Annotated in this window: 48 protein-coding genes, 1 tRNA gene and 1 pseudogene (2 of these 50 only partly in view); 29 read left to right on the top strand and 21 right to left on the bottom strand. The window is 66.2% G+C overall.

Annotated features, from left to right (window positions below; genetic code table 11):
* A protein-coding gene (locus NV382_RS04465) for a citrate synthase (RefSeq protein ID WP_260599326.1) crosses the window boundary here: on the bottom strand, positions 1–965 show its 5' portion. It extends 319 nt beyond the left edge of the window; only the first 965 of its 1,284 coding nucleotides appear in the window; it begins with the start codon at positions 963–965; its stop codon lies off the left edge, out of view.
* Between the two features lie 26 nt (positions 966–991).
* A complete protein-coding gene (gene gltX, locus NV382_RS04460; RefSeq protein ID WP_260599325.1) occupies positions 992–2,437 on the bottom strand; it encodes a glutamate--tRNA ligase in 1,446 nt (481 codons plus the stop codon).
* Between the two features lie 27 nt (positions 2,438–2,464).
* Here gltX and NV382_RS04455 point away from each other — a divergent pair.
* A pseudogene (locus NV382_RS04455) lies at positions 2,465–4,621 on the top strand (ComEC/Rec2 family competence protein); the annotation flags it as partial.
* Between the two features lie 7 nt (positions 4,622–4,628).
* Here NV382_RS04455 and lexA read toward each other — a convergent pair.
* Both lexA and NV382_RS04445 read right to left on the bottom strand, forming a co-directional pair.
* Positions 4,629–5,315 carry a transcriptional repressor LexA gene (gene lexA, locus NV382_RS04450; RefSeq protein ID WP_260599324.1) on the bottom strand — a complete coding sequence of 229 codons (687 nt, stop codon included), beginning with the start codon at positions 5,313–5,315 and terminating at the stop codon, positions 4,629–4,631.
* 55 nt (positions 5,316–5,370) lie between these two features.
* Positions 5,371–6,552 (bottom strand): molybdopterin molybdotransferase MoeA, encoded by a 1,182-nt coding sequence (locus NV382_RS04445; RefSeq protein WP_260599323.1) that lies wholly within the window; start codon positions 6,550–6,552, stop codon positions 5,371–5,373.
* A 374-nt stretch (positions 6,553–6,926) separates the two neighbouring features.
* Here NV382_RS04445 and NV382_RS04440 point away from each other — a divergent pair, with 374 nt between their 5' ends.
* On the top strand, positions 6,927–9,248 hold the full coding sequence (locus tag NV382_RS04440) for a TonB-dependent receptor (RefSeq protein ID WP_260599322.1): 2,322 nt from the start codon (positions 6,927–6,929) through the stop codon (positions 9,246–9,248).
* A gap of 154 nt (positions 9,249–9,402) precedes the next feature.
* Here NV382_RS04440 and moaC read toward each other — a convergent pair whose 3' ends face one another.
* The 4 genes from moaC to NV382_RS04420 form a co-directional block, all read right to left on the bottom strand.
* The gene (gene moaC, locus NV382_RS04435; protein ID WP_260599321.1) at positions 9,403–9,876 is read right to left on the bottom strand and encodes a cyclic pyranopterin monophosphate synthase MoaC; all 474 of its coding nucleotides are present in this window, start codon (positions 9,874–9,876) and stop codon (positions 9,403–9,405) included.
* A 130-nt stretch (positions 9,877–10,006) separates the two neighbouring features.
* Entirely contained in the window at positions 10,007–10,792 is a 786-nt protein-coding gene (gene trpC / locus NV382_RS04430) for an indole-3-glycerol phosphate synthase TrpC (RefSeq protein ID WP_260599320.1), read from the bottom strand.
* Positions 10,789–11,784 carry an anthranilate phosphoribosyltransferase gene (trpD, locus tag NV382_RS04425; protein WP_260599319.1) on the bottom strand — a complete coding sequence of 332 codons (996 nt, stop codon included), beginning with the start codon at positions 11,782–11,784 and terminating at the stop codon, positions 10,789–10,791. The genes trpC and trpD overlap by 4 nt, the downstream gene beginning before the upstream one ends.
* A gap of 91 nt (positions 11,785–11,875) precedes the next feature.
* Positions 11,876–12,460, bottom strand: a complete 585-nt coding sequence (locus NV382_RS04420) for an anthranilate synthase component II (protein ID WP_260599318.1) — start codon at positions 12,458–12,460, stop codon at positions 11,876–11,878.
* A gap of 118 nt (positions 12,461–12,578) precedes the next feature.
* Here NV382_RS04420 and NV382_RS04415 point away from each other — a divergent pair, with 118 nt between their 5' ends.
* Positions 12,579–13,025 carry a hypothetical protein gene (locus NV382_RS04415; protein ID WP_260599317.1) on the top strand — a complete coding sequence of 149 codons (447 nt, stop codon included), beginning with the start codon at positions 12,579–12,581 and terminating at the stop codon, positions 13,023–13,025.
* A 298-nt stretch (positions 13,026–13,323) separates the two neighbouring features.
* Here the strand turns inward: NV382_RS04415 and trpE are convergent, their stop codons facing one another.
* Both trpE and NV382_RS04405 read right to left on the bottom strand, forming a co-directional pair.
* A complete protein-coding gene (gene trpE, locus NV382_RS04410) occupies positions 13,324–14,835 on the bottom strand; it encodes an anthranilate synthase component I (RefSeq protein WP_418066754.1) in 1,512 nt (503 codons plus the stop codon).
* A 124-nt stretch (positions 14,836–14,959) separates the two neighbouring features.
* A complete protein-coding gene (locus tag NV382_RS04405) occupies positions 14,960–16,903 on the bottom strand; it encodes a peptidylprolyl isomerase (protein WP_260599315.1) in 1,944 nt (647 codons plus the stop codon).
* A 122-nt stretch (positions 16,904–17,025) separates the two neighbouring features.
* On the opposite strand from NV382_RS04405, the gene tpiA reads away from it, so the two are divergent.
* Complete coding sequence (gene tpiA, locus NV382_RS04400) at positions 17,026–17,775, top strand: triose-phosphate isomerase (RefSeq protein ID WP_260599314.1); 750 nt, start codon at positions 17,026–17,028, stop codon at positions 17,773–17,775.
* Between the two features lie 126 nt (positions 17,776–17,901).
* On the opposite strand, the gene NV382_RS04395 is transcribed toward tpiA, so the two are convergent.
* The 3 genes from NV382_RS04395 to rimO all read right to left on the bottom strand — a co-directional run bounded on the left by NV382_RS04395 (position 17,902) and on the right by rimO (position 22,328).
* A complete protein-coding gene (locus NV382_RS04395) occupies positions 17,902–19,296 on the bottom strand; it encodes a leucyl aminopeptidase family protein (RefSeq protein WP_260599313.1) in 1,395 nt (464 codons plus the stop codon).
* 7 nt (positions 19,297–19,303) lie between these two features.
* A complete protein-coding gene (locus tag NV382_RS04390) occupies positions 19,304–20,692 on the bottom strand; it encodes a serine hydrolase domain-containing protein (protein WP_260599312.1) in 1,389 nt (462 codons plus the stop codon).
* A 265-nt stretch (positions 20,693–20,957) separates the two neighbouring features.
* On the bottom strand, positions 20,958–22,328 hold the full coding sequence (gene rimO / locus NV382_RS04385; protein ID WP_260599311.1) for a 30S ribosomal protein S12 methylthiotransferase RimO: 1,371 nt from the start codon (positions 22,326–22,328) through the stop codon (positions 20,958–20,960).
* Between the two features lie 121 nt (positions 22,329–22,449).
* Here rimO and NV382_RS04380 point away from each other — a divergent pair, with 121 nt between their 5' ends.
* Entirely contained in the window at positions 22,450–22,782 is a 333-nt protein-coding gene (locus NV382_RS04380) for a PilZ domain-containing protein (RefSeq protein WP_260599310.1), read from the top strand.
* A 130-nt stretch (positions 22,783–22,912) separates the two neighbouring features.
* Positions 22,913–23,446 (top strand): DOMON-like domain-containing protein, encoded by a 534-nt coding sequence (locus NV382_RS04375; RefSeq protein ID WP_260599309.1) that lies wholly within the window; start codon positions 22,913–22,915, stop codon positions 23,444–23,446.
* A gap of 76 nt (positions 23,447–23,522) precedes the next feature.
* On the opposite strand, the gene NV382_RS04370 is transcribed toward NV382_RS04375, so the two are convergent.
* The gene (locus NV382_RS04370) at positions 23,523–23,969 is read right to left on the bottom strand and encodes a DUF4126 family protein (RefSeq protein WP_260599308.1); all 447 of its coding nucleotides are present in this window, start codon (positions 23,967–23,969) and stop codon (positions 23,523–23,525) included.
* A 107-nt stretch (positions 23,970–24,076) separates the two neighbouring features.
* Here NV382_RS04370 and NV382_RS04365 point away from each other — a divergent pair, with 107 nt between their 5' ends.
* Positions 24,077–25,273, top strand: coding sequence for an exo-beta-N-acetylmuramidase NamZ family protein (locus NV382_RS04365; RefSeq protein WP_260600304.1), 1,197 nt, complete (start codon positions 24,077–24,079; stop codon positions 25,271–25,273).
* A gap of 332 nt (positions 25,274–25,605) precedes the next feature.
* On the opposite strand, the gene NV382_RS04360 is transcribed toward NV382_RS04365, so the two are convergent.
* The gene (locus NV382_RS04360) at positions 25,606–26,463 is read right to left on the bottom strand and encodes an MBL fold metallo-hydrolase (protein ID WP_260599307.1); all 858 of its coding nucleotides are present in this window, start codon (positions 26,461–26,463) and stop codon (positions 25,606–25,608) included.
* 128 nt (positions 26,464–26,591) lie between these two features.
* Here NV382_RS04360 and NV382_RS04355 point away from each other — a divergent pair, with 128 nt between their 5' ends.
* The 3 genes from NV382_RS04355 to NV382_RS04345 all read left to right on the top strand — a co-directional run bounded on the left by NV382_RS04355 (position 26,592) and on the right by NV382_RS04345 (position 29,555).
* Positions 26,592–27,077 carry a DUF892 family protein gene (locus NV382_RS04355; RefSeq protein ID WP_260599306.1) on the top strand — a complete coding sequence of 162 codons (486 nt, stop codon included), beginning with the start codon at positions 26,592–26,594 and terminating at the stop codon, positions 27,075–27,077.
* 93 nt (positions 27,078–27,170) lie between these two features.
* Positions 27,171–28,355, top strand: coding sequence for an MFS transporter (locus NV382_RS04350; RefSeq protein WP_260599305.1), 1,185 nt, complete (start codon positions 27,171–27,173; stop codon positions 28,353–28,355).
* Between the two features lie 138 nt (positions 28,356–28,493).
* Complete coding sequence (locus NV382_RS04345; RefSeq protein WP_260599304.1) at positions 28,494–29,555, top strand: metallophosphoesterase; 1,062 nt, start codon at positions 28,494–28,496, stop codon at positions 29,553–29,555.
* Positions 29,556–29,577: 22 nt separating this feature from the next.
* On the opposite strand, the gene NV382_RS04340 is transcribed toward NV382_RS04345, so the two are convergent.
* Positions 29,578–29,898 (bottom strand): hypothetical protein, encoded by a 321-nt coding sequence (locus NV382_RS04340; RefSeq protein WP_260599303.1) that lies wholly within the window; start codon positions 29,896–29,898, stop codon positions 29,578–29,580.
* A 347-nt stretch (positions 29,899–30,245) separates the two neighbouring features.
* On the opposite strand from NV382_RS04340, the gene NV382_RS04335 reads away from it, so the two are divergent.
* The 14 genes from NV382_RS04335 to NV382_RS04270 all read left to right on the top strand — a co-directional run bounded on the left by NV382_RS04335 (position 30,246) and on the right by NV382_RS04270 (position 45,534).
* Positions 30,246–31,118: a TorF family putative porin gene (locus NV382_RS04335; protein ID WP_260599302.1), complete on the top strand. Its 873-nt coding sequence runs from the start codon at positions 30,246–30,248 to the stop codon at positions 31,116–31,118.
* Positions 31,119–31,239: 121 nt separating this feature from the next.
* Entirely contained in the window at positions 31,240–31,329 is a 90-nt protein-coding gene (gene kdpF / locus NV382_RS04330; protein ID WP_066489609.1) for a K(+)-transporting ATPase subunit F, read from the top strand.
* A gap of 16 nt (positions 31,330–31,345) precedes the next feature.
* Positions 31,346–33,049: a potassium-transporting ATPase subunit KdpA gene (gene kdpA / locus NV382_RS04325; RefSeq protein WP_260599301.1), complete on the top strand. Its 1,704-nt coding sequence runs from the start codon at positions 31,346–31,348 to the stop codon at positions 33,047–33,049.
* A 14-nt stretch (positions 33,050–33,063) separates the two neighbouring features.
* The gene (kdpB, locus tag NV382_RS04320) at positions 33,064–35,094 is read left to right on the top strand and encodes a potassium-transporting ATPase subunit KdpB (RefSeq protein WP_260599300.1); all 2,031 of its coding nucleotides are present in this window, start codon (positions 33,064–33,066) and stop codon (positions 35,092–35,094) included.
* A 148-nt stretch (positions 35,095–35,242) separates the two neighbouring features.
* The gene (gene kdpC, locus NV382_RS04315) at positions 35,243–35,821 is read left to right on the top strand and encodes a potassium-transporting ATPase subunit KdpC (protein WP_260599299.1); all 579 of its coding nucleotides are present in this window, start codon (positions 35,243–35,245) and stop codon (positions 35,819–35,821) included.
* Positions 35,818–38,490, top strand: a complete 2,673-nt coding sequence (locus tag NV382_RS04310) for a sensor histidine kinase (protein ID WP_260599298.1) — start codon at positions 35,818–35,820, stop codon at positions 38,488–38,490. The genes kdpC and NV382_RS04310 overlap by 4 nt, the downstream gene beginning before the upstream one ends.
* Positions 38,490–39,173 (top strand): response regulator transcription factor, encoded by a 684-nt coding sequence (locus NV382_RS04305; RefSeq protein WP_260599297.1) that lies wholly within the window; start codon positions 38,490–38,492, stop codon positions 39,171–39,173. The genes NV382_RS04310 and NV382_RS04305 overlap by 1 nt, the downstream gene beginning before the upstream one ends.
* A 123-nt stretch (positions 39,174–39,296) precedes the next feature.
* The gene (locus tag NV382_RS04300; protein WP_260599296.1) at positions 39,297–39,560 is read left to right on the top strand and encodes a hypothetical protein; all 264 of its coding nucleotides are present in this window, start codon (positions 39,297–39,299) and stop codon (positions 39,558–39,560) included.
* Positions 39,561–39,573: 13 nt separating this feature from the next.
* Positions 39,574–40,080, top strand: a complete 507-nt coding sequence (locus NV382_RS04295) for a class I SAM-dependent methyltransferase (protein WP_260599295.1) — start codon at positions 39,574–39,576, stop codon at positions 40,078–40,080.
* A complete protein-coding gene (locus NV382_RS04290; protein ID WP_260599294.1) occupies positions 40,077–40,337 on the top strand; it encodes a hypothetical protein in 261 nt (86 codons plus the stop codon). Before NV382_RS04295 ends, NV382_RS04290 begins: the two co-directional genes overlap by 4 nt.
* A gap of 48 nt (positions 40,338–40,385) precedes the next feature.
* A complete protein-coding gene (lysA, locus tag NV382_RS04285) occupies positions 40,386–41,669 on the top strand; it encodes a diaminopimelate decarboxylase (protein ID WP_260599293.1) in 1,284 nt (427 codons plus the stop codon).
* A 119-nt stretch (positions 41,670–41,788) separates the two neighbouring features.
* Complete coding sequence (locus NV382_RS04280; protein WP_260599292.1) at positions 41,789–42,241, top strand: hypothetical protein; 453 nt, start codon at positions 41,789–41,791, stop codon at positions 42,239–42,241.
* 407 nt (positions 42,242–42,648) lie between these two features.
* Positions 42,649–43,617: a magnesium and cobalt transport protein CorA gene (locus NV382_RS04275; protein WP_260599291.1), complete on the top strand. Its 969-nt coding sequence runs from the start codon at positions 42,649–42,651 to the stop codon at positions 43,615–43,617.
* A 309-nt stretch (positions 43,618–43,926) separates the two neighbouring features.
* Positions 43,927–45,534 carry a carbon-nitrogen hydrolase family protein gene (locus NV382_RS04270; RefSeq protein ID WP_260599290.1) on the top strand — a complete coding sequence of 536 codons (1,608 nt, stop codon included), beginning with the start codon at positions 43,927–43,929 and terminating at the stop codon, positions 45,532–45,534.
* A 357-nt stretch (positions 45,535–45,891) separates the two neighbouring features.
* On the opposite strand, the gene NV382_RS04265 is transcribed toward NV382_RS04270, so the two are convergent.
* Entirely contained in the window at positions 45,892–46,479 is a 588-nt protein-coding gene (locus tag NV382_RS04265) for a TetR/AcrR family transcriptional regulator (protein ID WP_260600303.1), read from the bottom strand.
* Positions 46,480–46,588: 109 nt separating this feature from the next.
* On the opposite strand from NV382_RS04265, the gene NV382_RS04260 reads away from it, so the two are divergent.
* From NV382_RS04260 to NV382_RS04250, 3 genes are read left to right on the top strand one after another with little or no spacing between them, the layout of a single operon-like run.
* Complete coding sequence (locus NV382_RS04260; protein WP_260599289.1) at positions 46,589–47,782, top strand: efflux RND transporter periplasmic adaptor subunit; 1,194 nt, start codon at positions 46,589–46,591, stop codon at positions 47,780–47,782.
* A gap of 6 nt (positions 47,783–47,788) precedes the next feature.
* The gene (locus NV382_RS04255) at positions 47,789–50,992 is read left to right on the top strand and encodes an efflux RND transporter permease subunit (RefSeq protein ID WP_260599288.1); all 3,204 of its coding nucleotides are present in this window, start codon (positions 47,789–47,791) and stop codon (positions 50,990–50,992) included.
* A 6-nt stretch (positions 50,993–50,998) separates the two neighbouring features.
* Positions 50,999–52,597, top strand: coding sequence for an efflux transporter outer membrane subunit (locus NV382_RS04250; protein WP_260599287.1), 1,599 nt, complete (start codon positions 50,999–51,001; stop codon positions 52,595–52,597).
* Between the two features lie 279 nt (positions 52,598–52,876).
* Here the strand turns inward: NV382_RS04250 and NV382_RS04245 are convergent, their stop codons facing one another.
* The 4 genes from NV382_RS04245 to NV382_RS04230 all read right to left on the bottom strand — a co-directional run bounded on the left by NV382_RS04245 (position 52,877) and on the right by NV382_RS04230 (position 56,503).
* Positions 52,877–53,155 carry a hypothetical protein gene (locus NV382_RS04245; RefSeq protein ID WP_260599286.1) on the bottom strand — a complete coding sequence of 93 codons (279 nt, stop codon included), beginning with the start codon at positions 53,153–53,155 and terminating at the stop codon, positions 52,877–52,879.
* Positions 53,156–53,924: 769 nt separating this feature from the next.
* A tRNA-Glu gene (locus tag NV382_RS04240) sits at positions 53,925–53,999 on the bottom strand.
* An 80-nt stretch (positions 54,000–54,079) separates the two neighbouring features.
* Positions 54,080–55,855, bottom strand: a complete 1,776-nt coding sequence (recJ, locus tag NV382_RS04235; protein WP_260599285.1) for a single-stranded-DNA-specific exonuclease RecJ — start codon at positions 55,853–55,855, stop codon at positions 54,080–54,082.
* A gap of 93 nt (positions 55,856–55,948) precedes the next feature.
* Positions 55,949–56,503, bottom strand: coding sequence for an arylesterase (locus NV382_RS04230; protein ID WP_260599284.1), 555 nt, complete (start codon positions 56,501–56,503; stop codon positions 55,949–55,951).
* A 208-nt stretch (positions 56,504–56,711) separates the two neighbouring features.
* Here NV382_RS04230 and NV382_RS04225 point away from each other — a divergent pair, with 208 nt between their 5' ends.
* Both NV382_RS04225 and NV382_RS04220 read left to right on the top strand, forming a co-directional pair.
* A complete protein-coding gene (locus NV382_RS04225) occupies positions 56,712–57,416 on the top strand; it encodes an ABC transporter ATP-binding protein (RefSeq protein WP_260600302.1) in 705 nt (234 codons plus the stop codon).
* Positions 57,413–57,671, top strand: partial view of an ABC transporter permease gene (locus tag NV382_RS04220; RefSeq protein WP_260599283.1) — the beginning only. The gene runs 2,252 nt beyond the window's last position; 259 of the gene's 2,511 nt are visible here — the first part of the coding sequence; it begins with the start codon at positions 57,413–57,415; its stop codon lies off the right edge, out of view. Before NV382_RS04225 ends, NV382_RS04220 begins: the two co-directional genes overlap by 4 nt.

The following is a 57,671-nucleotide window of genomic DNA, read 5'->3' as shown; positions in this document are numbered from 1 at the left end:
ACCGTCTGCTGCATCACGGTCGCGCGCGGATCGTAATTCTTGTACACGCGGTGGCCGAAGCCCATCAGGCGGAACGGATCGTTCTTGTCCTTTGCGCGGGCGATATATTCCGGAATGCGATCGACCGTGCCGATCTCGCGCAGCATGTTGAGCGCCGCTTCGTTGGCGCCGCCATGCGCCGGGCCCCACAGGCAGGCGATGCCGGCGGCGATGCACGCGAACGGATTGGCGCCCGACGACCCGGCAAGCCGGACGGTCGAGGTCGAGGCGTTCTGCTCGTGATCGGCGTGGAGGATGAAGATACGGTCCATCGCGCGCTCGACGATCGGGTTGACGACGTAAGGCTCGGCCGGAACGCCGAACGTCATGCGCAGGAAGTTGCCGGTGTAGGACAGCGAATTGTCCGGATACATGAACGGCTGCCCGACCGAATATTTATAGGCGGCCGCCGCGATCGTCGGCATCTTGGCGATCAGGCGATGGCTGGCGATCATGCGCTGGTAGGGATCGGTGATGTCGCTCGAATCGTGATAGAAGGCGCTGAGCGCGCCAACGACGCCGCACATGATCGCCATCGGGTGCGCATCGCGCCGGAAGCCGCGATAGAAGGTTGCGAGCTGTTCGTGCAGCATGGTGTGGCGGCTGATCGTGTGGCTGAACTGGTCGAGCTCTTCCTGCGACGGCAGCTCGCCGTTGAGCAGCAGGTAGCTGACCTCCATGAAGCTCGATTGCTCCGCCAGCTGGCCGATCGGATAGCCGCGGTGCAGCAGCACGCCTTCGTCACCATCGATATAGGTGATCGCGCTGTCGCACGAGGCGGTCGAGGTGAAGCCGGGATCGTAGGTGAACTTGCCCGTCTGGGCATAGAGTTTGCGGATATCGATCACGTCGGGGCCGACGCTGCCCGACATGACGGTGAGATCCAGATCCTTGCCGTCGACGGCCAGCTTTGCGGGGTCGCTCATCATAGGTCCTTCTATCTATCGCCTGGTCAGGCGGTCATCTGATCGGCGATCCGGCCGAGGCTTTCCTCGCGACCGAGGAGTTCGAGTACCTCGAAGATGCCGGGGGAGGTCTTCTTGCCGGTCAAGGCCGCGCGCAGAGGCTGGGCAATTTGGCCGAGCTTCGTACCCGATTCCTCGGCCGTCTGCCGAACCGCGTCTTCGAGGCTCTCCGTATCCCAGCGGCCAAGCGCGTCAAGCTTGCTGTGCGCCGATGCGAGCAGCGCCCGCGATTCCGCGGTGAGTAGTGCTGCTGCGTCGTTGTCCAGCAGGAGAGGACGGGTGCGGAACAGAAACGCAGTGTTGCCGGCAAGCTCGTTCAGGTTGGCGGCGCGCGGCTTCAGCGCCGGCATGGCGCGCCGCAGCAGGTCGAGCTGCTCGGGCGATACCGCAAATTCGAGTCGCTCGGCGACCAGCCCTGCGAGGCGTGCGTCATCGGCGCTGCGGATATAGTGGCCGTTCAGGTTCTCCAGCTTCTTCAGGTCGAAGCGGGACGGCGATTTGCCGACGCCGGCAAGTTCGAACCACTCGATCGCCTGTTCGCGGCTGATCACTTCGTCGTCGCCATGGCCCCAGCCCAGGCGGAGCAGGTAATTGCCCAGCGCCTCGGGCAGGATGCCGAGCTCGTCGCGGTAGGAATCGACCCCGATCGCGCCGTGCCGCTTGGAGAGCTTCGCGCCATCGGTGCCGTGGATCAGCGGGATATGGGCATAGATCGGCTCGGGCCAGCCCATGCCGCGGATCACGGTCAGCTGGCGGAAGGCGTTGTTGAGATGATCGTCGCCGCGGATGACGTGCGTGACGCCCATGTCGTGATCGTCGACGACGACCGCGAGCATGTAGGTCGGCGTGCCGTCCGAACGCAGCAGGACGAAATCGTCGAGCTCGGCATTCTGCACGGTGACCGGCCCCTGGACCCGGTCCTCGATCGTGGTCGCGCCATCCTTGGGGGCCTTGATGCGGACGACATAAGGCGCGCCCTCGGGGGCTTCGCTCGCCGGTCGGTCGCGCCAGCGGCCGTCATAGCGCATCGGCTGCTTGGCGGCCTTCTGGCTCTCGCGGAGCGCCGTCAGCTCTTCGGCGGTCGCATAGCATTTATAGGCGTGCCCGCTGGCGAGCAGCTCATTGGCGACCTCGGCATGGCGCGCGGCACGGGCGAATTGGTAGACGGTGTCGCCGTCCCAATCGAGGCCCAGCCACGTCATTGAATCGAGGATTGCGTCGATCGCCGGTTGGGTCGAGCGCGCGCGATCGGTATCCTCGATGCGCAGCAGGAAGTCGCCGCCATGATGGCGCGCGAACAGCCAGTTGAACAAGGCGGTGCGCGCCCCGCCGATATGCAGGAAGCCTGTCGGCGATGGTGCGAAACGCGTGACGACTTTCGTCGCCTGGGGGGTGCCGGAAGCGATCGCTCCCGGTTCGGCTATTGCGCTCAACCGCGCATCCTTTCAGACTTGAGGACTATGGCCAGCTCTGCCGCCGACGCCCCTAGCACGCGACCATGGCGGCTTCAAACCGCTTGGTCGGCGCTTTCGCAGGCGCACGCGGGCATCGAGCGCTGGCTGGAGGCGGAGCGCGACCAGATCGTGCTGTGGCTGCCGGTGGCATTCGGCGCGGGTATCGCCGCCTGGTTCCTGCTGCCCGATCCGCGGACCTGGATGATGGTGCTGTCGCTGTGCGGTGCGGCGGCGCTGGGCGGGATGGCGGTGGCGCACGGGGGGCGAGCGGCACGGATCGTGTTCGTCGGTGCGCTTTGCGTCATGGCAGGGCTGGCGCTGATATGGTGGCGCGCGGAGGGGGTGGCGGGCGTGGTGCTGACGCGGCCGATGATCGTCGCGTTCGAAGCGCGGGTCGAGAGCTTGGAACCGCTCGCCGCGCGCGATCTGGTGCGGTTGCGGCTGGCGCCGACCAGGATCATGGAACCCGTGACCGATCGGCAGGGGCGGCTCACCACGCTGCCGGGCTTCATCCGCGTCAATCTCGCGGAGAAGGATGTGCCTGCAGGACTGACCCGCGGCAGCATCATCGGGCTGCGGGCGCGGCTGATGCCGCCGCCCGAGCCCGCGGTGCCGGGGGCGTACGACTATGCGCGCACCGCCTGGTTCGACCGGATCGGCGGGACCGGGCGTGGCTTCGCGCCGGTCGTGGTGGTCACGCCGGGCGAAGCGGTGGGATCGGACCTGCGGGCGCGATTGTCGCAGCATATCGAAAGCCGCGTCGACGGCAGTCCCGGAGGGATTGCGAGTGCGCTCGCGACCGGCGACCAGGGGGCGATCAGCGAGGAAGATGCCCTGGCGATGCGGCGCTCGGGGCTGGCGCATCTGCTGTCGGTCAGCGGACTGCACATCACCGCGGTGGTCGCGGCGACGATGCTCGTCGTGCTGCGGCTGCTGGCGCTCAGCCCATGGCTGGCGTTGCGTTTCCGGCTGCCGCTGATCGCCGCGGCGGCGGGTGCCGGGGCGGCGATCGGCTATACCTTGCTGACCGGCAGCCAGGTGCCGACGATCCGATCGTGCGTCGCGGCGCTGCTGGTGCTCGTCGCCCTGGCGATGGGGCGCGAGGCGATGACGTTGCGGCTGGTCGCGGCCGGCGCCCTGGTCGTGATGCTGCTCTGGCCGGAGGCGGTGGCGGGCCCAAGCTTCCAGCTGTCCTTCGCCGCCATCACCGCGATCGTCGCGCTGCACGAGCATCCCCGCGTGACGGCGTGGTTCGCGCCGCGGGGCGAGGGGCGGCTGCAGGCGTTCGGGCGTGGGATCGGGTCGCTGGTGCTGACCGGGCTGGCCGTCGAGCTGGCCCTGATGCCGATCGCCTTGTTCCATTTCCACAAGGCTGGGCTGTACGGCGCGCTGGCCAACATCGTCGCCATTCCGCTGACCACCTTCGTGATCATGCCGCTGGAGGCCCTTGCGCTGCTGCTGGACACTGCGGGGCTCGGCGCGCCAGCGTGGTGGTTGACTAATGCGTCGCTGCGATCGCTGTTGTGGCTGGCGCGGACCACGGCCGCGCTGCCGGGATCGGTGGCGGCGCTGCCGGCGATGCCAGTGGGTGCTTACGGCCTGATGGTCATGGGTGGGTTGTGGGTGGCGCTGTGGCGCACGCGCTGGCGGCGGCTGGGTCTCGCGCCGTTGCTGCTCGGCCTTGGCTGGGCCTTGCTGACACCGGCGCCGGACCTGCTGGTGACCGGCGACGGGCGGCATGTCGCGGTGCGCACCGCCGCGGGCAGGCTGGCCATGCTGCGCGACCGGGTGGGGGATTATACCGCCGACATGCTGGCGGAGAATGGCGGCGTAGACGGCACGCCGCTGCTGCTGGCCGAACAGCCCGAGGCGCGGTGCAACCGGGATTTGTGCCTGACCGACCGCGTCGCGGGCGGACGGACATGGCGGATCCTGGCGACGCGCAGCGCCTATTTGGTACCGGCGGGTGAGTTGATCGCCGCGTGCCGCGAGGCCGATATCGTGGTCAGCGAGCGGCGCTTGCCGCGAGGCTGCGCGCCGCGCTGGCTACGGCTCGATCGGTCCATGCTCGCCAAGACCGGCGGCGTCGCAATCACGCTGTCCACCGGCCATGTCGAGACGGTTTACCGGCCGGGCGACCGCCATCCCTGGCGGCGGCGCCCGGCGGCGATCAGTCGTAGCGGCGAAGCAGACCGGCGAGCTTACCCTGTACGCGCACCTGCTGCGGGGCGTAGCGCTGTGGATCGTAGGCGCGGTTGGCGGGATCGAGCCGCACCATCGCCCCTTCGCGGCGGAAATATTTGAGCGTGGCCTCTGCCTCTTCGATCAGTGCCACGACGATCTCGCCGTCACGCGCGACTTCCTGACGCCGGATCAGCGCGTAATCGCCGTCGAGAATGCCGGCCTCGACCATCGAGTCGCCGGAGACTTCGAGCGCATAATGATCGCCGCTGCCGAGCAAGGCGGCAGGCACCGAGAGCATCGCATCGCTTTCGAACGCCTCGATCGGCACGCCGGCGGCGATCCGGCCGTGTAGCGGGATCTCGATCACATCGTTGGCCGGGGCGGGGCGCGGCGGCTGTTGAGAAGGTTGCGGCGCCTCGACCCGCGGCGCCTTCTTGGCCAGCTTCACGACCTCGCCACGCTCGGGCATCTTGAGGATTTCCAGCGCGCGGGCGCGATTGGGCAGGCGACGGATGAAGCCGCGTTCCTCGAGCGCGCTGATCAGGCGGTGCACGCCCGACTTCGACTTTAGGTCGAGCGCCTCCTTCATTTCCTCGAACGAGGGCGACACGCCGGTTTCCTCCAGGCGATCGTGGATGAAGCAGATAAGCTCGTGCTGCTTGCGCGTTAGCATTGGCGTTCCTCCGTCAGAACAGACGAGGAACCTTTATGGAACGTTCACCACCAAGTCAAGCAAGGTTGAGGATTTCCGCTGAGTCGCCCGCCTTTGCCGCCGGCGCGCCCGCGGCACGGATCAGCAGGCAGTCCGCTCGCGCCAGTGTCAGCAGCATCGAGCTGTCCTGGATCGTCGAGACGAACACGCAGCCGTCGCGTAACTGCGCACGCAGGTAATCGGTGCGATGATCGTTCGCCGGTATGTCTTCGCCAAGGCGCGCAGGCATTGGCGGCGGCATCGGATCGGCCGCGCCGGACATTGCCGCGATCAGCGGCAGCAGGAACAGGGTTGCGGTGACGAAGGCGGACACGGGATTGCCGGGGAGCCCGAGCACCACCGTGTTACCGAGACGCCCGGCCATCATCGGCTTGCCGGGGCGCAGCGCAATGCGCCAGAAATCGATGCTGCCCCCGGCACCCTCCAGCGCCGGGCGCACCAGATCGTGATCGCCGACCGAGGCGCCGCCGGTGGTGACGAGGATGTCGGCATCGACCGCCGCAAAGGCCGCCGTCATGACCGCAAGGTCATCGGGCAGGATGCCGAGGTCGATCACGTCGACCGGCCAGGGCGCGAGCATGGCCGCCAGCATCAGCCCGTTGGATTCCGGCAGCTGACCGGGGGCGAGGAGGGTGCCGGCGGGAACGAGTTCGTCGCCCGTCGCCACGACCGCCACCCTGAGCCGCCGACCGACAGCAATCGCCCCATGCCCGCCGATCGCGGCGACGGCGAGCCGCGCGGGGGTGAGGCGCTGGCCCTCAGCGATCAGCCGGTCACCGGTGGTGAAATCAAGCCCGCGTCGGCGAACGTTGCCGCCCTGTCGGCGGGGGCCTTCGCCGGCGAGGAGGATCGTGTCGCCCTCACGCGACGCTTCTTCTTGGACGAGGACGCTGTCCGCGCCATCGGGCATGGCGGCGCCGGTGAAGATGCGTACCGTTTCGCCGGCCGTTATCGGGCCGGTGAAGGGGCGGCCAGCGGCGCTTTCGCCGACCAAAGTAAACGGGCCGGCGCGGTCGGCGTAGCGGATCGCGTAGCCGTCCATCGCCGACAGATCGGTCACCGGCTGCGTGCGATCGGCCAGCACGTCGGCGGCGGCCCAGCGGCCGACGGCTTGGGCGAGTGGCACGGTCTCGGCAGGGGCGCGGGGTGCGAGCGCGAACAGGCGCTGCTGGGCTTCGGTGACGGGGAGCAGGGTCATGGCGGCCGGCGTATCGTGGGAAGTGGGTGAAGGTCGAGCGCTTTTGGCTACTGTCCCCGGGCGGCGGCCGGGGGCCAGGCTTAGAACGGTCGTTTGCTCACGTTGATTCCCGTTTCATCTGCGGCGCTACGGGGCGCCGGCCTTCGCCGGGGAACCAAGTAGGGAATTGCCCTCGCTATGCGGCACCGTTGCCAAGATCACACACCCGCCGGCCATCATCCACGGCTGTCCAGCGTTGTCACGGTTCGGTCTTAATCGGCTCCTAGGGCGACGCCAGCGCGGGACATAGATCGTCAGAGATAGACAGCCGGCACCGTCAACGGTGACGAGCACCGTCGTGCGCACTGATCAATCGACTTACCAAAGGGACACTCATGTTGAACAAGACCGTCATCAAATCCACCCTGCTCGTCGGGGCCGCATTCGGCGCGATGCTGGGCGCGACTGCCGCTTCGGCGCAGAACGCGACGGAGGTGGCGGTCGCCGATAGCGGTTCGGACAGCGATCTAGGCGAAGTGGTGGTGACGGCGGAGCGCCGCTCCGAGAACCTGCAGAAGGTGCCGGTGTCGGTCGCCGTGGTCGGCGGCGATTCGCTGCGCGATTTCCAGAGCGGTGGCGAGGATATCCTGAGCCTCGCCGGGCGCGTGCCCGGCCTGTATGCCGAAAGCACCACCGGGCGCATCTTCCCGCGCTTCTACATCCGTGGCCTCGGCAACATCGATTTCTATCTCGGTGCGTCGCAGCCGGTGTCGATCATCCAGGACGATGTCGTGCTCGAGCATGTCGTGCTGAAATCTAACCCGGTGTTCGACGTCAACCAGGTGGAAGTGCTGCGCGGGCCGCAGGGCTCGCTGTTCGGCCGCAACACGACGGCGGGCATCATCAAGTTCGATACGATCCGCCCGAGCCAGACGTTCCAGGGCCGTGGGACGGCTTCTTATGGCAGCTTCAACACGATCACGGCCGATGCCGGCATCGGCGGGCCGATCGTGGCCGACAAGATCGCGTTCCGCCTGTCGGGTCTCTACCAGCATCGCGACGATTGGGTCGACAACACGTTCGCCGGCACGGGGCCCGACGGCACGCGCGGCGGCAGGGATGCGCTGGGCGGGTTCGATGAGAAGGACGTGCGGCTGCAATTGCTGTTCACGCCGACGGATGCATTGAGCATCAACGTTTCCGGCCATGCCCGTGACTACAAGGGTACCTCGACGATCTTCCATCGCGGTGCGCTGGTGCGCGGATCGAACAACATCCAGCGTGAGCCGCGCGACAGCGTTGCGCTCGACGAAGCGGTCGGCAACCCGCAGGCGTACAAGACCTATGGCGCGTCGGTGAACGCGGCATGGGACTTCGGCGCGGCGACGTTGACCTCGATCACTGCCTACGAGACGACCAAGGGCTATAGCCGCGGCGATACCGATGGCGGCACGACCGTGCTGTTCCCGACCGGCTTCCCCGGCCAGAGCCAGGGCCGCATCCGCGATCTCGACCAGTGGACGCAGGAACTGCGCCTGGCGAGCAACGGCGACACCGACTTCAAGTGGCAGATCGGCGGATTCTATTTCGACCAGCGTGACGACACCGAATTCCGCCAGCGCGCATCGTTGCTGCTGCCGACCAATGGCGCGTATAACAGCCGCAACTTCGTGCAGCTGCACGACATCAACACGTCCTGGGCGGCGTTCGGCCAGATCAGCTATCGCTTCGACAAGCTGACGCTGACCGCCGGTGGGCGTTATACCAAGGACAAGAAGCGCACCACTCTGACCACGCCGGCATACCGCGTGGATGGCACGGTGAACTTCCCGGGTACCGCGCCGCGCGACGTTCGCCTGACGGGCAAGGAGCCGAGCTTCGACGTCTCTGCGCTGTACGAAGCTAATGACGCGATCAGCCTGTACGGTCGTGTCGCGCGCGGCTTCCGCGGGCCGACCATCCAGGGCCGCTCGGCGGTGTTCGGTGCTGCCTTCACCACGGCAGATTCGGAAACGATCATGTCGTACGAGGCAGGGCTCAAGACACGCCCGTTCAGCAACATGCGCTTCAACGTGACGGGCTTCACCTACCGTGTGAAGGACATCCAGCTGAACGGCAACGATGCCAATGGCAACGGCGTGCTGTTCAACGCCGATCATGCCGACGCTTACGGCATCGAGGCCGAGCTGGAATGGCGCCCGATCCGCAACATCAGCATCTCGCTGGGCGGCAGCGCGCTGCACACCGAGATCAAGGACAAGAACGTCTATGCGCAGGTCTGCGCGATCGGCGCGTTCGTGACCTGCACCGTGCAGGATCCGACGATCGTCCGAAATCTCGGCAACCCGGCCGTGGCAACCACCTTCGCGCAGATCGACGGCAACCCGCTGCCCAACGCCCCGAAGTGGCAGCTGGACGCCGCTGTGCGCTACGACATTCCGCTGTCGAACGATGGCAATCTGTTCGTCTCGACCGACTGGAACGCGCAGGGCTATACCAACCTGGTGCTCTACAAGACGGCAGAATTCCATGCCGACGGCAATATCGAGGGCGGGTTGAAGGTCGGCTATACGACGCCGGACCGGAACTACGAGATCGCGGCGTTCGCGCGCAACATCACCAACGAGAAGAACCTGAAGGGCGTGATCGAGAACTTCAACGCGGCCGTGTTCAACGAGCCGCGCGTGATCGGCGTGTCGCTGAGCGGCAAGTTCTGATCTGAGGGGCTCGGGGGGCGGTGCGCGTTGGGCGTGCCGCCTTTTCTCCACACACGACCGTCATCCTGACGGAAGTCAGGATCCAGGAGCCTCTCGGGCGACTGTCTGTTTGGCGCTGGATCCTGACTTTCGTCAGGATGACGAGCCGGGGGGGTCAGGTCTGCGCGGACCAATCGCCGGATTTGCCGCCGGTCTTGGTGAGCAATCGCACGCCGTCGATCTGCATGCCTTTGTCGATCGCCTTGGCCATGTCGTAGATCGTCAGCAGCGTTACCGAGACGGCGGTCAGTGCTTCCATCTCCACGCCGGTCTTGCCGTCGGTGCGCGCGGTGGCGGTGGCGGTTATGCCGGTGTCGTCGGTGACGAGTTCTATGCCCACGCGGGTGAGCGGTAGCGGGTGGCAGAGCGGGATCAGGTCGCTGGTGCGCTTGGCCGCCATGATGCCGGCGATGCGCGCCACGGCGAGCACATCGCCCTTGGCGGCCGCGCCGGTGCGGATCGCCTCGGCGGCGGCGGGGGACATGGTGATGCGGCCCTCGGCGGTCGCCTCGCGAGCAGTTATCTCCTTGGCGGAGACGTCGACCATGTGGGCGGCGCCGGCCGAGTCGAGATGGGTGAGGTTGGTCATGCTCTTCTTCCTGCTACCACCCCGGCGGAGGCCGGGGCCCAGGCGGGAAGGTTGATGTAACGGGGCGCTGCGCACGCCAATAATCGTATCGCTACCACCCCGGCCTTCGCCGGGGTGGTAGCGAAAGCAATCATCCCACCAGCACCCGCGTCGCTGCCTCGACATCGTCCTGTCGCATCAGCGCCTCGCCGATCAGGAAGCACTTCACACCGTGTTCCGCCATCGCGTCGAGATCGGCGCGGGTGGTGAGGCCGCTTTCCGCCACGAAGGTGCAGCCGGCAGGCGCCTTGGCGACCAGTTCATAGGTGCGCGCGAAATCGACCGTGAAATCGCGCAGGTTGCGGTTGTTCACCCCGATCAGGCGCGATTTGAGCTTCATCGCGCGATCCAATTCCTTGCGTCCGTGCACCTCGACCAGCACGTCCATGCCGCATTCGATCGCGCTGGCCTCGATCTCGGCGAGCAGGACATCGTCCAGCGCGGCCATGATCAGCAGGATGGCATCGGCGCCGAGCGCGCGCGCCTCCGGCGCCTGCCAGGGGTCGATCATGAATTCCTTGCGCAGCACCGGCAGCGTGCAGGCGTCGCGCGCCTCGGTCAGATAGTGATCCGCGCCCTGGAACCAAGCCTCGTCGGTCAGCACCGACAGGCAGGCGGCGCCGCCTGCCTGATAGGCGCGGGCATGCGCCGGCGGATCGAAGTCCGCGCGGATCAGGCCCTTGGAGGGGCTGGCCTTCTTGATCTCGGCGATCAGCGCGTGGCCGCTTTGCGCCCGGGCATCCAGCGCGGCGCGGAAGCCGCGTGGCGGCGTCTGCGCGTCGATACGCGCGTCCAGTTCGGCAAGCGGGGTGGTCGCCTTGCGCACCGTCACTTCGGCGCGCTTGGTTTCGAGGATGCGATCGAGGATGTCGGTCATGAATAGGCAATCCAGGCGTCGAGCAGGGTGTTCGCCCGCCCGGCATCGAGCGCCTCGGCAGCGGCGGCGGCGCCCTCGGGCAGGGTATCGCTGTGCCCGGCGACCATCAACGCAGCGGCGGCATTGAGCAGCACCGCGTCGCGATAGCCACCGGTTTCGCCATGCAGCAGGCGGCGCAGCGCGCGTGCGTTATAAGCGGGATCGCCGCCATGGATCGCCGCGATCGGGTGGCGGGGCAGGCCGGCATCCTCGGGCGCGATCCGCGTCGGGAAGGCGGCACTGCCGACATTGACGACGATGCTGGGGCCGGCGCCGGAAAGTTCGTCGAGCCCCTCCTCGCCCGAGACGACGATCGCCGATTCCGTGCCGAGCTGTTCGAGCGCCTCGGCATAGATGCCGGCATAATCCGGGCGGGCGATGCCGATCAACTGGCGGGTGACATGCGCCGGATTGGCGAGCGGACCCATCAGGTTAAAGATCGTGCGGCGGCCGATGCGGCGCCGGATCGGCGTGATGCGCTTCATCGCCGGATGATGGTTGGCCGCGAACAGGAAGCAGATGCCGAGATCGTCGAGCGTGGCCTGTGCCATGGCGCCGGCGCGCTCCATGTCGAGGCCGAGTGCCTCCAGCGTATCGGCGGCGCCCGCCTTGGACGAGGCGGCGCGGTTGCCGTTCTTGGCGACCGGCACGCCGCACGCCGCGACGACCAGGCTGACCGCGGTCGAGACGTTGAGCGTGTGGTGACCATCGCCCCCGGTGCCGCACACATCGACAGTGCCCGCTGGCGCGGTGATCGGGATCAGGCGCTCGCGCAGCGCCTTGGCGCCCTCGGCGATCTCGATGCTCGTCTCGCCGCGCTCGGCAAGCGCGGTCAGGAAGTCGGCGATCGCGTCTTCGGAGGCGCGGGCGTCGAGGATGTCGGCAAAGGCCTGGCGCGCGGATTCGTGGCTGAGTGGCGTGCTGGGGTCTGGGAGCAGGGTGATGGTGGTCATTTCAATACCGCCGTCGTCTCAAACCCGCTGATGGATCTACGCGGCGCCCTGGATCCCGGATCAAGTCCGGGATGACGGTGGCTGGATCGGCTCACGCGCGTTCACCTACCGGTAGCCCGGCGATGCGCAGGAAATTGGCGAGCAGCGCGTGGCCATGTTCGGTGGCGATGCTCTCCGGGTGGAACTGCACGCCGTGGATCGGCAGCGTGCGATGGGCCACGCCCATTACCGAGCCATCGGCGGCGCGGGCGTTGACGATCAGGTCGTCGGGCACGTCCTCGACGATCAGCGAATGGTAGCGGGTGGCGGTGAAGGGGCTGGGCAGATCGGCGAACAGGCCGGTGCCGTCATGCTCGACCGGGGAGGTCTTGCCGTGCATCAGCCCGCCGCGCACCACTGCGCCGCCGAAATGCTGGCCGATCGCCTGATGGCCCAGGCACACGCCGAGCAGCGGCTTGTGTTCGGCGGCGCAAGCGGCGACGAGATCGAGACTGATGCCGGCTTCGTTCGGGGTGCAGGGGCCGGGGGAGATGAGGAAACCCTGGGCGTTGCTGGCGATCGCATCGCGCGCGGTGAGCGCGTCGTTGCGCACCACCTTTACCTCGACACCCAGTTCCATCAGGTAATGGACCAGGTTCCAGGTAAAGCTGTCGTAATTGTCGATGACCAATATCATGGTCGCCGCCATAGCCGATGGGGGGAACAGCGCAACAGCATGGCCCGTGACAGCTTCTTGTTCAGCATGGAGCAAGCGCGGCCTCCGCACGTTAAGGGTGAAACAGGAGTTCCGACCGATGATCCGCTTGCCCCTAGCCGTTGCTTTGCTCTCCATCGCCATGCCCGGCATGGCGCAACGGACCCCGATCCAGACCGGTGCACAGGCACAGGAGGAAACCGGCCAGCCGCCGCAGCGAATCCGCAACGTGCAGTTGCGAAAAGGCGAGAAGTGCCCGCCGCCCACATCGACCGGCGAAGTCGTGGTCTGTGGCACGCTGGAGGACCCGTACCGGATCCCCAAGGATCTACGCGAATCCAAGCCCGATGCGGCGTCGCAGAGCTGGGTGAACCGCGCCGAGACGATGGACGAGGTCGGTCGCGTGGCAGGGGGCTTGCCCAATACCTGCTCGCCGGTCGGCACGGGTGGGCAGACGGGCTGTGTCGCGAAGCAGTTGCGCGATTATGCCGCGGACAAGCGCCAACAGCGGTCTGATGCGGCGCGCGTACCGGGCGGGGAGCGGTAACTTCCTTGCGATAGGGTGTGCGGCTCGAGGCGAGCCGCTATCTGGCTCCTATTCGTCACCCCGGACTTATTCGGCGGCTATCCCGTTCGATCATGATCCGTCATCCCCGCGCAGGCGGGGATCCATATACTCGAACGTCTGCATTTCAACCGCTAAGCCCGACATTATGGATCCCCGCCTTCGCGGGGATGACAAATCATGTTTAAAAGGGATAGTTGCCGAACAAGTCAGGGTGACGGCTTGGATTGTGCATGCACGAATGCGCGCTTTTCCCCAAGGACCTGCGTAGCAGCCTGCGCTACTGGCCGAACCCGCTATCCCCAGCCCGTGCGATCGCCTCGCGTGCGGCGGCGAGCAGCGCGCCGGCCTTTGCCTCGCATTCGCGCTGTTCGGAAGCCGGATCGCTGTCGGCGACGATGCCCGCGCCTGCCTGAACGTGCATGACGCCGTCCTTCACCACCGCGGTGCGCAGCACGATGCAGCTGTCCATCGAGCCGTCGGGCGAGAAATAGCCGACACCTCCGGCATAGGCGCCGCGCTTTTCCGATTCGAGCTCGGCAATCACCCCGCAGGCGCGGACCTTGGGCGCGCCGCTGACCGTGCCCGCGGGGAAGCCGGCGAGCAGCGCATCGATCGCGTCATGCTCCTCGCCGAGCCGACCGACCACGTTCGAGACGATGTGCATGACATGGCTGTAGAATTCGACCGTGTAGCTGTCGGTGACCTGCACCGTGCCGCGATCGGCGACGCGGCCGACATCGTTGCGGCCGAGATCTAGCAGCATCAGGTGTTCGGCGCGTTCCTTGGGATCGGCCAGCAGGCTGGTGCGGTTGGCCTCATCCTCGCTTGCACTTCGCCCGCGCGGGCGCGTGCCGGCGATCGGACGGATGGTGACCTCTCCGTCGCGCACGCGGACCAGGATCTCGGGCGAGGAGCCGGTGAGGGTGAAGCCGGGCAGGTCGAGATGATAGAGGAAGGGCGACGGGTTGATGCGTCGCAGTGCGCGGTAGAGCTCGATCGGTGGCAGCGGGAAGGGGACGGTGAAGCGCTGCGCCAGCACGACCTGGAAGATGTCGCCGGCAACGATATAGTCCTTCGCGCGCGCTACCATCTCGCCGTAGCGGCCGGGCGCCAGTACCGGGGCGAGCGCCACCTCGGGCAGTGCCTCGAGCCGGGCAGGGGGCGGCAGGCCACCACTGGCGAGGCGCGCGGCGACCGTGTCGATCCGTTCCTCCGCTTCGGCAATGATCTCGGCTGGCGAACGGCTGGCGTCGGGCCAGACCGGTGCCACCAGGAACAGCGCATCGGCAAGGCGATCGAAGATCAGCACGATCGTCGGCCGCACGAAGATCATGTCCGGCAGGCCGAGCGGGTCTTGGTCCTGCTGCGGCAGTTTTTCGACCAGCCCGACCGTCTCATAGCCGAAATAGCCGACCAGGCAGGCAAGTGCGCGTGGCAGTTCCGGTGGCACGGCCATGCGGCAGGAGGCGACGAGCTGGCGCAACGCGTCCAGCGTGGGCGCGTCGCAGGGCGTGAAGGCATCGCGGTCGCTCAGCCAATGCGGGTTGATCTCCGCCGCATTGTCCTGCGCGCGGAACACGAGGTCGGGGGCGAGTCCGATCAGGCTGTGGCGCCCGCGGATCGCGCCGCCTTCGACGGATTCGAGCAGGAAATCGCCGCGACCGGGCTCGATCAGCTTGAGCGCTGCGGCAACCGGTGTCTCCGTGTCGGCGATCTGCCGGCGCCACACCAGCGCCGGGCGACCAGCGGCGAGTTCTGTCAGGGGAGACGCGTCTGGCATGGTCATCATAGCCCGTTCGGCAGCGTTCCCGGTCAAGGGCCGGGGCCGGTTGAAGGGTGGAGCGGGCCAAGCTAGCGGCTTGTGACGCCTCGCCCGCTACCGTTCCCCGGCCCGCGCCGGGGAACAAGGTCTCTTACTGCGCGGCGCCTGCACCCGTCAGCGTTGCCCGGACGGCAGCGATGCTCTTGTCGTTCTTCTTCACGCCGACATGCTTCTGCACCGCGGCGCCGAACTGCTGCGCATATTCGCGGCCAACGACCTTGCCGAGATCGGCACGCATCGCGTCGATCACCTGCGGCTTGCCCACCGCATTGCCGCGCTCGATGCGGTCGAGATGGAGCACGAACCAGCCTTCGTTGTTCGGTGCCTCGAGCAGCTTGGACGTGCCCTGCGACATCGAGAACATCAGCACCAGGGGCGGCGGCGCGCCGCGCGGATTGGTGGAAAGCTGCGCGCGCGAAGCGTTGAGCGGCTGGATCGGCGGCACCTTCACGCCGCTTGCCGCATACAGCGCCGCGAAGGCGCCACCCTTGTTGGCCTTGGAGACGATGCCGGCGGCGATCGCCCGGGCCGCACGGCGCGAGCGATCGAGCGTGAAGTCGCGCGCCAGTACCGGGCGGATCGCGGCGATCGGCGGTGCGGCAGGCGGCACGACGCGGTCGAGCGCGACGAGTGCAAAGCCGCCATCGGTGCCGATGGTCACCAGCTGCGGGCTGTCACCCGTTTCGGCAGCAAAGGCGGCGGCGATGATCGGCATGAAATCGGGCGCAGCCTTGCGTGTCGCGTCGTTGGGATCGCGGCCGTCGGCGAGCAATGCCGGCGTGGCGCTGGCGGTCAGCTTCTGGTCGGAAACGAGCTCGGCAAAGGTCGAGCGATTGGCGATGCCGTCGTCAAGCGCATCGTGGATGCGTGCCAGCACGGTATTGGCCTTTTCACGCGACACGGCAGCCGACACTTCGTCGCGTACCTCATCCAGCGACCGCGCCGCGACCTTCTGGATCGCATCGACGCGCACCACGCTGAAGCCGAGCGTACCACGCAGCGGGCCAACGACGCCCCCCTGTGGCGCCGCGAACACCGCATCGGCGATCGCCGGCGTGCTCTGCGCGGCATAAGCGGCTTTCTGCACCAGCGGCAGCGTGATCGGCTCGAGCCCCGCGGCACGTGCCGCCGCCTCGATCGAGGTGCCGGCCTTCACCTTGGCGGCGAGCGCGTTCGCGCTGGCCTGATCGGCAAGAATGACCTGCACGATCGAGCGCTTTTCGGTCGCGGCATAGGTCGCGGCCTGCGACTTGTAGGCCTGTGCGATCTCCGCTTCGGTCGGCACGGTCTGCGCCTTGATCTGATCGCCCGTGATCATCGCGTAGCGGATCGTGCGGCGTTCCGGGATGGTGTAATGGGCGATGTTGCGCTTGTACCAGGTGGCAAGCTCCGCCTCGGTCGGCGCGGCGCCCACGGGCATGGCCCGTGTCGGGATGAAGCCGACCTGGCCCTGGCGCTTTTCGAGCAGCAGCGAGGCATAAGGCAGTGCAAGCTGCAACGGCACCTGTGCGGCGGGCAGCGTCGGCAGGATCAGCTGCTGCTTGATGATGTCGCGCGCGATATCCTGGCGGATCTGGACGTCGGTCAGCTTCCGGTCACGCAGCAGCTGCTGATAGATCGTCTGGCTGAACTTGCCGTCGGGGCCCTGCAGCGCCGGGATGCTGGCGATCTCGCCGTCCACCGCCCGCTTGCTGACGACCATGCCCTGATCGCGGCCGAACTGGTCGAGTGCCAGATCCTCGATCAGCTGGTTCAGCGTGCCTTCCAGCCCGCCCTGCGCGATGAACTGCCCCATGTCGATGCCCGGCTGCTGCTGGCGATAGCCCTCCAGCACGTTCTGCGCGCGGTCGCGCAGCTCGCCTTCGCCGATCTTGGCCTTGCCCACGGTCGCCACCGAACCGCCGCCGGCGGTGGCGCCCGACTGCATGCCGGTGATGTCGGTGGCGGCAAAAGCCAGCGCGATCAGCGCCAGCAGGCCGAACGTGACGACCAGGCCGACCTTCGAATGGGTGAGGCGGCGGATGAGGCTGAGCATGGACGACCGATCTGTTGCACGTACGGAATTGGCACCGCTTTACGGGCAGCACCGGCGAGCTTCAAGCTTGTGCAGACGCGGGATCGCACTCTATCGCCGTCCCAACTGTAAAGGGGAGACGCATGACACGACGCAAGCTGATCGCGGGCAATTGGAAGATGAACGGCGATCTGGCGGCGCTCGCCGAACTGGAAGGCATCGCGCGCGCGGCGGACAGTGCCGGCAATGTGGAGGTGGCAATGGCCCTGCCGGCAACGCTGATCGCACCGGCGGTCGCCGCCACGCCGGGACTGGCGATCGGCGCGCAGGACGTTCACCCCGCGCCCCGCGGCGCACACACCGGCTGCATTTCGGTGGCGATGATCGCCGAGGCCGGCGCGCGTTTCTCGATCGTCGGGCATAGCGAGCGCCGGGCGGACAATTACGAGACCGATGCGGACGTGAAGGCGAAGGCGACGGCGCTGCTCGCCGGCGGGCTGAGCGCCATCTTGTGCGTGGGCGAGACGCTGGAGCAGCGCGAGGCGGGGAAGGCGGAGGCGGTGGTCACCGGGCAATTGACCGCGTCGCTACCGAAAGGGGCGGCGGCCGACTGGCTGTCGATCGCGTACGAACCCGTCTGGGCAGTCGGCACGGGACGGACGCCGACGGTGGCGGATATTGCCGCCATGCACGGTGCCATCCGGGCGACTTTACGGACGGCGATCGGCGCGGACGCGGATGCGATGCGCCTGCTGTACGGCGGGTCGGTGACGGGCGACAATGCGGCGGCACTGCTGGCGGCCGGCGACGTCGATGGCGCGCTGGTGGGGGGTGCCAGTCTTACCGCTGCCAAGTTCGTGCCGATCATCGAGGCGGCGGCTGGGTTGGATTGAGGCCGCCAGTTCCCCGGCGCAGGCCGGGGTCCAGTAGCGAAGGTGGGAGCAACCGGGCGCAAGGCACGATCTCTGCCGTTCCGCTACTGAGCCTGGCCTTTGACGGGGAGCGCGGTGCTGCGCTCATCACCCATAGCGTGCCTTCAACACCGCCCAAGCCGCGCGCAGGCCCAGCGCGTCGCCGCCTTTGGGCCGCCCGGGCTTGGCCGCAGGGCGCCACGCGAACGTATCGAAATGCGCCCAGGCGATCCCTGCCGGGACGAACCGGCGCAGGAACAACGCAGCGATCGTTGCACCGGCATATCCGCCCTCGGCCGAATTGACCATGTCGGCAATGTCCGACTTCAGCATGTCGTCATAGCCGTCCCATAGAGGCAGCCGCCACAGTGGGTCGCCGACTGCCATGCCCACATCGAGCAGCGCCTGCGCCAAGGCCTCGTCGTTGCTGAACGTGGCGGGCAGATCCGGCCCGAGTGCGACGCGCGCCGCGCCGGTAAGGGTCGCATAGTCGATGATCAGCTCCGGCAGCCGGCCGTTCGCGCCTTCGCCCGCCTTGGTCAGCGCATCGCCCAGCACGAGCCGGCCCTCGGCATCGGCGTTGGTGTTCTCGACCGTCAGCCCTTGGCGCGTGGCGAGGACGTCGCCGGGACGGAAGGCTGCGCCCGAAATGCTGTTCTCCACCGCGGGGATCAGCAGATGCAGCCGCACCTTGAGCCGCGCCGCCATCACCAGGCCGGCCAGTGCCAGCGCGTGTGCCGCGCCGCCCATGTCCTTCTTCATCAGCGCCATGCCGCTGCCCGGCTTGATGTTCAGGCCGCCGGTGTCGAACGTCACGCCCTTGCCGATCAGGGCGACGCGCGGGTGTGCCGGATCACCCCATTCGAGCTCGATCAGCCGCGGCGCCCGATCGGCGGCCGCCGCCGTGCCGACCGCGTGGATCATCGGATAACCCTTGGCGAGCGGCTCCCCCTGGGTCACCGTCAGCGTCGCATTATGCTGCTCGGCCAGCCGCGCAGCCGCCGCTTCCAGGTCCGCCGGGCCGAGATCGGACGCTGGCGTGTTGACGAGATCGCGCACCATGGCGGTGGCAGTGGCAAGACGCACCGTCTCGTCGATACGCGCCGGCTCGCCGGTCAGCAGCACGCGCGGGCCGACGCTGTCGCCCTGCTTGTACCGCTCGTACCGATATTGCGCGAGCAGCCAGCCGAGCATCGCCGCGCCCGGCTCACCGTCGGCCAGGCGGTAGCTGCCCTCGGGCAATTGCTCGCCCAGCGACGCGATGCGCCATGGCGAGTCCAGGCTTTCGTTGCACACCAGCAGCATCGACCAATCTTCCGGGCCATCGCCCGGCAGCACCGCGCGATTGCCCGCCTTGCCGGTCAGCCGGTGGGCGGCGACCGCCGTCCGCGTGCGCTGCGGCTGCTTTGCCAGCCACTCGGCATAGTTGTCGGGATGCACGACGTGGATCGTGCGGGCGGGCTGGCCGCGGTCCGGCTGGAGCAGTTTGGCGAAATCGGTCATGGCAGGATCACTTCTGTGCAGGCGCGACGAGGAATTGTTCGAACCGGCCGGTTGCACCGGGCTCGCGGTAGGTGCTGATCGACAGCGTCGCGTCGGCATAGGTCACGCGGTACGTGCGATTGACGAAGCCGCCACGCAATCGCGCGCGGCCGAACTGCGTGAAGCTGACCGGCTCGCCGAGAGGGGCCAGGCTGGCGCGGAAATCGCCGAGCGTGCGCGGGGTGAAATAATAGTCCGCATCCTCGGTCAGCTGTGTGCGATCCAGCCGTCCGCTGCGCAACTGATCGAACAGCGCGCGTGCACGGCGGGTCGCGTCGAGGTCGGCGGTGGCCGTGGTAGGGCGGGGCAGGACGATGCCGGCGATGCCGCGCGCGATCGTCATGAACGCCGGGCTCGACCAGCTGTTGGTCAGCTCGGTTATCGCCGCCTTGTCGTCGGGATAGACGATGTTCTCGGACAGGAAGCCGACCGCCTCGCCGCTATGTTCGACGAAGCGGCGGCCATCGGCCTCACCGAGTGAGACGCCCAGGCCGTAGCCGGTCGCCGCCCCGTCGCTGAGGCGGATCGCCGTTTCCTGTGCCGTCCAATCCTCCGCGGGCAGGATCGCGCGCGTTAGTCGTGCGACATTCCACTTCGCCAGGTCGCCCGCGCTCATCGCCAATTCGCCTGCCGCGAACAGCCAGCCGGATGCCGCCGGTGTCACGGGCCGTACGGGGCCGAGCGCCGCGCGCTCATAGCCCTGCGGGTAGCGCGCGCCGTTCGCGAGATCCTGGTCCATCGCGGCGATGCCCAGCGGCTTGAAGATCCGCGCGTCGAGAAAGTCGAGCAGCGGTTGGCCCGACACCTGTTCGGCGATCATCCCAGCCACGACGTAGCCCGTGTTGGAATATTGCCACTGCGTGCCCGGCGCGAAATCGAGCGGCTTCCTGGCCCAGCGATCGACGATCTGCTTCGGCGTGACGGGCGTGGCCATCGCCTTGAAGCTGTAATCCTGCGGCCAGTAATCCTGCAGGCCAGACGTATGGCTCAGCAATTGCCGCAGCGTGATCGTATCGCCACCGCTGATCCCGGGCAGGTGTCTGGCGACCGTCTCGTCGAGCCGCAGCTTGCCGTCATTCTCCAGCATCAGCAGCGCGGCGGCGGTGAATTGCTTCGACACGGAAGCGATCTGGTAGCGCGATTGCGCCCGGGCGGGGGCGGCTTCGGACTGCTTGCCGTACGCCTTGGTGAAGACGATGCGATTGTCGCGCACGATGGCGATCGATGCCGAGGGCACGCCGCTGCCGGCCAGCGTTTCGGTCACCAGCCCGTCGACCTGAGCGGTCTCAGCGGGGGTCAGCTGCTGCGCGGCTGCGGGCGTGGCGAGCAGGGCCAGAGGGATCAGCAGGCGGCGCATCGGATACTCTTTGAGGTAGTTCGGACGTTGAAGTCGATCACCCTACCTGCCTCCGTTCGTCCTGAGTAGCCCCTTCGCCTGCCTGCAAGGGCAGGCGCTCAGGACAGGCGTCGAGTAGCGCGAAGCGCGTATCGAGAGCGCGTATCGAAGGACAGGCGGCCGCGCGCTCCACCGGTGCTTCGATACGCGCCCTCGATACGGCCTGCGGCCTACTCGGTCTCTACTCAGCACGAACGGATTGAGGGTCGCCCGAAGGCACGGAACGCTAGAGCATCTCGCCCAGCATCGTGCCAACCTTTTGCATCACTGATCGGGCGGGCACGCCGTACAAATCGTGCTCGTCGGCATCCTCGATTTCGACCGAGACGATTTCGCCCTGCTTCAGGTGTCCGGCATCGCGCAGATGCACCTCGCCATCGATCTCCGGCGCGTCAGCCTTCGATCGGCCGGTGGCGCCATCCTCATCGACCGCATCGATGATCACGTCGAGCGTGCGGCCGATCTTGGCGTGGAGCTTTTCCGCCGAGATACGCGCGGTGAGCTCCATCAGGCGGGCGTAGCGCTCTTCCTTGATCTCTTCCGGCACATGGTCGGGCAGCAGGTTCGCCGCCGCACCCTCGACCGGTTCGAAGCGGAACGCGCCGACGCGGTCGAGCCGCGCTTCTTCCAGCCAATCCATCAGATAGCGGAAATCATCCTCCGTCTCGCCGGGAAAGCCGACCACGAAGGTCGATCGGATCGCGATGTCCGGCGCGATCGTCCGCCAGTTCCTGATCCGCTCGAGCACCTTGGTCTCGTTCGCCGGGCGCTTCATCAGCTTCAGCACGTTGCGGCTGGCATGCTGGAACGGGATGTCGAGATAGGGGAGCACCAGCCCCTCCGCCATCAATGGGATGACGTGATCGACGTGCGGATAGGGGTAGACGTAATGCAGCCGGACCCAGGCGCCGAGCTTGCCGAGCTCGCGCGACAGATCGGTCATGTGCGCGCGCACCTCCTGCCCGTGCCACGTGCGTGGCTGGTGCTTGATGTCGACGCCGTAAGCCGAAGTATCCTGGCTGATCACCAGCAATTCCCTGGTGCCGGATTCAATCAGCTTCTCCGCCTCGCGCAGGATCGCATCCGGCCGGCGGCTGACCAGATCGCCCCGCAGCGACGGGATGATGCAGAAGCTGCAGCGATGATTGCAGCCCTCGGAAATCTTGAGATAGCTGTAGTGCCGCGGCGTCAGCTTGAGGCCGCTGTCGGGCACGAGGTTGAGGAACGCGCTCGGCGGCATCGGTGCCGCCTCGTGCACGGCGCCGACCACTTCCTCATATTGATGCGCGCCGGTCACCGCGAGCACATTCGGGAAGCGCGCGCGGATCGTCTCGGCGTCCTTGCCCATGCACCCGGTGACGATCACGCGGCCATTCTCGGCAATCGCTTCGCCGATCGCCTCCAGGCTTTCCTCCTTGGCGGAATCGAGGAAGCCACAGGTATTGACCAGCACGATATCGGCGCCGGCATAATCGGGCGACATGGCGTAGCCGTCGCTGCGCAGCTTGGTGAGGATGCGTTCGCTGTCGACAAGGTTCTTGGGACAGCCGAGCGAAACCATGCCGACACGCGGCGGGGAGGGGAGGATGGTTGCCATGGGAGGCCGCGCACATAAGCGTGTTCGTCGCATTTTTCCAGAGCGTTAGCGCAGCGTCAGTGGGACGTCCTTAACGGTTCGTTGAAGTTTCGCTTGCACATCGAGCGGGAAAGGGAGCTCGATGGCGTCCAGGGTTACGCAATATCGCAGTGTCGCGCCGGCTTCGGTCGAGCAACGCGGTGCCGTCCGCCACCCGGTGTCGGTAAGCCGCGGCAGCGTGCGGCGCCATGGCACCGAGCCAACCGACGCGCTGCTGCACGACATCTCGATCTTCGGCTGCCGGATCCAGGCCGACCTTGGCGCAGAGCGCGGCGAGCGGCTGTGGCTGCGCTTTCCGGGCGGCATGCCGGTCGGCGCGACGGTGGTGTGGGCCGACCAGGGTTTTACCGGCTGCCGCTTCGACGCCCCGATCGACCGCGCCGCGGTGCGGGCCCTAGCCTTGCCTGCTTATTGAACCCGCTCTCGCGCGTGCATCATGCGACACGCCCCAGCCTCCGCCGGGGAACTGCCGCGAAACGCTTGGTGCAGCTCGGAACGACCAAGCAAAGGGTCGATCTCCGCTCCTCATGCGCTAGGGTAGCGCGATGAGATACATCCTCCATCCGCACCCGGACACACCTCCCGCCCGGGTACGCGGCGTGGTGGTCGATCTCGTGGCAACTGCCACAGGCCTGCTGCTGACCTTCATCGTCGAGGGCGGAGACGCCCTGCTGCTGCCCGAAGCGAAGTCGCCGCTCAGGGCCGGTGGCTTATGGAAGACGACCTGTTTCGAGCTGTTCCTCGCACCCGGGGGATCGGAGAGCTATCTCGAATTCAATTACGCGCCGTCGACCGAGTGGGCCGCCTATGGCTTCGACAGCTACCGCGCCGGCATGCGCGACCTGCCGCAGATCGCTCCGCCGCACATCGCGCGGGGCGGGCCAGACGCCGGCTACATCATCGAAGTCGATCAGGAACTGGACGATATCCCGCCTGGCCCCTGTCACATCGGACTATCGGCAGTGATCGAAGAAGTGGACGGCACCAAATCCTACTGGGCACTCGCCCACGCGCCCGGCCCGCCCGACTTCCACAATCGCGACTGTTTCACCGGACGATTGCCGGCTTCCGAGCAGTAGCTTTAACGGCTTGGTGGATGCTTTCCGCCCCAGTCACGTGCCGAGCGTACGCAGGCCAACCGACATGCCGATCAGCCTAGCGCCCCATCGCCGCCGCAACCGCCATCGGCACCACGACGGCATCCTCGACAAAGCCCGTCATCGTCTGCCCATGATCCTGCATCGCCCGCATCCGCACACGCCAGGTGAGATACGACGCGATCACCGCCGTCGCCCCGCCGACCGCCGCACCAGCCCAGCGTCGGTCACGCGGCGCCACCACGGCACCAGCAAAGGCCGCGTTCAGCCCGCGGACCACGACCGCCGCCGGGATGATGCGGTCCGGTGCGCTCGGCTGCTTGTCGCCGGCCAGTTCGTACACCGCCAGCGCCATCGTGCCGGCCGACACGATCGGGTGCGACAGGAAGTCGGGCGCATTGTTGTCAGCCGGCAGGTTTCCGGTGCGTGCGGCGTTGGCGACTGCCGCGAGCGGGGTCATCGCGCGAGCGCCACCGGACAAGCCGAGCAGGAAGGAGCGGATCATGGCGGTTCCTCTAATGATACGGCAGCACAACCAATCGCCACCGGTTTCGCTCCCCCTCGCGAAAAACGCGCTTGCACGCGCTGGCGCTGCCCGGCACCACGCCGGCCATGAAATTCGGTATCGATCGGCTGCTCGCCGACCCCGCCTTGCGTGCACCCCTGGAGGGCAAGCGCGTCGCTTTGCTCGCGCATCCCGCCTCGGTCACGGCGGACCTGACGCACAGCCTCGACGCGCTGGTCGCCGCGGGCGTGAACGTCTCAGCGGTGTTTGGCCCGCAGCACGGCGTGCGCGGCGACCTGCAGGACAATATGATGGAGTCGCCCGACTTCGCCGATCCGGGGTACGGCATCCCCGTATTCAGCCTCTACGGCGAGGTACGCCGCCCGACCGCCCGGTCGCTGGACACGTTCGACGTCATGCTGGTCGACCTGCAGGATGTCGGCGGCCGCATCTACACGTTCGTCACGACGTTGCTGTACGTGCTGCAGGCCGCCGCCGAGCACCACAAGGGCGTGTGGGTGCTCGATCGACCCAACCCCGCCGGCCGCCCGATCGAGGGGCTGACCTTGCTTCCCGGTTGGGAAAGCTTCGTCGGGGCAGGGCCGATGTCGATGCGCCATGGCATGACGTTGGGCGAGCTCGGCCATTGGTTCATCGCGCACTACAAGCTGGACGTGGAATACCGGGTGATCGCGATGCAGGGCTGGGCACCGGACGCCGCGCCCGGCTTCGGCTGGCCGGAGGACCGGGTGTGGATCAATCCCAGCCCGAATGCCGCCAACGTCAACATGGCGCGCGCCTATGCCGGCACGGTGATGCTGGAGGGCACCAACCTGTCCGAAGGCCGCGGCACGACCCGCCCGCTCGAGCTGTTCGGCGCGCCCGATATCGACGCCAAGGCAGTGATTGCCGAGATGCACCGCATCGCGCCCGACTGGCTGGCGGGCTGCACCCTGCGCGATTTCTGGTTTCAGCCGACCTTCCACAAGCATGTCGGGCAGTTGTGCAACGGTGTGTTCATCCATGCCGAAGGGTCAGGCTACGACCATGCAGCGTTCCGCCCGTGGCGCGTTCAGGCCGCAGGGTTCAAGGCGATCCGCACGCTCTATCCCGATTACGATTTGTGGCGCGATTTCCCGTACGAATATGAATTCGGCAAGCTCGCGATCGACGTGATCAACGGCGGCCCCGGCCTGCGCGACTGGGTCGACGATGCGAGCGCCACTGCGGGCGACCTGGACGCGGTCACGCGGCCTGACGAGCAGGCGTGGGCCGAACTCCGGGCGTCTTCGCTACTATACTGAACGACCAAAACATGGCGACCTCATCTTCTACCGTTCGTGCTGAGTAGAGACCAAGTAGGCCGCAGGCCGTATCGAGGACCCGTATCGAAGCACTTGGAGCGCGGTATCGCATGTCCTTCGATACGCCTTCCCGATACGCCCTACGGGCTACTCGACGCCTGTCCTGAGCGCCTGCCCTTGCAGGCAGTCGAAGGGGCTACTCAGGATGAACGGGGGAGTGAGATTGTTCCAAGTCATCACGCTCTAACCCGATCGTCCGAAGCTTGGCCAAGGGCGCGTTCCGGGCACGTGCTTCGACAAGCTCAGCACGAACGGACAAGGTAAGACGGTCATCAAAGGCCGAGCGGTCGCCCGGCCTGGCATGCAGCCAACTCCACGACATCGTGCGAGCAGATCACGTCCACCGCGCCGGCTTGCTCCACCGATAGCGCCCTGACGCGCTGCTGGTTGGCCAGTCGCAGTGCGCGGTCGACCTCCATCAGCGTCTGATAGCCGCGCAGCCCCGGCGTGCATTCACGTTTCGCCTGCCGTACCTCGCTGCGGTAGAAATAGGCGTCGCCAGCGTGCAGCAGCCAGCGATCGCCGCCATCGATCGCCACGCCGGCATGGCCCCATGTATGCCCGGGCAGCGGCACGAGCAGGATCTCCGGCGGCAGGCCCTTCAGATCGCGCACCGCATCGAACCCGAACCAGGGCTCGCCCACGCCGTCATACACCTGCCACTGGTCGGCGGTGTCGAACTGCCGGGGACGGTAGCGGTTACGCGCTACGGTGGTCGTGCGCGGGCCGGTGGCGGCGCGGAATTCTGCATCGAGCAGGTGGATGGTCGCGTTCGGAAAGTCGTCGATCCCGCCGGCATGATCGAAGTCGAGATGCGTCAGCACGACATGCCGCACATCCGCCGCCGAGAAGCCCAGCCGCTCGATCTGCCGGATCGCCGTCTCCTCCTCGCGCAGCTGTATATTGAGCATCGCCCGCCACGCCCGCGTGATCCGCGGGTGCGGCCGCTGATGCGGGTGCCGCACGTCGTTCAGGCCGTAACCGGTATCTACCAGCACCAAGCCATGCGCATCCGTCTCGATCAGCAGGCAATGGCAGACGAGGTGCCCGAGCGGCCCCTTGCTGCAGCCATCGAACAGCGCGCCGCCGACGGGGCAGTCCGTACCACAATTGAGATGATGGATCCGCACTCGCTGTCTCCTGCCGCGCATGATGGTAAGATGCTCAAAACGCAGGCGCAAAGCATTGGTTCACCACGAAGAATAGGGCGCCCGGTCGGCTGCCGGCAACAAATGCGCGGTCCGCCGGTTATCGCCTCATGAGCAGCACTGATACGCCCGACAAACTCCTCATCGCCTGCGTGCAGGACCTGTATGCCGGCGCCATCCTGATGGCCGAGCGCCTGCCGAAGCTCGTACCGGTGATCCAGGATGCCGCGCTCGCCTCGTTGCTGCAGGAGCAGATCGCGCTCAGCCAAGCCCAGGCCGACGCCTTGCAGCAGACCGGCCGCGATACGGACGGGCCGGCGAACCTGTGGATGAAGGGCATCCTCAAGGACGCCAAGCGCGATTCGAAGAGCATCGCGCCCGGTCCGCTGCTCGACATCGCGCTGATCGGTGCGATCCGAAAAGGCTTCGCAGCGGAGATCGTCTCCTACGAAACCGCCATCGCCGTTGCCGACGCGCTTGGTGACATGCGCGTCCGCACTGCCGCCGAACACAACACGATCCAGCGCCAGGAAGCCGATCACGCCCTGCGCGAATTATTGGCGACTATCACGCGCAAGGCTTTGGCTGGCGCCTGACGACGCAACGAGGTTGCCGCTTCTCACGCGGCGACGCGCACTCAGGAGCATTCGTCTCTCGACCTCGCACCGCGTTGAGGGCAGGGGGACGCGATGACGCACACTGCCAACACCCTCCACGCCGCACCCGAGGAGCGCCTCGGCAGGGGATTGACCTTCGCGATGGCGGCGACCGCGGGCATTGCGGTGGCGAACATCTATTACAACCAGCCGATGCTCGGCATCATGGAGCGCGACCTGCCGGGCGCGGCCACCGCCCTGGTGCCGACGGCAACGCAACTCGGCTATGCGGCGGGGCTGTTCCTGCTGGTGCCGCTGGGGGATCTGGTCGAACGCAAGCGGTTGATCGTCCTGCAGTTCATCGGGCTGGCCGTGGCGCTCGCCATCGTCGCGCTGGCGCCGAGTGTTGCGCTGGTGATCGCGGGATCGCTGCTGGTCGGCGTACTGGCGACCGTGGCGCAGCAGATCGTCCCCTTTGCCGCCCATTTATCGAGCCCGGAGCGTCGCGGTGCCACGGTCGGCACCGTCATGGCGGGGCTGTTATGCGGCATCCTGCTCAGCCGGACACTGGCGGGCTTCGTTGCGACGCATGCCGGCTGGCGCGCGATGTTCTGGCTGGGCGTGCCATTGGCGCTGGGCGCGGGCGCGTTGCTGGCGGCACGGCTGCCGCGGAGCACGCCGGATGCCGACCTGCGGTACGGCCAGCTGCTGCATTCGCTCGGCGGCTTGTGGCGAGAGTTCGGTGCGCTGAGGAAAGCGGCGATTACCCAGGCGCTGCTGTTCGCCGCGTTCAGCGCGTTCTGGACGATCCTGGCGCTGCATTTGCAGCAGCCGCGCTTCGGCCTGGGTGCCGACATCGCCGGCCTGTTCGGCATCGTCGGCGCGGTGGGCGTGCTTGCCGCACCGGTCGCCGGGCGCATGGCAGACCGAAGCGGCCCGCACCGCGTGATCCTGCTCGGCGCCGCGCTGACGCTTGCCGCATGGGTGGTGATCGGCGTGTGGGGCAGCATCGCCGGGCTGATCGTCGGCGTGATCCTGCTCGATTTCGGGGTGCAGAGCGCGCTCGTGTCGAACCAGCACATCGTCTACGCGCTCCGCCCGGAGGCGCGTGCGCGGCTCAACACGATCTTCATGGGCGCGATGTTCCTCGGCGGCGCGGCCGGATCGGCAGCGGCGACTTGGGCCTGGACGCTGAGCGGCTGGACTGCCGTCGCGGTGCTCGGCGGGCTATTGTCGGCCGCCAGCGTGGCGATGCAGATCCCCCGCCGAGAACGCTGAGCCACGCGACGCCCCGTGCAACCCTAGCGTGCCCTAGCCACGACACCGCACATCTGGAGAGCGACGATCTTTCACCTCATCTTTGCAGCGCCGAGCCTGTTCGTCATCGCGCGCTGGCTCTGGCCCTTATCGCTGCCGTTGTGGGGCAAGGGTGCGATCGCGTTCCTGCTGCTGGCCGCGTCGCAATATCATTTCTGGAGCAAGCTATCGTCCGGCTCGGTGTTCGCGCCGGAATTCCCGCGGTCCGTCGTCATCCTGTTCAACTGGGCCTTTGGCTTCATCGTGCTGCTCGCCGTCGTGCAGATCGTGCTCGATCTCGGCACGTTGGCCGCCATGCTGGCGAGGCAGCGCGCGCTCAGCCTTCCGGACAGCGTACGATATGGCAGCGCAGGCGTCGCGGCACTGCTGGCGGCCATCGCGGTGGCCAACGCGGTGCGCGTGCCGCCGGTCACGGATATCGAGGTCACGATCGCCGGTCTGCCGCCGGAATTCGAGGGATACCGGCTGCTGCAACTGACCGATCTGCATATCAGTCGGCTGTTTCCCGCAACATGGGCGCGCGCGGTGGTCGATCGCGCCAACGCTGCCGGGGCCGATGCCATCGTCGTGACCGGCGACTTCATCGACGGATCGGTGGAGATGCGCCGCGCCGATGTCGAGCCGCTGCGCGGCCTGCGCGCGCCCGACGGCGTCTACGCCATTCCGGGCAATCACGAATATTTCTTCGAGTATGCGGCGTGGATGCGGCACATCGCCGGACTGGGGATAAAGATGCTGCCCAATGCGCACGCGCTGCTGACGCGTGGCGAGCCGCGGATCGTTCTTGCCGGTGTCACCGATCTGTCGGCGCCCGGCCATGGACAGGCCGGGCCGGATCTCGCGGCGGCCTTGGCCGGCGCACCCGAAGATGCCCCCGTGATCCTGCTCGACCATCAGCCGCGCCGGGCGCGGCAGGCCGCCGCGCGCGGCGTCGCGCTGCAGCTTTCCGGGCACACGCATGGCGGCATGATCCTCGGGCTCGACCGGCTGGTGGCGCGCGGCAATGCCGGCTTCGTGTCCGGCCGGTACGAGGTCGATGGCATGACGCTGTACGTCAGCAACGGCACGGGGCTGTGGCCGGGCTTCGCGCTGCGCCTCGGGCGGCCTTCGGAGCTTACACGCATCACGCTGCGTAGCGATCGGCCTACGTCACCCAGGTAGGGGATCCGCGCGAGAATCGGCCTTAGCCAACATTCGCCAGGGCGAACAACGCGGTCGCCAGACAGGCGCGGCCGACGTCGCCGGGCCTCCAGTCCGTCGGGCGCGTGCCTGCGGCCCACCATGCCCAGGCAAGTGCGGAAAACAGATACATGCCCGCCAAGCCCAGGCAGAGGCGCGCCGCGAGGGATGCCGGGAGCATCACCGCCAACCCGGCCACGCACGATAGCATTACGCAGCCCAGGATAAGCCAGCCAGCCGGTCGCCCCCGCGGGCTCCAGCTCCAGATCGCGAACAAGGCAAGCAGTTCGATCGGCAGGGCGAAAACGAGCAAAATTGGGCTCATGGCAAGGATGCCGTGATGACCGTCCCGCGATCTTTTCTCGCGGATGGTGCGCGCCGGTAGGTGGATGTGAAGGAGACCATGACGCTCACATCGCCAATCCCGCATAGTGTTTCGAGATCGATCCAGGCCTTTCGCATAGCGGCGGCATAGCATTGCGAAATGCGGCTGCCGGCGACGGCCGGGCCGGCGATGCCGAGCCCGCACTGTCCCCGGCAAAAACCGCAAAACATACGCCAGCACTATGCGAAACACCGGAATCGCTCTCGAATTGCAACGGGCCGGGCGCCTAATTGCACAGCCTCAAGGCACCACAATCATTCGTGGTCGCCACTCCGTTGGGGGCACAGATGAAATTCGCATATTCGGCCATCGCAGCAGCATTCCTGGCCTTGCCGCTTGCCGCGCAGGCGCAGTCGACCACCGAGAACAAGCTCCCTGCCGAGACTGCAGCGCCGGCCGCGATCACCGTTAGTGGATCGGTGGCGATCGCATCCGATTACCGGTTCCGTGGCGTGTCGCAGTCCGACCAGGAAATGGCCGTGCAGGGCGGCATCACCATCGCGCATGAAAGCGGCTTCTATATCGGGACCTGGGCGTCGAACCTGGGCGGTTGGGGCACGTTCGGCGGCGCCAACATGGAGCTCGACCTGATCGGCGGCTACAAGGCGAAGCTCGCCGACAATGCTACGCTGGACGCCGGGCTCACCTGGTATGTCTATCCCGGCGGCGCCGACAAGACCGATTTCGCCGAACCCTATATCAAGCTGACCGGCACGACCGGCCCCGCCACGCTGACGGCAAGCGTCGCCTACGCGCCCAAGCAGGAGGCACTCGGCCGTTGGTACCGCACCGGCGCCGATGCCGCCGCCGGCATCTATACCAATGCTGGCGCCAAGGACGACAATCTGTACGTGGCCGGCGACGGCGCGTTCGCGCTGGCCGGCACGCCGATCACTGCAAAGGCGCATATCGGCCATAGCTGGGGCCAGAACGGCCTTGGCCCCAATGCGACCGCCGTCTCGCCGACCGGCAATTACTGGGATTGGGCGCTGGGCGCGGATGCCACCTGGCACAACCTGACGCTCAACCTATCGTACGTCGACACCGACATCTCGAGCCGCGACGCCGCCTATCTGCGCCCGAGCTTCAGCAAGGGCCAGGACGGCACCGGCAACATCGCCGGCGGCACGATCGTCGCCTCGCTGACTGCTGCCTTCTGACGAGGAACTGAGCGATGGAAGACCTTCTCTGGATCGCCGTAATGGTCGGACTGGTGGCGCTGACGCTCGCCTATGTCCGGCTGTGCGACAAGGCCTGACCCCCAAGCTCTAGGACACGCTGATGACGCTTGACCTCTGGCTCGCCGCGATCACCGCGCTCGGGCTGCTCTTTTACCTCGTGGCGGTGCTGATCCGCCCCGAACGCTTCTAGAAAGGAGCGCCTTCTCATGACATTCCAGGGATGGATCCTGATCCTCGGCTTCGTCGCCATTCTCCTCGCGCTGACCAAGCCGATGGGGGAATGGCTGTTCGCGCTCTATGAAGGGCGGCGCACGCCGCTCCATGTCGTGCTCTCACCCGTGGAGCGCGGCTTCTACAAGCTTTCGGGGATCGACCCGAATGCCGAGCAGGGCTGGCGGCGTTACGCGCTGCACATGCTGCTGTTCAACGTCGCGCTGATGGCCGTGACCTATGCCGTGCTGCGCTTGCAGGGCGTGCTGCCGGGCAATCCGCAAGGGTTGCCGGGATTGAGCGGCCATCTGGCGTTCAACACCGCGATCAGCTTTACCGCCAACACCAATTGGCAGAGCTATGGCGGCGAATCGACGATGTCGAACTTCAGCCAGATGTTCGGGCTAACGATCCACAACTTCCTCTCGGCATCGACCGGCATCGCTTTGGCCTTCGCGTTGTTCCGCGGCTTTGCGCGGCGCTCGGCGGCGACGATCGGCAATTTCTGGGCCGATATGACGCGCGTCACGCTCTACGTGCTGCTGCCGCTCTGCGTGCTGCTCACCGTCTTCTACATCGCCAGCGGCGTGCCGCAGACGATGGCCGGCACGGTCGACGTGACGACGCTGGAAGGCGCCAAGCAGACGCTCGTGCTCGGCCCGGTGGCGAGCCAGGAAGCGATCAAGATGCTCGGCACCAATGGTGGCGGCTTCTTCAACGCCAATTCCGCGCATCCGTACGAGAACCCGACGGCACTGACCAACCTTATACAGATGCTGTCGATCTTCCTGATCGGCTTCGGGCTCACCTGGACGTTCGGCAAGGCGGTCGGCAACACGCGGCAGGGATGGGCGATCCTCTCGGCCATGCTGATCCTGTTCATGGTCGGCGTCGGCGTGACCTATTGGCAGGAGGCCGCGGGCAACCCGATCGTTCACCAATTGGGCGTCGCGGGCGGCAATATGGAGGGCAAGGAGGTCCGCTTCGGCATCGCCGCCAGTGCGCTCTTCTCGGTCGTCACCACTGCCGCGTCTTGCGGTGCGGTCAATGGCATGCACGACAGCTTCACCGCGCTCGGCGGCATGGTGCCGCTGATCAACATGCAACTGGGCGAAGTCGTCATCGGCGGCGTCGGCGCCGGCATCTACGGCTTCCTGCTGTTCGCCATCCTCGCGGTGTTCGTCGCCGGGCTGATGGTCGGCCGCACGCCGGAATATGTCGGCAAGAAGATCGAGAGCCGTGAGGTGAAGCTGGCCGTGTTGGCGATCGCCATCCTGCCACTGATCATCCTGGGCTTTACCGCGATCAGCGCCGTGCTGCCCGCGGGGCTGGCCGGACCGCTCAACAAGGGACCGCACGGCTTCAGCGAGATCCTCTACGCCTATACCAGCGGCGTCGGGAACAATGGTTCGGCCTTTGCCGGCCTGACCGCCAACACGCCATTCTATAATGGCTTGCTGGGCGTGGCGATGTGGCTGGGGCGCTTCTTCATCATCGTGCCGATGCTGGCGATCGCCGGCAGCCTCGCGGCGAAGAAGTACACGCCGGAGAGCGCCGGCTCGTTCCCGACGACGGGCGGCCTGTGGGTCGGCCTGCTGGTCGGCACGATCCTGATCCTGGGCGGCCTCACTTTCCTCCCGAGCCTCGCGCTTGGGCCCATCGCCGATCATCTCGCGATGATCAGCGGCAAAACCTTCTGACGGGACCTGGCCACATGGCACGCAACCCTACCAAGTCGCTCTTCACGGCAGACCTGATCGTTCCGGCGATCGGCGATTCCTTCCGCAAACTCGATCCGCGGCAATTGATCCGCAACCCGGTGATGTTCGTCACCGCCGTCGTCGCTGCGCTGATGACCGTCCTGCTCGTGATCGGGCAGGATGGGCTGAGCGTCGGCTTCAAGCTCCAGCTCGTCATCTGGCTGTGGCTGACCGTCTTGTTCGGCACCTTTGCCGAGGCGCTGGCCGAGGGCCGCGGCAAGGCACAGGCGGCGAGCCTGCGTGCCACCAAGGCGGAGCTCACCGCACGCCGGATGAAAGGCGAGCAGGTCGAGCACGTGCCCGCCAGCACGCTGCGGGCGGGCGATATTGTGCTGGTCACGATGGGCGACCTGATCCCGGCGGATGGCGAAGTCGTCGCCGGTGTCGCCTCGGTCAACGAAGCGGCGATCACCGGCGAGAGCGCGCCGGTGATCCGCGAGGCAGGCGGCGACCGCTCCGCGGTGACGGCGGGTACGCGCGTCATCTCGGACGAGATCCGCGTGCGGGTCACCGCCAACCCCGGCGAGGGCTTTCTCGACCGCATGATCGCGTTGGTCGAGGGTGCCGAGCGGCAGAAGACGCCCAACGAGATCGCGCTGACCCTGTTGCTTGTCGGCCTCACGATCATCTTCCTCATCGCGGTCGGCACGATCCCGGGCTTTGCATCCTATGCCGGTGGCGGCGTGCCGGTGGCGATCCTCGCCGCCTTGCTGATCACGCTCATCCCGACGACAATCGCCGCACTTCTGTCGGCGATCGGCATCGCCGGCATGGACCGATTGGTGCGCTTCAACGTGCTGGCCAAGTCTGGCCGCGCGGTGGAAGCGGCGGGCGATATCGACGTGCTGCTGCTCGACAAGACCGGTACGATCACCATCGGTGACCGCCAGGCGAGCGAATTCCGTGCCGTCGGCGGTGTCAGCGATGGCGAACTGGCGGAAGCGGCGTTGCTCGCCAGCCTTGCCGACGAGACGCCCGAAGGGCGCTCGATCGTCGTACTGGCGCGCGAGAAGTTCGGCATCACCATCGCCAACCTGCCGGGCGGGGCCGAGATCATCCCGTTCACCGCGCAGACGCGGATTTCGGGCGTGCGCATCGATCCGTCGCTGATCCAGAAGGGCGCGGTGGAATCGATCCTCAAGGCCAATCCCGGCGCGGGGCAGACCGCCGCGGCGACCGAACTGCGCCGCGTGACCGACGAGATCGCCCGTGCCGGTGGTACGCCGCTGGCCGTGGCCAAGGATGGCCGGCTGCTTGGTGCGATCTTCCTCAAGGACGTGGTCAAGGCCGGCATCCGCGAACGCTTCGGCGAGCTGCGCACGATGGGCATCCGCACGGTGATGATCACCGGCGACAATCCGCTCACCGCCGCGGCGATCGCGGCCGAAGCCGGCGTGGACGATTTCCTCGCCCAGGCGACGCCGGAGGACAAGCTCGACCTGATCCGCAAGGAACAGCAGGGCGGCAAGCTGGTCGCGATGTGCGGCGACGGCACCAACGATGCGCCGGCTTTGGCGCAGGCGGATGTCGGCGTGGCGATGAACACCGGCACGCAGGCGGCGCGCGAGGCGGGCAACATGGTCGATCTCGACAGCGATCCGACCAAGCTGATCGAGGTGGTGGGCCTGGGCAAGCAATTGCTGATGACCCGCGGCGCGCTCACCACTTTCTCGGTGGCGAACGACGTGGCGAAGTATTTCGCCATCATCCCGGCGATGTTCGTCGCGCTGTATCCGGGGCTGGGCGTGCTCAACGTGATGGGCCTGTCCACCCCGCAGAGCGCGATCCTGTCCGCGATCATCTTCAACGCGCTGATCATCCCGTTGCTGGTGCCGCTGGCGCTGAAGGGCGTGGCGTACAAGCCGATGGCAGCAGGGCCGCTGCTCGCGCGCAATCTCGCCGTCTACGGCCTGGGCGGGCTTGTCGCGCCGTTCATCGGCATCAAGATCATCGATCTTGCCGTCGGTGGCCTAGGGCTGGCGTGATCGCGCGCTGCCCGCACTGTTCCCCGGCGAAGGCCGGGGCCCAGTCGCGCGACGATTGGATGGAGACGCTGCGCTCCATCACCGTGACCTTCCCGACTGGGCCCCGGCCTTCGCCGGGGAACAGAGACGCTTTAGAAGGGTAACTCCCATGACTTCCGACTTCACTTCCGCGCTTCGCCCTGCCGCCGTCATGACGATCCTGTTCGCGCTTCTGCTCGGGATCGCTTATCCCTTGGCCATGACGGGCGTCGGACAGATCATCTTCCCCAGCCAGGCCAATGGCAGCCTGGTGACGCAAGGCGGCAAGGTCGTCGGCTCGACCGTCGTCGGGCAGGCCTTCACCAGCGATCGCTATTTCCAGACGCGCCCCTCGGCCGCCGGCAAGGGCTATGACGGCCTCGCCTCGTCCGGCTCGAATCTGGGGCCGACGTCGCAGGCCCTGGTCGATCGCATCAAGCCCGATGTCGCCAAGCGGCGCATAGAAGGCGTGACCGGGCCGTTGCCCGCCGATCTCGCCACGGCATCCGGCTCGGGGCTCGATCCCGATCTGTCGCCGGCATCCGCGCTGGCGCAGGTCGATCGGGTCGCGCGCGCCCGCAACCTGCCTGCCGCGAAGGTCCGCGCGCTGGTCGAGGCGCATGTCGAGACTCCGCTGTTCGGCATCCTCGGCGACCCGACCGTCAACGTGCTGGCGATCAACCGTGCGCTGGATGCCAGCGCCGGATGAACGAACCGACCGACCGACCATCGCCCGAGGCCCTCCTGCGACAGGCGTCGCAGGAGGGTCGTGGCCGTCTGAAGATCTTCCTCGGCGCAGCGCCCGGCGTCGGCAAGACGTTCGAGATGCTGTCGGAAGGAGCCGAGCGGCGCCGCGCCGGCGTCGATGCGGTGATCGGCGTGGTCGAGACGCATGGCCGCGCCGAGACCGAGGCACTCACGCGGGGCCATGAGATCGTGCCGCGCCGCGCGATCACCTATGAGGGGCATGGCATCGACGAGATGGATCTCGATGCGATCCTGGAGCGCGCACCGCGGCTGGTGCTGGTCGATGAGCTGGCCCACACCAATGCCCCGGGCAGCCGCCACCCCAAGCGCTATCAGGATGTCGAGGAGCTCCTCGCGGCCGGGATCGATGTCTATACGACGATCAATATCCAGCACGTCGAAAGCCTGAACGACGTCGTCGCCTCGTTCACCCGCGTCCGCGTGCGCGAGACGGTGCCCGACAGCATCCTCGAACAGGCCGAGATCGAGGTCGTCGATATCCCGCCCGACGAGCTGATCGAGCGATTGAAGGACGGCAAGGTCTATCTGCCGCACGAAGCGACCCGGGCACTGTCGCATTTCTTCTCCAAATCCAATTTGTCGGCCTTGCGGGAGCTGGCACTGCGCCGCGCCGCGCAAGCGGTGGACGTGCAGATGCTGGACCATGTCCGGGCGCTGGGCGTCGGCGGCACCTGGGCCGGCACCGACCGTATCGTCGTCGCGATCAACGAACTGCCCGGCACAGACGGCCTGGTGCGCGCCGCCAAGCGCGTTGCCGATGGCCTGCGTGGGCCGTGGACCGCCTTGTTCGTCGAAACGCCCCGGACGGCGCATTTCACGGACGAACAGCACCGCCGCGTCGCCGCCGCGATGACGCTGGCGACGCAATTAGGCGCCGTCGTCGCAACCGTCCCCGCGGTCTCCGTCGTCGACGGCATCCGCGGATATCTGGTGCATGCGCGCGCGACGCAGCTCGTCGTCGGCAAGTCGCGGCGGTCGCGCTGGTTCGAGTTCCTGCACGGTTCGGTGGTCGATCAGCTGATCCGCGAAACGGCCGGAGTCACGGTCCACGTCCTGCCGACCGAGAACGATGCCAAGGCGCGCGCGGTCGAATGGCGGCGGTCGAAGACGGGCTGGGGCTCGCCGACGGGATACGGCATCACTGCAGTGCTGATCGCCGCCGTGACGGCCATCGCCAGCGCCTTGTTCCACGTCCTGAGCCTGGGCAACGTCGCGTTGCTCTACCTGCTGCCGGTGATGGTGGCGGCCAGCCTGTTCGGCTTGCGCACCGGCCTGTTCGCCGGGATCGTTTGCAGCCTCGCCTATAATTTCGTCTTCCTGCCCCCGGTCGGCACGTTCAGCGTCAACAATCCCGAAAACCTCATCTCGCTCTTCGTCCTGCTCGGCGTGGCGATCGCCACCAGCCAATTGACGTCGCGGGTCCGTGCGCAGGCTGATCTCGCCGCCGGCAATGCCCGAACCAATGCCATCCTGGCCGGTTTCCTCGGCCAATTGAGCAGCGTCAACGACCCGTCCGAGGCCGCGCGGATGATCTGCGAAGACGTGGCCCGCGTCTTCGACGTGCAGACCATCTTGCTGGGTACGATGGCCGGCACCGGCCTGACCGTCCAGGCCGCCAGCAACCCCGACTATCGCCTCGACACGATGGACTTGGCGGCGGCCAATTGGGCGTTCGATGCGGGGACGGCGGCGGGCAAGGGCTCGGGGACGCTCGCTGCCTCGGAATGGCTGTTCAAGCCGTTGAAGGCCGGCGGCCGGACGCTTGCCGTGATGGGGGTGGCGCGCCACGACGCCGGCGATCCGGTGCGCGCCGATCAATTGCCGTTGCTCACCAGCCTGCTGGACCAGTCCGCGCTGGTCCTGGAGCGACTGCGCCTGGAAACCGACATGCGCGATGTGGATGCCGTGCGCACGCGCGATCGGCTGCGCGCGGCCTTGCTGTCCTCCGTCGGGCATGACTTCCGAACCCCGCTGACCGCGGTGATCGCCGCTGCCGATCAATTGGAACATGGCGCCACACCCGAACTGATCGGTACGATCAAGAACGAGGCGGCGCGCCTCAACCGGTTCGTCGGCAACCTGCTCGACATGGCGCGGGTCGAGGCCGGTGCGCTGAAGCTGAACGTCGAGGCGACCGACCTCACCGACGCGGTCGCCGGCGCGGCGCACGATGCCCGGCGTGCCTTGGATGGCCACCAGATCCAGCTCGACGTGCCGCCCGACCTGCCGCTGGTCCGGGTCGATTCCCAGCTCCTCCACCATTGCCTGCTCAACCTGCTCGACAATGCCGGACGCTATGGCGATCCCGGGACGCCGATCGTCGTCGAGGGGCGCCACCAATACGGGCAGATCAGGCTGTCGATCGTCGATCACGGTCCCGGCCTGCCGCCCGGGCGCGAGGCCGAGGTATTCGAGACGTTCCGGCGGCTCGAGGGATCGGATCGGGCGATCGGCGGCACGGGCCTGGGCCTCGCCATCGTCAAGGCATTCTCGGAGGCGATGGGCATGACCGTCGAGGCCGGCAATCGGGGCGATGGAACGGGCGCTGCCTTCACCCTCGTCTTTCCCTCCAACCTGATCGTGCGCACCGCACCCGAAAGCGCCCTCTGATGCCGGCCAAGATCCTCGTGGTGGACGACGAGATTTCGATCCGTCGCCTGCTTCGCAATACACTGGAACGCGCGGGCTATGCCGTGGTCGAGGCGATGGACGCGCGCGAAGCGATCCAGCGTGCCGCCGCCGAGGCGCCGAGCGCGATCCTGCTCGATCTCGGTCTGCCCGATCGCGATGGGCTCAGCCTCATCCCGCTGCTGCGGGCAAGCGGCGATGTCGTGATCCTCGTCGTGTCGGCCCGCGACGCCACGGACGAGAAGGTCGCCGCGCTCGATCTCGGGGCCGACGACTTCGTCACCAAGCCGTTCGACAGCGAGGAATTGCTCGCCCGGCTGCGCGTTGCCTTGCGCCATCACGGCGTGTCGGAAACGACGCAGAAGGTCATCCGCAAGGGCAATCTGACGATCGATCTCGATCGCCGGCTGGTTTGCCGCGATGGGGCGGAACTCCATCTCACGCGCAAGGAACACGATGTCCTCGCCGTGCTCGCGCGCCATATCGGGCGGGTGGTGACGCACGACCGGATCATCGCTGCCGCCTGGGGCGGCGATGATGATCCCCGCGTCGAATATCTGCGCATCGTCATTCGCAATCTGCGCCAGAAGCTCGAATATCCGGAGCCTGTCGGCAGCGTGATCGCCAATGAGCTGGGCGTCGGGTACCGCCTGCGCGCCGATTGAACGCCGCACGCTATGCCGCTGCTATGCGAAAGGCGGGAATCGATCTCGAAAGGCTATGTAGGGCTTCGTAGATGATGACGTGCGGATCAGCCTCGATCCGCCTCATCCACGAGGACCAACACCATGTCGTCGGCATCCAATCCGGAGCCTGACCCGTCCGACCCCATCCTGTACGTCGGACAAGATACCGCCGGCCACTGGCTGGTTCAGCTCAGCAGCAAGCAGATGGAGGGACGGTTCGTCTCGTTCACCGCTGCCATGCGCTACGCGCAATCCGAGCGGGAGGTGTATCATGCCGCCGTCGAGATCGCGTCGGCCCCAATCCAGTCGCTGATTTCCTTCGCGCCGGTCGCCGCCAACGAGCGCGCTCTGCCGCATGCCGCCTGAGGGGATACGCACCATGAAGAACAGCATTGCACAGACCGCCGCTCAGTCCACAACCACGCAGCCGCCCGGGGCGGGCGCGCATCTGCCGGGCAGCCGCACCGCACTGCACGATCCGCGCTGGCCCGCGATCGTCGCGGCATTGACGACGCTGCGCGAACGCGGTCGGTTCTCGGTACGCATCGTTGATGCCGATTGCGGCGCGGGGTGCCTGCTCATCCAGGCGGCGCACTTTGCCCGGTCGCTCGGCTTCACGGCGATCGAGGGCCGAGGAGTCGATGGCGCTCCGGCATTGATCGGGCGCGCGAAAGCGGCGTCGGAGCGGCAGCGCGACCGTGCGATCGGCTTGACGTTCGAACTGGCGGACGTGCTGGTCGCACTCGGCGAAGAGTGTGAGCTGCCCGCCGACATCGTGCTGTGGCACGGCCCGCATCGCTCGGATGTGGGCCAGGCGTTGGCGCGCGCGGGCGATGTCGTGATCCGCGATGAGCGGACGGCATGTGGCGGCAGGAGCGCAGCGTGACGAAGCGAGATGCGCTGTGGCGCAGCGCTGGTGCCGTGCTCTGCATCGCGGCAGGTGGCGTAGCGCTGACGGCGGAAAGCGCACCGCTCATCGTCCTGCTGTTCCTGGTCGTCCTGTTCGGCCTGACCCTGGTGATCAACGGCAAGCGGGTGGCGATTGCCGTCCAGGCCGAGCGGCGGGGCCATCCCCATACCGCCGATATCATCCACGCGCGCCGCATCCGCCGTTTTCGCCGCAACATCGACGAGGCACGCTGAGTATTCCTCGCCAGCGTCGCTCACCCGACAGAAACATCGAGATCATCCATGTCGCATTTTCGGCTCCATGACGGCGTGCTCCACGCCGAGGCGGTCGCGCTCAACACCATCGCCGCGGCGGTCGGTACGCCTGCTTATGTCTATTCCGCCGCCGCGCTGCGCGACGCGGCGCGCGCGTTCCGCGCTGGGCTGGCAGCGGTGCCGCGCAAGCATCTCGCCTTTGCGGTGAAGGCCAACCCGAACCTTGCCGTGCTGCGCTTGTTGGCGGACGAGGGTTATGGCGCCGACATCGTCTCCGGCGGCGAAATGCTCCACGCCCTGGCGGCCGGGATGCCGGCGTCCGGCATCGTCTTTTCCGGCGTAGGCAAGAGCGGCCGGGAACTGGCCGCGGCGCTGGATGCCGGAATCGGGCAGTTCAACCTGGAGCTCGAAGAAGAAGGCGTCGTGCTTGCCGCCCTGGCGGCCACGCGCGGCGTTCGCGCACCCGCGGTGCTGCGGATCAATCCCGATATCGATGCGCAGACGCACGCCAAGATCTCCACCGGCCGGCGCGAGAACAAGTTCGGCGTTGCGGTGGCGGACGCTGCCGGCATCTATGCCCGCCTTGCCGCGCTCGACGGTCTCGACCTGCGCGGCATTGCGATCCATATCGGTAGCCAGATCGCCGATCTGGCGCCGCTCGAGCAGGCGTATGAGCGGGTCGGCAGGCTAATTGCCGAGTTGCGCGCGGCTGGGCACGCGATCAGCCATGTCGATCTCGGCGGCGGTCTCGGTGTGTCCTACCGTGCCGGCGAAATATTCCCGACGCCCGCCGCGTATGGCGCGATGGTCGCGCGCGTCACGCGGGACTGGGATGCGACGCTGATGTTCGAACCCGGGCGCTTCATCGCCGGGGCGGGCGGGGTGCTGCTGACCGAAGTGTTGTGGGTGAAGCCCGGCGTGCCGCGACCCTATGTCATCGTCGATGCGGCGATGAACGATCTGGCACGGCCCGCTTTGTACGACGCCTTCCACGAATTCGCGGCGGTGCGGCCGAGCGGGGCGCGGATCTGCGCCAATATCGCCGGCCCGGTTTGCGAAAGCGGCGACACCTTCGCGATGGCGCGCGATATCGACGAGGTGGCCGCGGGCGATCTGGCCGTGTTCCTGACGGCCGGCGCTTACGGCGCGACGATGGCCTCGACCTATAATTGCCGCGCGCTGGTGGCAGAAGTGCTGGTCGATGGCGATCGGTTCGCGGTGGTGGCCGATCGCATCCTGCCCGAGGCGATGATGACGGCGCAGCATGTTCCGCACTGGCTGCAGCATCATCACGCGCTGGAAGCCGCATGATGGCCGGTGCCGGTCAGGTGCTGCCAAATGCTACGTGGCGGCTATGCGAAACACGTGTTTCGATCTCGAAACGCTATGCCGCAAGCGATAGCTGGAATGCCACATCGAGGACGGGTGGCATGGCGGACTGGGCTCACAAGCGAACGGATATTACGATCAGGGCGGCGGGTGCACTAAGCTGCGCCACGGCCTATCTGGCGATCCATACGCTAGGTCATCTCTATGACGGCGCAGCGCGGGCAGAGCCGGGCGTGGTGATATACCTGCTCGCTGCCATCGCGTTCCTGTGCAGCAGCTTTGGCGCGGCTTTACTGCTGCTCGGCCACCACGTGCTGGATCGGATCGAGGTCAGTGCCCGGTGGCAACGGATGCCCGCCTCGGCGCCACAAGCGCGTCGGGATGCCGACGGGCCGGAGTTTGTACGTGCGGACGCGCTATCGTCGGAGCCGAAGATCGGGCTTCCGCCGGCGTTGCCGCACATCGAAGCCATGAACGAAATGCCACCCTCCTGGCGCAGCCCCGAGGCGAAGCTCCATGTGTCGCCTCGCCTGCAGGCTGCAAGCCAGTGGTGAAAAGGTGGAAGATCCCAGCCGGACGCGATCGGCAGCCGGCGGCTGATGCCGGCGCGAACGGGGTTGCGCCCAGGCCCAGGATTGAGGGGCGTTTATTCCTTCGGAGCACCGAACCCGGCGGTGGTCGTCCCGCATCATGAGTATGCATGGTCCGAAAGTGCCTCGGAAATGGCGGCGATGGTGTGCGAATGCGGCTCGGGCTTCCATACCCTCGGCGACGATTCTCGATTGTCCCGTAGAGACTGCGACGATGAGCGATGGTCGGCTAACCGTGGCGTCGTTGCTCGCGGCACAGGCGATCCGCGCGTCGGCTGAGACGAACGACCGTTCAAACGCGCGGTCGGATCAAACGCTGCGATCACGGGCACGGCAGCGGCACCGTCGGGGCTAGAGGTCGGAAGTCACGCATGACGGTCGTCGCTTCGTATCTTTATCGCCATGGGCACCGTGTCCGCGAAGTCGCGCTGGGCGAGCATGTCGATTGCCCGGCCGATCGGTTGCAATTCATCTGGATCGGTCTGTGCGATCCGTGCGCCGACGAGATCGCCTTGCTGAAGGAATTGTACGGCTTGCACCCGCTGGCGGTCGAGGACGCGCTCAGGGATGGACAATTGCCTAAGGTCGATGTGCATGGCGAACAATTGTTCGTCATTGCCCGTACGGCGACGCTGGAGGGCGGCACGATCGATTATGGGCAGACGGCGATCTTCGTCGGCCATAGCCATATCATCACCGTTCGTCAGGGATCGGATCGTTCGCATCAGCCGCTACGCGATCAACTCGAAGCCGCGCCGATCCTGCTGGGGCAAGGCGTGGATTATGTCCTCCACGCCGTGCTTGATTTCGTCGTCGATGGATATCTGCCGATCGTCCAGTCGATCGAGGATGAGGTGCTGGCCATGGAAGGACGGATCCTCGACGCCTTCCTGGAACGGCATGAAGTAGCGAGGATCTTTACCCTCCGACGCGAACTAATCCGCTTCCAACGTATTCTGGTGCCGATGGAGGAAATGGCGCGCAAGCTTGCGCGCAGCCAGCTACCCTGTATCGACCCGGAAGCGCGCGCCTACTTCAGCGATGTGTTCGATCATGTCCGCCGGGTCGAGACGATGGTCGATGGTTTGCGCGAAGTGCTGTCGTCAGTATTCGAATTCAGCAGTCTGATGGAACAGCAGCGCACCGGTGACATTACGCGCCAACTCGCCGCCTGGGCAGCGATCTTGGCCGTGCCGACGGCGATTGCGGGTATCTATGGCATGAACTTCGACGTCATGCCCGAGCTGCGCTGGAAGTACGGATATTTCATGGTGCTCAGTGTGATCGCAGTCACCTGCGGCGTACTGTATCGGCGGTTCAGGCGCGTGCGCTGGCTCTGACCGTCCGTGCCAGCAGGTCGCCACAGCACCCGGAACGAAGCGGCCAAGTGCCCGTTTCCTGCTACCCCGGCCAGGAGCGATCGAAATGCATGTGAAGCGCAGCGAAGAGATACTGGTATCGTCCGCTGGGGCAGTCGAAGGCTCCTCGGTCGGCCATGCTGCCCCACCGAACCGCAAGGAGCGCCGGCGGCTGGCCGCGCAGACCGGAGAGCGCAAGCCGCGAGTATGTGCTTGCTGCTGATCGACCGACGCCCCTAAAGGCGCTGGCGATCGAGCAATGTGCATGCGTCGATGACGGGGAATAGACCGATGTTGAGGAAGAGCCCCGCCACGCTGGATATCCGGATCGCCGTACCGGATGACGTTCCGGGCATCCTGGCGCTGATAAGCCGCGCCTATCCCGGCATCGAGAATTACAGCGCGGGACAGCTGAGCGGCCAGATCAACAACTTTCCGGAAGGTCAGTTCGTCGCGGTGCTGGAGGGCGCGATCGTCGGTTATTGCGCATCGTCGCGCATCGACGAGGTGATCGCACTCGCGCCGCATAATTGGGCGACCATCACCGGCAACGGCTTTGGCAGCCGCCACGATCCAACGGGCGACTGGCTGTACGGCATCGAGATGGCCGTGGATGATCGGCAGCGCGGGCTGCGCATCGGCAAGCGCCTGTACGATGCCCGGCGGGCGCTGGCCGAACGGCTGGAACTGCGCGGGATCGTCTTTGGCGGTCGCATGCCCAATTATGCGCGGGTCAAATCCAAGGTCGATGGCCCGGAGGATTATCTGGCCCGCGTCCAGCGCGGCGAGTTGCGGGATCCGGTGATCGGCTTCCAGCTTTCCAACGGCTTCACCCCTATCGGCGTGCTCGACAAGTATCTGCCGTTCGACAAGGCGTCGGACGGCCTGGCGGCGCACATGGTGTGGCGCAATCCGTATGTCGATCCGAACGAGCCGCCGGCCTTCCGCGTGCCGCGCGACGTCGAGAGCGTGAGGCTGGCAACGGTGCAGCTGCAGGCCCGCGCGGTCGATAATTTCGAGGAGTTCGTGAAGAACATCGAATATTTCGTGGATGTAGCGGCCGATTACCGGTCCGACTTCGTGGTGTTCCCCGAACTGTTCACGATGTCGCTGCTGTCGTTCGAGACGGGCAAGCTGTCGCCGATGGAGGCGATCGACCGCATGACCGAACACCGCGAGCCCATCGTCCGCGAACTCTCGCGCATGGCCCTGCGATATAACATTAACATCGTCGGTGGATCCCACCCCACCCGCACCGAAGACGGCAGTATCCAGAACGTTGCCTATGTCTGCCTGCGCGATGGATCGGTCCACTCGCAGGAGAAGATTCACCCGACCCCGAACGAAGCCTACTGGTGGAAGGTGAAGGGCGGCAGCTCGGTCGACGTGATCCAGACCGATATCGGCCCGATCGGGGTATTGATCTGCTACGACAGCGAGTTTCCAGAACTCGCCCGGCGGCTGGTGGACGAAGGTGCGCGGATCATCTTCGTGCCGTTCTGCACCGACAACCGCCAGGGCTATATGCGTGTGCGCTATTGCGCGCAGGCCCGCGCGATCGAGAACCAGTGTTTCGTCGTCCTGTCGGGCAATGTCGGCAACCTGCCGGGCGTAGACAATATGGACGTGCAATATGCGCAGTCCTGCATCCTGACACCGTGCGACTTTCCGTTCGCCCGCGACGGCATCGCGGCTGAGGCGAGCGAGAATATCGAGACGCTGACGATCGCCGACGTTAATCTCGCCGATCTGACCTGGGCGCGCGCCGAGGGGACGGTGCGCAACCTCGCGGATCGGCGCTTCGATCTCTATCGCATCGACTGGAACGGCGGGAAGCCCCGCGACCTCCCGCCGCCTGAGAGCCGGCCGAAGGGATCGAAGGCCCCTGGAGGGGGCTGACGCATCGATGTTTCGCTATCTTTGCTGCGGTTCCCCCGTTGATAAACGCAGCAAAGACTAGCACTATGGAAATTGCCGCATATTTTTGGGACGCGAAGCACGGGAGTAGCCTTCTGCGTGATTTAGTCCCACAGAACACCACCTTAGTCGTGCGCTGAAACGTCGTATGTAGCGGGCGGCAGGATGAGAGGCTGCGCGGTTGGCCATTTTTCTGGTCAGAAACGTACCTTCATCAAACAGAGTATGGATGCGTCGTCGGGCCAGCAGCCTTTTCACTGCTAAATTTAGGGCCGCGGACGGTGCTGTCGCCCGAACGTCAGACACAGAGCCGGTAGTCTCTCCAGGCAAGATCAGACCTCATCGCCCAAGGCCGCTGATCAAACAATCTATCAGCTTGTTGCTCGCCAGATTGCCGCCGCCCCCATGCAAGGTCCGTGTACAGACCGAGCCGACTGACACTATCATGAAGGCTTCGGCCAAAAGCCCATGCTCCTTGCGTACGGTATCACTGCCCGTCAGGCCGGCAAAGGCGCGACTGATGTTCTCCGACATCATCTTGCGTACATCGGAGAAGATCGTGCTCACACGTTGGTTGCGAGATGCCTCGGCTGCGATCTCGAGGAAGAGGCGATCACTTTCCTCGTCTTCGCGGCAGGTGGCGGTTGTCAGCCAATTGATGATGCCATCGCGATTCTTTGCCGCTAATGCTTTGTCGAGCGTGGCCAAGTCCGCAAATCTCTTGCAATCTGCCTCGACAATTGCTGCGATGATATCTTCTTTCGATGGGAAGTCGCGGTACAATTGTTGGACGGCCACACCGGATTCCTTGGCGATCAGCGCAATGCCGGTGGCGTGGAAGCCGTGTTCCACGAACAATCGACGTGCCGCCGCCTTGATAATATCTCGGCGCAACTCGGCGCGCGACGGGGGCAGGCATTCCACGATCGACAATTGATGAACCTCTCTTGAGTCATGTTGACCCGCTCGACCGGCGGGTCTAACGACGCGATTGGTGAGTGATCGCTCTCATACCTTTTTTCAAGCGGGAAATTCTATGTCCTCCAATCGGCTGATGGGCTGTATGCTGGCATCTAGCGCCTTGCTCGCCCTGACCGCCTGCGGCGATGGCGGCAAGCAACAGCAGCAGGCTCCTCAAGGCCCGGCGCCTGTCGGATACGTCGTCGTGCGTGAGGAGCCGGTGACGCTGACGACCGAGCTTCCCGGTCGCACCGCTGCGTTCGAGACGTCGGAAGTCCGCCCCCAGGTGAATGGATTGATCCTCGATCGTCTATTCGTCGAGGGTGACGTGGTCCGGAAAGGGCAGCCGCTCTACCGCATCGATCCGGCACCCTATCAGGCGCAGGCGGCAAGCGCTCGCGCCGCGCTCACCCGGGCGCAGTCGAGCATCGCCTCCAGCGCTGCATTGGCGCGACGCTACGGCGAACTGGTGAAGATCAACGCGATCGCCCGTCAGGAGTTCGAGAACGCCCAGACCACGGCTGCACAATCGCGCGCGGACGTCGCTGCCCAGCAGGCCGCCTTGCGCACGGCGGAGATCGATCTTGGCCGCACCACCATCCGTGCGCCGATCACCGGCCGCATCGGCCGCTCGGTGTTCACCACCGGTGCTCTGGTATCGGCGTCGCAGGCCAATGCGCTTGCTACCATCCAGCGCCTTGATCCGATCTACGTCGATATCCAGGAATCGAGTGCCGACCTGTTGAAGCTGCGCCAGCAGATCCTCAGCGGCCAATTGACCCGGGACGGCAATGCTCGCGTGAAGCTGAAGCTGGAAGACGGTAGCGAATATGGGGCGCAAGGCACGCTTCGGTTTGCAGACGTCACCGTCGATCCGACGACCGGCTCGCAGGTCATCCGCGCGCTCTTTCCCAATCCCAATGGCCTGTTGCTGCCCGGCATGTTCGTTCGTGCTTCGCTCGTCGAAGGTACGCAGGAAAAGGGCATGCTGGTGCCACAGCGCGCCGTCAGTCGCGATGAGAAGGGTCTGGCAACCGTGATGGTCGTCGGTCCGGACAACAAGGTGCAGGTGCGTACGCTGCAGACGACGCGCGCCCTTGGCGAGAACTGGCTCGTGACCAGCGGAATCAAGCCCGGCGACAAGATCATCGTCGAAGGCGGCATGATGCTGCGCCCGGGGATGCCGGTGCAAGGCAAGCTGTGGAACCCCAACGCCAAACCCGCCGGCGCTGCGCCGCCGCAGGGTCATGCGCAGGCACAGGCGAAGTAAGAAGCAATGTCACGCTATTTCATCGATCGCCCGATCTTCGCCTATGTGCTGGCGGTCATGGTCGTCATCGCCGGCATTCTGTCGCTGCGAAGCCTGCCGATCGCCCAGTTCCCGGCGATCGCCCCTCCGGCGGTATCGATCACCGCCAACTATCCGGGCGCAGACGCGCAGACCCTGGAGAACACGACCACCCAGATCATCGAGCAGCAGATGAAGGGGATCGATCACCTTCGCTATTTCTCGTCCTCGTCCTCGTCCTCTGGAACGGTCACGATCACGCTCACCTTCGAGCAGGGTACCGACCCGGACATCGCTCAGGTGCAGGTGCAGAACAAGCTGCAGGCGGCGACGCCGTTGCTGCCGCAGGAAGTGCAGCGCCAGGGCATCATCGTGGCCAAGGCGACGCAGAACTTCCTGCTGTTCGTCGGTCTCTACTCGGAAGACGGCAAGCATGATGCCGACGACCTTGCTGATATCGTCGCGTCGCGGATTTCTGATCCGCTGTCGCGCGTGGCCGGCGTCGGCGATACCCAGATCTTCGGCTCGCAATATGCGATGCGCATCTGGGTCGACCCGATCAAGCTCAACAATTACGCATTGACCATGGCGGACGTGACCACTGCGGTCACGGCGCAGAACGCTCAGGTCTCGGCTGGCCAGATCGGCGCGCAGCCGGCTCCCAAGGAGCAGATGCTGAACGCCACGGTGTCTGTATCGTCGCGGCTGACCACGCCTGAGCAGTTCTCGCAGATCCGGTTGAAGAGCGGCGCCGACGGCTCGGTGGTGCGTCTGGGCGACGTCGCGCGTGTCGCGATCGGCGCCGAGAATTATGCCTTCTCCGCACAGTGGAACGGCAAACCCGCGTCGGGCATCGGCATCAAGCTGGCGCCGGGCGCCAACGCTCTGGACACGGTGGTTGCCGTCAAGGAGCGGGTGAACGCGCTCGCCAAGCAATTTCCGCCGGACGTGAAGGTGATTTTCCCGTACGACACCTCACCGTTCGTCCGCCTGTCGATCGAGCAGGTGGTCGAGACGCTGATCGAGGCGGTGGTGCTCGTCTTCCTCGTCATGTTCCTGTTCCTGCAGAACTGGCGCGCAACGCTTATCCCGACGATCGCGGTGCCGGTCGTGCTGACAGGCACATTCGCGGTGCTGGCCGCTTTCGGCTATTCCATCAACACGCTGACCCTGTTCGGCATGGTGTTGGCGATCGGCTTGCTCGTCGATGATGCGATCGTCGTCGTCGAGAACGTCGAGCGGCTCATCACGACGGAGCATCTGTCGCCAAGGGAGGCGGCGCGTAAGTCGATGAACGAAATTACCGGCGCACTGATCGGCATCGCCGTGGTGCTGTCGGCGGTGTTCCTGCCAATGGCGTTCTTCGGCGGATCGACAGGCGTCATCTACCGTCAGTTCTCGATCACCATCGTCTCGGCGATGGTATTGTCGGTCGCGGTTGCACTGATCCTGACTCCGGCCCTCTGCGCGACGATCCTCAAGCCACACGATCCGGACAAGGGCCAGGGCAATGGGCCGCTGGCGCGCTTCTTCCGCTGGTTCAACGACAAGTTCGATCGCGGTCGGGTTCGTTATGAGCGCGGTGTGCGCTCCACGGCGAACCGCTGGGGCCGGTCGCTGATCGCCTATGCGCTGATCCTGGCCGGCATGGCCTTCCTGTTCACCCGCCTGCCGACCGGCTTCCTCCCCGACGAGGATCAGGGCGTGATGATCGCCCTGGTGCAAGGCCCTCCAGGCGCGACCACCGCGCGGACCCAAAAGGGGCTGGACCTGGTGCGCGATCACTTCCTCAGTGACGCCGGTGACGCCATCCGCGGTGTCTACACGATCAACGGCTTCAGTTTTTCAGGCCAGGGCCAAAACAGCGGGATCGCCTTCATTCCGATGAAGGAGTGGAAGGATCGCCCCGGTGCCAAGAACAAGGCGCAGGCGGTTATCGGGCGCGCGATGGGTGCATTCTCGCGCTACAGCGACGGCCTGATCTTCGCAATCATCCCGCCGGCAGTGCAGGAATTGGGTAACGCCACCGGCTTCGATCTGCAATTGGTGGACGATAGCGGGTTGGGCCACGACAAGCTTCTTGCTGCCCGCAACCAGCTGCTTGGAATGGCATCGCAGAATAAGTCGCTGGTCGGCGTGCGTCCTAACGCTCTGGACGATGCGCCGCAGTTGAAGGTGAATGTCGATCAGGACAAGGCAGGGGCGCTTGGCCTCGACCTTGCCGCTGTGAACAGCACCATCGCGACTGCCTGGGGCGGTTCGTACGTCAACGACTTCATCGATCGCGGGCGCGTCAAGCGCGTCTACATCCAGGCCGATGCAGCCTATCGTATGACCCCTGAGGACATCGGTGACCTGTACGTTCGCGGTGCCAGCGGCAACATGGCGCCGTTCACGGCCTTTTCGGACGTGTCCTGGCACCAGGGACCTACCCAGCTGACGCGGTACAACGGTCAGCCTTCGATGGAGATACTTGGTCAGGCGGCCCCCGGCGTCTCCTCCGGCGCTGCCCTGAAGGCGGTCGAGGAGATGCAGTCCAAGCTGCCGCCTGGTACGCGGCTCGACTGGACCGGGCTCAGCTATGAGGAGCAGCTGTCCGGAGGCCAGGCGCCAGCATTGTACGGTCTGTCGCTGCTGATCGTCTTCTTATGCCTCGCGGCGCTGTATGAGAGCTGGTCGGTGCCGATCTCGGTGATGCTGGTCGTACCGCTCGGCGTCGTCGGCGCGCTGCTGGCGGCCAGCATGACGGGGCTCAACAACGACATCTACCTGCAGGTCGGCCTCATCACGACGATCGGCGTCTCGGCGAAGAACGCGATCCTGATCGTCGAATTCGCCGAGGAGAAGATGCGGGACGGATTGAATGCCTTCGATGCGGCGATCGAGGCGGCCAAGCTGCGCCTTCGCCCGATCCTCATGACCAGTCTTGCCTTCATCTTCGGTGTGTTCCCGCTCGCGATCTCCAACGGTGCGGGCGCCGGCGGACAGAATGCGATCGGCCGCGCAGTGGTCGGCGGCATGCTGTCGGCGACGGTGCTCGCGATCTTCTTCGTTCCGATGTTCTTCATCGTCGTGATGCGCCTGTTTGGGCATGAACGCGGTGACGAGCAGGTGGTCGAGGATCGCCGGCATGACGAAGGTCGGCATGACGACAGCGAGCACGGGTCTCACCCTGCGCCGCAGGGAGCCTGATTGGTGATGAATAGTAAAATCGTTCTCGGCTTGCTTGGCGCCACCGCGCTGGCTGGCTGCAATCTCGCGCCCAAGTACGTGCGGCCGATCGGTGCCGTCCCCGCGGCACTCCCGCAGGGCGGCATCTACCCGGTAGCCGCCACCGACGCACCGGACATCACCAAGATCGGCTGGCGGGACTTCTTCACCGACGATCGGCTGCGGAATACGATCGCGCTGGGCTTGGAGAACAACCGCGATCTGCGCATCGCGGCGGCCAACGTGCTCCAAGCGCGTGCGCAATACCGTATCCAGCGTGCTGATCTGCTCCCAACTGCCACCTTGTCCGGATCGGCGACGTACACCAACAACGTCCAGGGTGCTGCTGGTGCCCTGGGCGGGGCGGCCGGCGGCGGTACTGGCGCGGGAACAGGTTCGGGTCCCGGCACGGGCACTGGGGGCACTGGAACTGGTGGCATTGGCGGCGGAACAGGATCGGGGACTGGCAGCGGGGTCGGAGCAGGCGCCGGGGCAGGGATCGGATCATCATCCTCCGATCTGGAATTCTATTCGGTCAATGCCGGGTTTTCGGCATTCGAGCTCGACCTGTTCGGCCGCGTGCGGAACCTCAGCCGTGCAGCGTTGGAACAGTATTTCGCCACCGAAGAGGCGCAACGATCGACACGGATCAGCCTGATCGCTGAGATCGCCACCGCGTGGCTGACCTATGCATCGGATCAAGATCAGCTCCGGATATCGCAAGACTCGCTGAAATCGTTCGCGCAATCGCTCGAGCTGACGCGGGCGCAGTTCCGCATCGGGATCGCGTCCGAGTTGGAGGCGCGCCAGGCCGAGACGACCTACCAGGCCGCCCGCAACGACATTGCGGTATTGAAGACGCGGGTAGCCCAGGACAAGAATGCGCTCGACCTGCTGGTCGGAACGCCTGTCTCCGTGGCGCTGCTGCCGCAGGGCCTGGGCAACGACGATGCAGCGCTGCGGGGTCTTCCCGCCAATCTCGCGTCGGATGTGTTGCTACAGCGTCCGGATGTGCTGCAGGCCGAGCATCAATTGATCGCGCAGAACGCCAATATCGGCGCGGCCCGTGCAGCGATGTTCCCTACCATCTCGCTGACCGCGACGCTGGGCACGATCAGCACTGCGCTGAGCGGGCTCTTTTCCGGTGGCAGCTTCACCTATACGGGCGCACCTTCCGTCTCGCTGCCGCTGTTCGACGGCGGTCGGCGTCGTGGTAATCTGGACGTGGCACGGGCGCAGCAGCAGGCAGCGGTTTCGTCCTACGAGAGAGCGGTGCAGACTGCCTTCCGCGAAGTCGCCGATGCCCTGGCGCAGCGTGGGACGATCGACGAGCAGATCTCAGCCCAGACGGCACGCGTCAACGCAGCCACTGTTGCGCTGCGGATCTCAGATGCGCGGTACCGGGCGGGCGTGGAGTCGTTCCTGAACACCCTCGATTCGCAGCGTACGGCGTATGCGGCACAACAGCAGCTCGTCACCACCCGCTTGAACCGGGAAAGCAACCTCGTCGAATTGTATCGGTCGCTTGGTGGCGGTTTGGCCTCGGATGATCCTGTCGAACGAGTTGACCCCCGCCCGCTGCGCTAGGCGGCAGCGCGCCGGTTCTGACGCGTTCCCAGTGAGATATTCCACGGCTCGCCGCCGCCAAGGTGGCGAGCGAGGTACGGCCACTTCAGCACATACCGTGCGGCCGCACGGTATCCTGGGCTGCCGCAACCGCGACCGGAAGCAGCAACCCCGTCATTGCCAGCCTCCGGTTCCGGTTGGGTCGACCGCCGACCGGTAATGGCGGCGGGCGACAATGCACTAACGATCGAGCGGGGCCAGTCCGTCAGGGCTGCCCCCTCCTACTGGGCGAACTCTAGATCAGTCCGGCGTTGCGCCAAACGCCAGTGCCTCTGCCGAGCCGACTTCCTGCTCACCAGCGAACAGCCGGTCCAGCCGGGTCCTTATCTCGTCTCGATACCCCGGGCCCGCCAAAGGCCTCGGTGCGGTCAGCGATACCTGATCGCCGATGGCATCCTTGATCCGTTGAACAGCGGGCTCGTCGATCACGTTCGCCCGTCGAAGTTCAAGGCATAGCTGCACCAGCCCGACCGCTGTCGCCTGAGCGCGCAGGCCCACGTTCGTCAGCTCGTAATGCATCTTCTTCTGCTTATCGTGTTGGTTTGTCATGTCGCATCCTTCCTGTGCGAACCGTACGCTCGTTGTTCGATGTGAGCTAGGGACTGGACGGCGGGAAGCGCTTAATTCCCTGTTTGGAGGGTACGCTGTCGTTGATGTATGAGCCTGCTTGGGTGCAGTATTCCTCCGCCTGTATCCCGAGGTCGTAATCCACTTGCGCGCGAGACCGGCGTACTGCTGCTTGCCCAGATTGACGGTTTAGTCGTTCGGGGCGGAAACGAAGTGGTTGAGCGCACCTCCACGCCGCCCAAGCAGGCGCACAGCGTCTTACGAGCGGGCTCAAAAGCGCGAATTGAACTGGTCGCTTGATTTTCTGGTGAGGTACGGCACGATCTCGGATGCGGCGCCCGCGGCGATGTCGGCGACACGTACCTCAGCCACGTCGCAGACGACCGCTTCGGTGCAGGAACGGCCTACACGCTTCTGGACATGGAAGACGTCGACAGATTGACGCCTCCCCGTCGCAAGCGACGATGATGGCCGAGGATGCCACCTCTAGCTTCCATGCCTGCACAAGAACGTTTGCTGTAAACTGCACGAACTCGGCCTGATCGATTCGGAGGGCGACCTTATCCTCGACATGTCTTTGGAAGGGGTGTGCCACTATCGATAGAGCGCAGGCGCTTTGATGGTCGCTCATAGCGCATCGCAAAGGAAACCGGGCGCAAATTATACCTCTGGCGGACGAAATTTCAAAATTTAGGTAGCGGAAACGGCTGATTTCTGCCGTTGGTGACCCCTACGGGAATCGAACCCGTGCTTCAGCCGTGAAAGGGCCGCGTCCTAACCGCTAGACGAAGGGGCCATGCCGGCGTGGCCGGTTGGTGGAGGTGGCGACTAGGGAAATGCGGGGCGGGGGTCAACCCGGTGGCGGGGTTATTTCGATCAATCGACCCAGGCCGCGTCGTCTATGTGCAGTTCGGCGGCGGGTTTGGCGCCCCAATCGTCGATCCGGGCGCGACCGGCGAGCCAGAGTTTGCGGTGGGGCGGGGCGCCCAACAGTGCGGCGCCAAGTGCGGTTTCGGCCTGGCGGAAGGCGACCGCCTTCAGCGAGCGGCCGTCGTCACCGACGACCACAGTGCGGACATGGCCGTTGCCCACGATGTCCGCCTTGATGATGCGCACCGGTCCGGCGACGACGCGGGGCTGGGGCCAGCCCATGCCGTACGGGCCGCCTTGCTCCATCGCCTCGACCAGCGCCGGGGTGACGCCGCCGGGGGCAAGCAGGGCGTCGAGCAGCAAGGCGCGGTCGCCGATCGAGCGGGCGACGGCATCGGCGAGCCGTGCCTCCAGGAAGTCGCCGAGCGCCGGCAGCTGGTCTTCGGTGATCGTCAGCCCGGCCGCCATGGCGTGGCCGCCGCCGGCGACGAGGATGCCGCTGTCTTTCGCCGAGAGGATCGCCGCGCCGAGATCGACGCCGGAGATCGAGCGGCCCGAGCCTTTGCCGATGCCGTTTTCGTCGATCGCGATGACGATCGCGGGACGGCCGTATTTCTCCTTCAGCCGACCGGCGACGATACCGATCACGCCGGGGTGCCAGCCATGGCCGGCAACCACCAGCACCGCGCGGTCGCGGGCGTCGAGCGCGATGACTTCGGCCGCCTCCTGCACGATCGCCTCAATCGCGCGGCGTTCCTCGTTGAGGCGGTCGAGCTCGGCAGCGATGGCGGCCGCTTCCTGCGGATCGCGCGTGGTGAGCAGGCGGACGCCAAGGTCCGACTTGCCGACACGGCCGCCGGCGTTGATGCGGGGGCCGAGCGCAAAGCCGAGATCCTGCGCTGTTGGCGCGCGGGTCAGGCGGCTGGCGGAGATCAACGCGTTGAGGCCGATGTTGCGGCGCTGCGCCATCACCTTCAGCCCTTGCGACACGAAGGCGCGGTTGAGGCCGCGCAGCTGGGCGACATCGGCGACCGTGCCGAGCGCGACGATATCCAGCAGGTCGAGCAGCCGCGGTTCGGGCTTGCCCTCGAACGCGCCACGCGCGCGCATTACGCGGATCAGCGCGGCGCCGAGCAGGAAGGCGACGCCCACCGCCGCTAGATGACCGTGCGCCGCGCCACCATGCTGGCCCTGGTCTTCATCAAGCCGGTTGGGGTTGACCACGGCGTGAGCGTGCGGGAGGGAGAGCGCACATTTGTGGTGATCGACGACGATCACGTCGACTCCGGCATCGCGTGCTTGGGCCAGCGCGTCGAACGCCTGCGCGCCGCAATCGACTGTGACGATCAGGTCGGCGCCTTCGTTCTTCAGGCGAACCAAGGCGGTGCCCGACGGGCCATAGCCTTCCATCAGGCGATCCGGAATGTAGGGCTTCGCCTCCAGGCCGAGGTCGCGCAGCAGCAGGATCATCAACGCAGCCGAGGTGGCGCCATCCACGTCATAATCGCCAAAGATCGTAACGGATTCCTGGGCGGCGATGGCATCGGCAAGCCGCTCCGCGGCGCGGTCCATGTCGCGGAAGATCGACGGGTCGGGCATGAAGCCGCGGATGCTGGGCGCCTTGTGCGCCTCCAGCGCGTCGCGTGGGCAGCCGCGCGCGAGCAGCAACTGCGTGACGAGATCGTCGGGGGCGAAACCGGGATCCCGCGTGTCGGTGGCCAGTGCCCGCCAGCGCCAGGGCTGGCCAAGGATGGAGCTCGTGATATTGAGGACGGTGTTCATGATGCGCGGTCAATGGCACGGATCGGGGGGCAAGGGCAGGGGGATGCGTCCCCGCGCGACGCTCGCTGCATCGTGCCTGGTGCCGTTCTTTGTCTAGCGCGGGCCCTGCAACTGCTTGGCAAGCAGCGGCGCGACCTTGTCGGCAATGCGACCTATCCCTGCCGCTTTGGGGTGGACGCGGTCGGCTTGCATCAACGCGGCGTTGCCGATCACCCCATCTAGGATGAATGGGTAGAGTCCGGCCTTGTAGCGCGCGGCGAGATCGGGCCATATGGCGTTGAACGGCTTGACGTAATCGGGGCCGAGGTTGGGCGGCGCCTGCATGCCGGTGAGCATCACCGGGATGTCGCGCTTGGCGAGTTCGTCGAGCATCGCGACCATGTTGGCGCGCGTCTCGGCCGGGGAGATCTGGCGCAGCACATCATTGCCGCCGAGCCCGAGCAGGACCAGGTCCGGCTTGCGTGGCAGGTTGTTGAGCGAGAAGACCAAGCGTCGCCTGCCCGCGGCGCTGGTGTCGCCGGAGACGCCGGCATTGACGATCTTGGCGTTGATGCCCTCGTTGCGGAGCCGGCGTTGTAGCGCGTCGGGCAGGCTCTGCCCGCGCGCCAAGCCATATCCGGCATATAGGCTGTCGCCGAATGCCAGCACCAGCCGCTCCTTGCCTGCGACGGGGGCAGGGGCGGCGGGGACGGGAGAGACGGGCTGATCCGGTCTCGCAGCCGCCGCGTCTGGGGCTGCTGTCGTGTCGGGCGCGGCTGCCGGCTGCTTGTCACACCCACTAAGAAGCATCGCTTGGAGAACCATCGCCCCCGCCCCATATCCATAACGCCCACGTTCCAACGCGATTTCCTTCATGATGAACAATGCCGCCGCACTGCCGGCCGATATGGTGATTGCCGCGCGCGGTGTAACCCTGACCCTGGGGACCGGCGATGCCGCGACCACGATCCTGCGCGGCATCGACTTGGATGTCGCCGCCGGCACCAGCCTGGCGCTGCTCGGCCCATCCGGCTCGGGCAAGTCGTCGCTGATGGCGATATTGTCGGGGCTGGAACAAGCCAGCGCTGGGAGCGTGCGGGTCGCTGGGCTCGAGTTCGGGCACCTCAGTGAGGACGCGCTGGCGCGGGCGCGGCGCGGGCGGATCGGCATCGTGCTGCAGGCCTTCCACCTGCTGCCGACGATGACTGCGCGCGAGAATGTCGCGGTGCCGATGGAGCTGGCCGGCATGCCGGATGCCTTTGCGCGTGCCGAGGCGGAGCTGATTGCGGTCGGGCTCGGGCATCGGCTGGGCCATTATCCGGCGCAATTGTCGGGCGGCGAGCAGCAGCGCGTGGCGATCGCCCGGGCCTTGGGGCCGCGGCCCGATCTGGTTTTTGCCGATGAGCCGACGGGCAATCTGGACACGGCGACCGGTGCTGCAGTGATGGACCTGTTGTTCGAGCGTCAATCGGCCGCCAGCGTGACGTTGGTGGTGATCACGCATGATCCCGCACTGGCGGCGCGCTGCGACCGGACGATCGAACTGGCGGATGGCCACATCGTGCAGGACAGTGCCGCGTGAGCGAATGGGGCACGGCGTGGCGGCTGGCACGGCGCGAGATCGACTTGAAGTTTCGCGGGCTGCGTCTGCTGCTCGCCTGCCTCTTCCTCGGCGTCGGCGCGCTGGCGGCGATCGGCAGCCTGACACAGGCGATCCAGCGCGAACTCGCGGCACGCGGCGCGGTGATCCTAGGCGGGGATGTCGAATTCGCGGTATCGCAACGAGCGGCGGAAGCGGCAGAGTATAAGGCGATCCGCGCCTTGGGCACGGTATCCG

This window comes from Sphingomonas endolithica (genome assembly GCF_025231525.1).
In the GTDB taxonomy this organism is placed as follows: Bacteria; Pseudomonadota; Alphaproteobacteria; order Sphingomonadales; family Sphingomonadaceae; genus Sphingomonas; species Sphingomonas endolithica.
The sequence above is the reverse complement of the archived record's forward strand: the minus strand, read 5'-3'. Positions and strand labels throughout refer to the sequence as shown.

Bases quoted from the DNA above. Each gene is read 5' to 3' on its own strand.
- NV382_RS04420 (WP_260599318.1), bottom strand. From the start codon at position 12,460: ATGATATTGGTCATCGACAATTACGACAGCTTTACCTGGAACCTGGTC.
- lysA (WP_260599293.1), top strand. From the start codon at position 40,386: ATGTCGCATTTTCGGCTCCATGACGGCGTGCTCCACGCCGAGGCGGTC.
- NV382_RS04440 (WP_260599322.1), top strand. From the start codon at position 6,927: ATGTTGAACAAGACCGTCATCAAATCCACCCTGCTCGTCGGGGCCGCA.
- NV382_RS04270 (WP_260599290.1), top strand. From the start codon at position 43,927: ATGTTGAGGAAGAGCCCCGCCACGCTGGATATCCGGATCGCCGTACCG.
- NV382_RS04415 (WP_260599317.1), top strand. From the start codon at position 12,579: ATGATCCGCTTGCCCCTAGCCGTTGCTTTGCTCTCCATCGCCATGCCC.
- kdpA (WP_260599301.1), top strand. From the start codon at position 31,346: ATGACATTCCAGGGATGGATCCTGATCCTCGGCTTCGTCGCCATTCTC.
- NV382_RS04350 (WP_260599305.1), top strand. From the start codon at position 27,171: ATGACGCACACTGCCAACACCCTCCACGCCGCACCCGAGGAGCGCCTC.
- NV382_RS04310 (WP_260599298.1), top strand. From the start codon at position 35,818: ATGAACGAACCGACCGACCGACCATCGCCCGAGGCCCTCCTGCGACAG.
- kdpC (WP_260599299.1), top strand. From the start codon at position 35,243: ATGACTTCCGACTTCACTTCCGCGCTTCGCCCTGCCGCCGTCATGACG.
- NV382_RS04225 (WP_260600302.1), top strand. From the start codon at position 56,712: ATGAACAATGCCGCCGCACTGCCGGCCGATATGGTGATTGCCGCGCGC.
- recJ (WP_260599285.1), bottom strand. From the start codon at position 55,855: ATGAACACCGTCCTCAATATCACGAGCTCCATCCTTGGCCAGCCCTGG.
- NV382_RS04335 (WP_260599302.1), top strand. From the start codon at position 30,246: ATGAAATTCGCATATTCGGCCATCGCAGCAGCATTCCTGGCCTTGCCG.
- NV382_RS04355 (WP_260599306.1), top strand. From the start codon at position 26,592: ATGAGCAGCACTGATACGCCCGACAAACTCCTCATCGCCTGCGTGCAG.
- NV382_RS04375 (WP_260599309.1), top strand. From the start codon at position 22,913: ATGAGATACATCCTCCATCCGCACCCGGACACACCTCCCGCCCGGGTA.
- tpiA (WP_260599314.1), top strand. From the start codon at position 17,026: ATGACACGACGCAAGCTGATCGCGGGCAATTGGAAGATGAACGGCGAT.
- NV382_RS04445 (WP_260599323.1), bottom strand. From the start codon at position 6,552: ATGACCCTGCTCCCCGTCACCGAAGCCCAGCAGCGCCTGTTCGCGCTC.
- lexA (WP_260599324.1), bottom strand. From the start codon at position 5,315: ATGCTAACGCGCAAGCAGCACGAGCTTATCTGCTTCATCCACGATCGC.
- kdpB (WP_260599300.1), top strand. From the start codon at position 33,064: ATGGCACGCAACCCTACCAAGTCGCTCTTCACGGCAGACCTGATCGTT.
- NV382_RS04255 (WP_260599288.1), top strand. From the start codon at position 47,789: ATGTCACGCTATTTCATCGATCGCCCGATCTTCGCCTATGTGCTGGCG.
- kdpF (WP_066489609.1), top strand. From the start codon at position 31,240: ATGACGCTTGACCTCTGGCTCGCCGCGATCACCGCGCTCGGGCTGCTC.
- NV382_RS04260 (WP_260599289.1), top strand. From the start codon at position 46,589: ATGTCCTCCAATCGGCTGATGGGCTGTATGCTGGCATCTAGCGCCTTG.
- NV382_RS04380 (WP_260599310.1), top strand. From the start codon at position 22,450: ATGGCGTCCAGGGTTACGCAATATCGCAGTGTCGCGCCGGCTTCGGTC.
- NV382_RS04245 (WP_260599286.1), bottom strand. From the start codon at position 53,155: ATGCATTACGAGCTGACGAACGTGGGCCTGCGCGCTCAGGCGACAGCG.
- NV382_RS04305 (WP_260599297.1), top strand. From the start codon at position 38,490: ATGCCGGCCAAGATCCTCGTGGTGGACGACGAGATTTCGATCCGTCGC.
- NV382_RS04405 (WP_260599315.1), bottom strand. From the start codon at position 16,903: ATGCTCAGCCTCATCCGCCGCCTCACCCATTCGAAGGTCGGCCTGGTC.
- NV382_RS04295 (WP_260599295.1), top strand. From the start codon at position 39,574: ATGAAGAACAGCATTGCACAGACCGCCGCTCAGTCCACAACCACGCAG.
- trpD (WP_260599319.1), bottom strand. From the start codon at position 11,784: ATGACCACCATCACCCTGCTCCCAGACCCCAGCACGCCACTCAGCCAC.
- NV382_RS04250 (WP_260599287.1), top strand. From the start codon at position 50,999: ATGAATAGTAAAATCGTTCTCGGCTTGCTTGGCGCCACCGCGCTGGCT.
- rimO (WP_260599311.1), bottom strand. From the start codon at position 22,328: ATGGCAACCATCCTCCCCTCCCCGCCGCGTGTCGGCATGGTTTCGCTC.
- trpE (WP_418066754.1), bottom strand. From the start codon at position 14,835: ATGATGACCATGCCAGACGCGTCTCCCCTGACAGAACTCGCCGCTGGT.
- NV382_RS04370 (WP_260599308.1), bottom strand. From the start codon at position 23,969: ATGATCCGCTCCTTCCTGCTCGGCTTGTCCGGTGGCGCTCGCGCGATG.
- NV382_RS04365 (WP_260600304.1), top strand. From the start codon at position 24,077: ATGAAATTCGGTATCGATCGGCTGCTCGCCGACCCCGCCTTGCGTGCA.
- trpC (WP_260599320.1), bottom strand. From the start codon at position 10,792: ATGACCGACATCCTCGATCGCATCCTCGAAACCAAGCGCGCCGAAGTG.
- NV382_RS04280 (WP_260599292.1), top strand. From the start codon at position 41,789: ATGGCGGACTGGGCTCACAAGCGAACGGATATTACGATCAGGGCGGCG.
- NV382_RS04340 (WP_260599303.1), bottom strand. From the start codon at position 29,898: ATGAGCCCAATTTTGCTCGTTTTCGCCCTGCCGATCGAACTGCTTGCC.
- NV382_RS04395 (WP_260599313.1), bottom strand. From the start codon at position 19,296: ATGACCGATTTCGCCAAACTGCTCCAGCCGGACCGCGGCCAGCCCGCC.
- NV382_RS04390 (WP_260599312.1), bottom strand. From the start codon at position 20,692: ATGCGCCGCCTGCTGATCCCTCTGGCCCTGCTCGCCACGCCCGCAGCC.
- NV382_RS04275 (WP_260599291.1), top strand. From the start codon at position 42,649: ATGACGGTCGTCGCTTCGTATCTTTATCGCCATGGGCACCGTGTCCGC.
- NV382_RS04300 (WP_260599296.1), top strand. From the start codon at position 39,297: ATGTCGTCGGCATCCAATCCGGAGCCTGACCCGTCCGACCCCATCCTG.
- moaC (WP_260599321.1), bottom strand. From the start codon at position 9,876: ATGACCAACCTCACCCATCTCGACTCGGCCGGCGCCGCCCACATGGTC.